The sequence below is a fragment of the Enterobacter cloacae complex sp. IR5384 genome (genome assembly GCF_049237265.1).
GTDB lineage: Bacteria > Pseudomonadota > Gammaproteobacteria > Enterobacterales > Enterobacteriaceae > Enterobacter > Enterobacter cloacae.
The window spans coordinates 1-56,759 of sequence record NZ_JBMKHJ010000007.1; the positions used below are offsets into that span (position 1 = coordinate 1).

Sequence of the window (56,759 nt, forward strand, 5' to 3'; positions counted from 1 at the left end):
CGCTCGCGCAGGATTTTCTCCACAACCTGCGGGACGGACATGTCCTGGTAAATGGCGTTCTGGTGCGAGCGGTCAAGCAGCGCCAGGCGCGGCTCAAGCGTGACCGCATAGCGGGTTTCATCTTTTGAGGTGCCCAGGCGCTCAAGCCCGCTCACCATCCCCTGTATCACCCGCACGGGCTGCTGGATTTTGATGCCGTAACCCTGGTCAACCGGAGCCTGCAGCGTCAGGGAAGCCGCTTTCATCAGCATCATCTCTTTGCTGATGGCATGGTCCGCGCTGGTGAATTCAATACGGTAGCGGAAGGGGCTGTTCAGGGCTTCATCGCCCTCAAACGCCAGCACATCAAGCCCTGATTCACAGCCTTTTATCGCCAGCAGGTGGTGGCTGTGGCTGAATCTCAACGGAGAATTGATGCTCATTGTATTCCTTCACATTGGCAGAAAAATTATGTACTGAAAAACCAGACATGCGCTAAGTGAATTAGCTACTGTTTGATCTTTATCGTATATTGCTTATAAAAATCTTGACCGGAATGCATTGTGCCAAGAGTAAACCCAGAAACAGTAACGCTATAATCACCTGTTTTTTTCGGGATACCAGATATGATGATACGATGGTAACCTTTGTTTACTTCATCTTCTCCACCAAAACTATATTTTATTTCTTCCGAATTCTATATCAGCCCTGAACCATTCGGAGTTATACTTACTGATATACTGGATTCATTAACTGCTCCACCTTTTATTTCAATAACATCCCGGCATTTATAATTAACGGTTACAACTTTAAGAACCTTTTTTTCAGGAAGGACTGTTGGGTGAGTATCGGTGCAGCCAGACACAATAACAATTAAAACATAAATTGAATATTTCATTTAGCTCAATGACTTAAATAGCACGCCTCCCCAAAAATTCCTAGCACAGTAGTTGAAACTGCTATTATCTTTTATTTGCCAATCAACTCTTCCTCAAGAGGAAGGTTTCAACTCAGTTAGAGCATCACTATCGGTATTTCTGTATTACCATTGAAGAATCACCTTAGACTTCCCAGTAATTTTTTGGTGACGAATCATCTTTTTCTCAATAATTTTTTAACACTCATAAAGGTGGGAAGACAATGACTCTTTAAAATTATTTAACATACAAATCAAGATTTTTATTGATTTATTTCCGAATATTAATCTTATATTGTTTTTCAAAATATTGCCCCGCACTAGCAACAATCCCCCCCCTAAGATTGATTGTTACAATCCCTTGTACCTTAGGCTTACCTTCTATTGTAAAATTATTATATATTTGGTGTAATATTTTTTTCAGCGAACTCCAGTTTCAGCCCAGAATTTGATGGGTTAATTTCATAACTCAGATCAACAACCGGTCCTGTACCTCCAGAGATGGTAACTGGAACATAATATTCCTGATCTATATATCCATTTGGCAACTTATTGGGCTCAAATTCAAGGTGATTGCCACACCCAGTCAAAAATAAAGAAATTAAAAAAGCCGTAATTGCAGGCATAGCAGGGATCGTCAGTTTACCTGTCCAGTAATAATCGTCACTTTCCAGCCAGCCTGGTAACGTAATTCAGCAAGACTTTCTCTGTCCCAGGAATGCCAGCAATAGCCAACTGGTAAATCATAGGCAACGACCCTTCTCATAAAGCGCTCATCCATAGGTAACGTACTGTGATCTGTCGGTCGCTGAACATAGGTACGAACATCATCCAGCATTTCAACTCTCGATTGTTTTTCATATCTGTTACGATCCTCTTTTGAACCGGGCCCCGGCAATTGAATTCCTGAAGGTTCTTTGAGCTTCATTTTCTGGTCAAAATAGCCGTAGAGCGATATGTAATAGCGATAGTCGACATTTACGGGGATATCCTTGTCGGGATCTATTTGCCCGTAACCATAGCCAATTTTTCCTGTCTGTTTTTCTTTGCTGCGATAATCTTTGTCAAAATATTCCAATTCTTTCGCTGTCATCGGTTTGGGCACCAGGGGGGCATTAATCGCCAGTTTTTGCCCTTTTACCGGTTCTGGCCAGGTCATTTTTTGCATTATTGAGTTCGTACTGTCCCAAAATGGATGACCATCTCCCAGATCGCTAAAGTTCGTTTGCGGGTTAGGTACATCCCCACAGGGAGTATTCCGCCCAAGCATACGAACATATAATGTTCCCCCTGCGGCTTTAAATAATGGATGAGGTTCAGTAAAATGACTGTCTTCCGTATTAGGTAATCCCTGCCAGCCAATACTGCGTAAAGGGGCTGAGCCCATTACCCGGTCATGAGGGTTACAGTAAATCCAGGTGGTGCCGTGGTTATCGCGCTCTGGCAGACCACTGTGCGTTTTCCCGGCCGGTGACCAGTTTTCGCCATCACTGCTGGCTCCTACAAGTAATCTTTCACATCCTTGTTTTTTTAAGCGTGTTTTGTTTTCAGCCACTTTTTTTACAATATCGGCAAACGTCGCTTCTCTGGCTTCTTAACTGATAATTTCATTCATGGGATATGAAATATAGGTTGTCATTTCATTATCCAGCGCGTAAGGCGAATTCATCACAAACAGCGCGTCCGGGGCTTCAATTGCAGCAGCGGCCAGGGCAACCATGGTTCCCTGGCTGTGTGACAGAACTGTCACTGTATCTTCAGGATGTTTATCTCGAATGGTTTTAATGAGCTTTGCCAGACGACCGGCTGCGTGGGCATAATAATGGCGCGGAGGTGCGGCAGTCAGAAGCCTGCCACGTTCTCCGTTCAATAACTGTGTGCTGAATGGCACCGGAATGCCCAGCGCTGACGGCCAGTTATCAACCCCTTTGTCACTCCATAAACTGACCAGTTGGTTGCAGCCATTCTGGAACGGACCACCTCCCCAGTAAAAGGGGCCTTTGCTTTTTCGTTGTTCAGGCGTCAGGTCGTAATAGTTATCAGCCTGTTTATTTTTCAGTGAAATAGCGTATTTATCAGTTTCATTATCAGCGGCACGATAGCCCCAGTAGAAACGAATAACCGGGGATCGGCCTTCATCACTTATTTTTCTAGGTGGTGTTAACCAAGTAGTGTGTTCTTTATTCCAATGAGGTGCTTCATATTTACTCTCCATCAATTGAAATCGCTCATCTAAAGATAACAACCCCAACCGTTCATTCAAACCATCACAAATAGCTTTCTCCGCATGGTTATACCATTCCCCCTCAGAATTCACACCATGAACGAATATAATTAAACCGGGTAATTGTAAGGGAGGTTGAACCTCTGCGTTGACCTTGACATTTTTATGTTATGTCGCAGAGTAAGGGAATGGGGTTCCATTATCTGTAGTATAAACCTCGACCTTTCGTGTAGGAGTCGTTTTGTTGTTCATCTAATATTCCTTACGACTATTATTTTGGTTCTAGTTTATGGTTACACTGCATACGTTCTTGGGGGACTTGAGAAACGTCGAATGAAAGCTCTGGTTGATAAACCGGACCAGTCACCCCAGGATAAGCGGGATGTGAAATTTCAGTTGCGGGACTAAATGTCCATTTTAGCGCATAAGCACTAGTTGGGGAGTGCTTAGCAAGCTTGTATTCAATCATATAAAACCCATCATCAGTCACTAACATGTCATAGTCTGTTGTATCCCTATTAGGATCTTGCGTATTCGAACCGTAAGTCACTGAATGCACTGTTTTCCCACCATCTGTTGTCACCGCAACAACATTCAGGCAGCCTTTATCAGATCCTTTACACGCTGCATTATTATCATTTGCTGTAATTGGAAAGGCTAAATAATCATCCCGGTTTGATAACCAGAACAGTCGCCCTTTAAATAAATAACCTGAAGAGGGGGCGATCTGGGTATGAATCCCTTTCTTTGTATTGTTATAAAATGTTTTCCCATTTTCGCAACGGGTGTATTCTTCAAGCGTAAAGTAACGTTCTTTATCAATGCGATAAATTATCTGCGGAGGACCATATACATCAGGTTGCTGTTTTTTCTTTTCCGGCTCCATCTGCATATCATTCATTGCAGAAAAAGGATTCACAAAGGCAACTCCTCCTCCATAGGGACCAGCTACACAGCCACTCAGAACAAACACACCATATACAAAACATATTCGCATGATCGGATTCATCATAATTCTGTTCCTTTCTTTATTTTTTTAATACGATCTTCAATTCATCAATCGCTTTTGACATTCTTAATGAAGAATTCCCTGAACTATCTGTAACACTAGACAAAATCTTTCCGTCCGGCAGATGAATATCATAATTCTGATTTGCTAGTGGTTTACCAGAAATGGGTTGAGTAATGATGAATTTCTCATCAAACGTAGAGGACTCAAACGACTTCATCACCCCCTGCATACTGCCAGTGCCCGCTTTCCTGATACCCGTGTTCTTAATCAGCAGGCTCACCGTTTTCAGGGACTCCGGCACATTCCCTTCGGCGATGCGCAGCGCCAGCCCTTCGACCAGCGCGGTTTTCCCCACGCCCGGCTCGCCGACCAGAATCGGGTTGTTCTTGCGACGCCGCGAGAGAATATCCACCATCTGGCGGATTTCCGTATCACGGCCGAAAACCGGGTCGATTTTGCCCTCACGCGCGTTAGCGGTGACATCAAGGGTGAATTTATCCAGCGCATTCTGTAACGCAGGCGGCAGTTCGCCCTCTTTCACCTCACTGCCGGACAGCGGCACGCTGCCGCCCTGCGCCAGTTCTTCTTCCTGCTGTACCTCTTCGCGCTCGTCTGACTGCGCATCCAGCAGCGGTCGCAGGCGCTCAAGCTGGCTCACCCCCAGCGTCAGCAGCGGCCATAAACCGTCGCAGCGCACCAGGCTCTGCCGGTCCACCAGCGCCATCAGCAGGTGAATGCTGCGTATCTGCTCTTCGCCCGCCAGCGAGGCGCGCAGCCACGCGTCCTGCATCAGGGTCTGAGTGCTGTCCGAAAGCTGCGGGCGGCCGCGCACTGAACGGGGCAGTTTCTCCAGAAAATTCAGCAAATCCTGCCATATCCCGTCCATGTCCCATTCATAACGGCGGGCCAGCACGGTGAGATCGCCTTCACCCTGCTCCAGCAGCTTCAGCAGCCAGTGCTCGGGCAGGATTTCCGCATGGGTGCGGGTCTGGCAGAGCGACGCTGCGCCTTCCATCGCACGGGCGCAGTAGGGGTTCAGACGACGTAACAGGATGGCTGGATTTTCCATGAGACTCTCTCTTTATCAGTTCCGGACACGCTACCGCCCGTCGCTTTTCCTGTCATTCAGGAACCCAAAGCGCATAAGGTCGGGCAGGCAGATTGTGTTTTTCTTTGCTGAACGTCCGCGGTTACAGGCGTTCAGCAAAACGGCGGACGGGAGAACCCGTCCGCACGAGACTCAGGCGGTGGCGCGTTCGTTCCAGGAATCGGAATGAATGATGTTGCCGTCCTTGTAGGCCCAGGTGATTTTTTCGTAGCGCAGCTCAATCTGCTCCAGATGGTTGTGCTTCTCGAAAGACGGATCCTTGATGTCATGCATCACCGGATTCACCTTCACCACCTTCACGTTTTCCAGTCTGGTGTTGAAGTACTCCACTTCCTGGCCGGCATCGTTGATTTTGTACCACTTGAATTCCGCAGATTTCAGGGTCTGGCCGGTGGTCACCGCCTTGTACAGGTACGGGCTGGATGAGTCGATCTCCTTGGTGAACAGGAACGGCGTGTGATTCGCCCGCAGCAGCGGGAGGGACAACACCACCACCGCATCCTGTGATCCACTCTCAAGCGCCAGAACCGGTGGAAGATCGTCAGCATTATCAGTGTCGATAAGCGTCCCGTCAGGGAAACGAATGTGCAGATGACGAGCCTGCAGGCGGCCCAGTTTCAGTACATCCGGTTCGAAAGTGGCATCAATCACTCCCCAGGGATGGGAGAGACCTAACCGGGCGATGCATTCCGCAGACCAGGCCGCATACGCGGCCTGTTGCTGGAAGTGCTGGGGAGAGACCATCTGGCCCCTGCCCCATAACGGTTGTTCCGTTTTCATTGGCTTCCTGCCTTAACTTACGCTTTCGCCTTCGGCATCTGGCTCACCAGCGACAGGTTCACGTCCATGCCTTCCACCTGGAAGTGCGGCACCGCGAACAGCTTCACGCGGAAGAAGCCCGGGTTGTCCTCAATGTCTTCCACCACCACCTTCGCGTCGCGCAGCGGGTGTGAGGCCTGCAGTTCGTCGCCCGGATCGGTCATTTCGGTCACCAGACTGCGTACCCATGTATTGAGTTCCAGCTCCAGCAGACGGCGATCTTTCGTCGTACCGATATTTTCGCGCTGAATCAGTTTCAGGTAATGCGCAATGCGCGACAGCAGGAAGATATACGGCAGACGGGCGTTGATGCGGCTGTTGGCCGTGGCGTCGGCGGTATCGTACAGCGCCGGTTTCTGCGCCGAGTTTGCCGAGAAGAAGCAGGCGTAATCACGGTTCTTGTAGTACGACAGCGGTATAAAGCCCAGGTTAGCGAATTCAAACTCGCGGGTTTCCGGGATCATCACCTCTGACGGGATCTTCACCTGGTTGCCGGTACCCAGATCGTACAGGTGGATCGGCAGGTCTTTCACGGCCCCGCCTGCCTGCGGGCCACGAATTTGCACGCACCAGCCGTTGTTGATGAAGCTCTTCACCATGTTGGAGGCGAAGGAGAAAGATGCGCTTGTCCACAGGTATTTTTCGTGGTCCGGACCTTTCACCTGCTCAACGTAGTTGAAACTGCGCACCGGCACCGTGTCCGGACCGTAAGGCAGACGCCCCAGCACGCGCGGCATCACCAGGCCGATATAACGGGCATCGTCGGTGTCGCGGAAGGATTTCCATTTGATGTATTCGGCACGGTCGAAGTAGTTACCGATGTCCTTAATCGCGGCCACCTCTTCCATCGATTCCTTGAGGAAGAATTTCGGCCCGACGGCACCGATAAATGGCATATGCGCGGCGGCAGAGACTTTCGAGATATTGCGCAACAGCGCCACGTCCTGCGGGCTTGCGTCAAATTCGTACGCTGAAATAACCGAGCCAATCGGCTCGCCGCCCGGGGTGTCGTATTCAGCGGTATAGGTGTGCCAGTACAGGCCGCTCTGGATAAGTTCCGGCGCATCTTCAAAGTCCTGGTGCAGGTCGTCTTTGGACACATCCAGAATTTCCGTTTTCACGTTCTGGCGGTAGTCGGTGTTGTCCACCAGTTGCTTCAGGCCACGCCACAGGGATTCCACCTTCTGGAATTCTGCATGATGCATCACCGCATCCAGCTGGCGGCTGATTTGGAAATCCAGCTCCGCGATATGGTGGTCAATCAGGGTTTTATCGAGTTTTTCCACTGGCTGGCCGGATTTGCGGATGCAGTCCATAAATACCTGCATTGCCGCTGTCAGGCGCTCACCTGCCGGAGCATCAGACAGTGCGGCATCGTCCAGAAACGCATTGATATCGCCCAGGCTTGTGGCCGGGGTCAGGTTGATTTTGTCGAACAGGGAGGCGTAGACGCTCTCTTTTTCCAGCACAGTGGTCTGCCCCTGCGCGGAGCCATTTTCAGTATTAACAGACATCAGCATTCTCTCGTTTAATCCATTAAAAGACGCGCCCGTTTTTATTTCGGGGCCAGGGCACTCATTTCGTTACGTAATTCCTGAGACAGCGCCGGGTCCTTAAGAATTTTCTCGAGCTCTTTTCTGAAAGTGGCGTTATCCAGCAGATTGGACTTGAGGTCACGTAATAAATTACGCATCGCCAGCATGGCACGAAGCTGAGGAATTTGTCGGGCCACCTGTTCGGGTTCAAAATCTTTCATATCTGAAAAGCGCAGCGTCACATTCTCTTCCGTACGCTCACCCGCCAGCGTATTCGGAACCGTCATGTTGACCTCCGGGTTAAATTCCGAAAGTACACTGTTGAGGTTATTTTTGTTGACGTTGATTTTCTTTCTTTCAGATAATGGCCGGCTCTCTTTACCGTTACTGAAATCACCGACAGTGAGTAATTTAAGGGGTAACTCAACTTTCTTCTGTGCCCCTCCGGTATGCAATGCAAGTTTTAAATTAATGCGTGCCTTAGGCACTTCGTTCTGGAACGAGTCAGCCATAGTGGCCCCTTTCCGTGAGGAATATTTGTTGAAAATAACGACACTTCTTTACAAACCCGATATTAGAATAAATCACCACAAAAAAATCAACAATATAGATCCAAAATCCACAATTGAACTTTTATTAATAACCTTCATCTTATTTATTTCACAAATAATTCCAGAGAGGCAATTGCCATAAGAAACCCTGACTGTATTTATCAGGAAAGCCAGCACAAAAATCCAGATGCCTGCTAATGATACGATTATGACGAAAGTAACATATCTTATTGACCTAAATCAAAATCATTGCTGTCCAGCAATTGGACACAAAAATATAGCACAACGCAAACCAGATATAGCAGTGGTGAATTATTCTTTTGTGCTTTATCTCCAGGAACGAAGTTCTTTTTCGGATGAAACAATATTCATAAAACGTGGCAAACACCCCATAATCATTCGTAAAATGAATATTCCCACCGAATGTTAACCTTTAGCACCTGCTGATTATAAACCTCCCGACAACGCTCAGTCTAAAAAATAATGATTTAAAACACACAAATACCTGACATTAATTTCCATACTAAAAGTCCATTTTATTCTGTTTCCGGAAATTGCTGACAGGTAATAATGGTCTCCCTGTCCGTAATGAACCGGAGAGAATGCTGGCAACACAGGCAGACTCAACATGGGTTTTCCGCCATTCTGCGTCCGTAGCTCAGTTGGTTAGAGCACCACCTTGACATGGTGGGGGTCGGTGGTTCGAGTCCACTCGGACGCACCATTTCAATCCTGAAATGGTGCAAATCCTCTTCTTGTAGTCTGAATAATCCCAATCGCCTGATTTTTTACGCTTTCTCCTGCTACGCTTTTCATATGACAAAAAAAAGCAGGAACAGTGTCGATGAAAAAAATCGCCATTATCGGCTCCGGCCCCACAGGGATTTACACCTTTTACGCGCTCCTGAAGCATAAAACGCCACTGGCCGTTTCCATTTTCGAAAAAGCCGAGGAAGCGGGCGTGGGCATGCCCTATCGAATTGATGAAAACTCGCGTCTGATGCTGGCGAATATTGCCAGCATTGAAATCCCACCCGTTTTTATGACCTACCTCGACTGGTTAAAAGAGCAGAGTGCAGCCCATCTCGCCCGCTATCACGTCGAGAAAGCTTCCCTGCACGACCGGCAGTTTCTGCCCCGAATCCTGCTGGGGGAATATTTTCGTGACAGTTTTCTCAGGGTGGTCAAAGAGGCTCGCAGGCTGGGATTTCAGGTCGATATCCATGAATCCGCCGAGGTGACGGATATCGCCACCGACAAAGACGGCGTTACGCTTTCGGTAAATAACAGCCGCTTACCTGAACGCTTCAATCTTGCCGTCATCGCCACCGGCCACGTCTGGCCTGATGAGGATGAGGCCACGCGCACCTTCTTCCCAAGCCCCTGGTCCGGGTTGATGGACGCCGATATCCCAGCCTGTCGGGTGGGGATTATGAGGACCTCATTAAGCGGACTGGACGCCGCCATGGCGGTTGTTATGCAGCATGGCGCCTTTGTTGATGACAAATTCGTTCTGGATAAGGGCAGCGAGGCGTTAAAAATAGTTCTCATGTCCCGGACAGGCATTCTGCCTGAGGCCGATTTTTACTGCCCTATTCCTTACGAGCCGCTGTCGGTATTAACTGAATTTGTCGTTGAGAATGAAATCGCCAAAGGGTCTGACGGCCTGCTGGATCGTATTTTTACCCTGATGGTCAAAGAGCTGGAACTCGCCGACCCGGCATGGTGTGAGAAAATCGGGCTGCGCGCCCTGGATGCGGACACCCTTCGCGATGCCTGGTTTGAGGACCGCAAACAGCACGGTCCGTTTAGCTGGGCAGAAGCCAATCTTAATGAGGTCGAACGCAACAAACGTGAGCGGCGAACGGTGCCCTGGCGCTACACCGTGCTTCGGTTGCACGAGGTGGTTCAGGAGATCGTGCCGCATCTTAATGAGCCGGACCGGGAACGTTTCAAACAGGGACTTGCGCGGGTGTTTATCGACAACTACGCCGCCATTCCACCGCAGTCTATCCGTCGGCTGCTTGCGCTGCGCGAGGCCGGGATCATCAGCGTTGTCGCATTAGGTGATGATTACACGCTGGATGTCGGTCGCGCCCAGACGGCGATCGCGACTGAAGACAACACCTATCTCTTTGACGTGTTTATTGATGCCCGCGGGCAAAAACCGCTGAAAACAGAGGATCTGCCTTTCCCGACACTGCGCAAACAGCTGCAGGCGACAGGCGACGAGATCCCTGATATTGGCGAGGATTACACGCTTAAAGCACCAGAAACGGTGCGCGGGAGAATCGCGTTTGGCGCGATACCGTGGCTGATGCACGATCATCCCTTCGTTCAGGGACTGGCCGAGTGTGCCGAGATTGCCGGGTCGATGGCGAAAGCGGCGGAAAAACCCGCTTCTGGGTTACGCAGGAGATTGCCGTATTTCGATAGCTGACAGGGCTTCCATGCCCTGACCGTCATTATTCGAAGAACACTTCCGGGTTCTCTGACAGAGAAACGAAGGTTTTCGTCGCTTTATCCAGCGCACGAATTTCACCGCTCTCAATGTCATACACCCAGCCGTGCAGGCGAAGGGCGTTATTGCGCAGACCCACAGCAACGGATGGATGGGTTTTGATGTTGCTCAGCTGCGCAAAGACGTTCTCCTGCACCATTGCATTCACTTTGTCGATCGGCTGATCCCAGCTTTTCTTCTCCACCACCGCTTTAGCGGCATCAGAATAACGCAGCCAGTGGGAGACGGCAGGCATCGGTTCGAGGTTCGCGTTATCCGCAATCGCCTTCATCGCCCCACAGTTGGAGTGACCGCAAATCACAATATCCGTCACGCCAAGCGCCACAACGGCATATTCGATGGTTGCGGAGACACCGCCCGGCTCTGGCCCGAACGGCGGCACAATGTTGCCAGCATTTCGAATGACAAAGAGCTGTCCTGGCTCTTGCTGAGTGACCAGTTCTGGTACCAGACGGCTGTCGGAGCATGAGATGAACAGCGCTTTGGGATTCTGGCTGGACGCTAAACTGCGGAAGAGCTCTTTACGTTGCGGGAAAATCTCTTTTTGAAAGTTGAGGAAACCTTCAATGATATGTTGCATAGCAATTTCTCTTTTATCTGTTGTTGTTTAGGTATGATCGGGATCACACTCGTGAAGTTTACCCATCGTGCTTTACCTGAGACAAGCAATATATTTCTGGCCTGACCGCTGCACAATCTCATCCGCGTTTGCCGGGATGTTTTGTCCCTCAAAGGCACCGTACAGGCGGGCAAATTTTTTGCCTTCCAGAAGACCGGTAATCCGCTCAACGGTGCGGGCTGGCAGCGGCAGCATATTCGGGTAGCTCCACATAAACGAAACGGCGTCTTTTCCGGGCGTGACCTGAAGAATATCCCCCGCCAGCAATACGCCTTCGCCCTCCTGCCAGTGCAGCACCGTACCGCCTGCAAAATGTCCCCCCAGACGCAACAAGGTGACCGACGGAAATAGTTCCAGCGCATCCCCTTCCCAGAACTGAATGGCAGGACTGCCGCGCATGACCCACTCTCTGTCGCTGGCGTGCAGGTACACCGGTGCATTAAATACCGCAGCCCAGGTCTGCATGGTGGTGTAATAGTGTGGGTGCGAGATCGCAATCGCGCTGATGCCGCCGAGCGCGGTAATGAGCGTTTTGGTTGCCGGGTCGAGGTTGGCAATACAGTCCCAGAGAATATTGCCGTGTGGGGTACGTAAAAGCAGCGCGCGCTGGTTAATCGCAAAGGCAGGCACCGTTTTGATACTGAACAGCTGTGGCTCCAGTTGCTGCCATTTGTTGCTGTGGGTGGAAGTCACGGTAGCAAAGTCAATCCACGCCTGGCCGCTGTGCGGAACATACTGGCGTTCATCCTCGCAAATCGGGCATGTTTCCGGCGTGGCGTCATACGCAGTACCACAGGTTTTGCAGAGTGTCATCATATGCATTCCTCAGCCATAAAGCAGAGAGTATGGCAGGGATTATCCATATGTGCTGCGAGGTACATTGCTGGCCTTTTTTGCCCTATACTGTGCCAGTATCAAAAACTGAACAAAGCAGGTGCCACATGGAAATTGATCTCGAAAACCTGGTCTTTAACGGACTGGATGAAGCAGAAGAGCGTAATGCGGAACGTCTGGACGACGCAGATAAAAAAGCCCAGGCGATTGTTGCAGATGACGACTGCGGCGATGCCTGCAAGATCTGATGAAAAAGCACCGGTTAACCCGGTGCTTTTTTTTGGTTACTTTTTCAGCCCGTCAATGGCCGCCTGCGCGCAGGCTTCATCAAGATGACCGCCCGGCGCACCGCCGATGCCAATCGCCCCGATCACCTCATCGCCCTCTTTCACCGGCAGGCCGCCCGCCAGCAGCAGGAAGCCCGGAATATCACGCATGTTTTGCGCGCCGGCGTTGCTCTGCGCCGCTTCCATCACTTTGCCTGAGGCATTCTTTGCGCTGAGCGCCGTCCAGGCTTTCATTTCGCTGGCTTTAACCGTATGAGGACCGGCATTGTCCGTACGCTGCACGGCTTTCACCACACCCGCACGGTCAACCACGGTGACCGTCACCTGATAATTCTTTGCCGTACACGCCTGAATGGCGGACGTGGCCAGCGCATTCGCCTGCGCCAGCGAGAGACTCTTTTGGTTTAACGTATCGGCCTGTGCCGACAGACTTACGCTACCTGCGGCCAGTGCCGCAACCATCATTAATTTTTTCATCGCACTTCCTCGCGTGTTGGGATACGTGGCAGAGCGTACCCCACCGGGCGATGAAACATAATTCGGTTGAATACGCACTCAACCTGGTAGTTATACGGATTGCAATTTATCGTATTCGCGTATTGCCTGAACCAGACTGCCGACGCCAAGCTTGGTAAACGCCGCCGCGCGGTGTGCTTCCACCGTCCGTGGCGAGAGATTCAGCCGGGCGGCCACCTCTTTGTTGCTGAGCCCTTTCATCAACTCCCCCAGCACCTCATGCTCCCGCGCGGTTAATTGTGCGAAGCGCGCTTTCACCCGGGAGGTTTCCTGCCAGCCGGCAAACCGGCGCTGACTCTCCTCAAAGGCTAACCCTACCGTTTCGATAAGCTTATCGGCATCCAGCGGCTTGGTGAAAAACTCAAACACGCCGTTACGAAATGCCCGACGACAGGCATCTACGGTCCCGTGCCCGGTCATGATGATTACCGGCAGCAGGGGCCAGGGCCATTTCCCCTCCTCAAGCCAGGTGAGCCCGCCTTTGCCCGGCATCCGCATATCCAGCAGCATGCAGCCTACCAGCTCCGCGTCCCGTGCATGGGCCGCGGTAAAGGCATCAACGCTTTCAAACGTCCTGACCGGCCACCCCATGCCCGAAAGCAAAAACGCCATCGACTCTCTGATGGATTCATCATCATCAATCAGCCAGATTGTGTTATCCAACCGTAGCCTCCTTTCCGTTTGCCAGTTGTAGCCGGATCTCTGCCCCGCCCTGCGGCGCATTGCCCAGCGTAATCGATCCATTCATACGCGTCATTAATGATTCCGTTAAGGTCATTCCCAGGCCAATGCCCTCTTCCCGGCCGCTGTAAAACGGCATAAAGGCATTCTGTAACGCCTCCGGACTAAAGCCTGGCCCGCCGTCCGTCACGGTAATCTGAATGCCACTCTCGGTTTTGTGGCTTTCAATCTTTACCCAGCCAGCAGGACTCGCCTGTTGGGCCTGAATCGCATTGCTGAGCAGATTATGCAGCACCTGCTCCAGCCAGAGCGGGTCGGCCAGCACGGTGGTGGCCCCGAGGGCAAACACATGGCTGACCGAGATATGCTCAGCCCTGCGCTCATGCTCAAGTAAGTTCACCACCTGTAGCCAGCATGCTGCCAGATCGGTTTCCCGCAGGGTGACTTTCTCCTTCACAACGTGCTCACGAAAACGGGTTAATAATGCGCTAATACGCTGCGTTTGTGTCAGCGCAGCCGACAGCGCCTGCGACACGGCCTGGCCGTTTTCCTGCTGTAACTGACGCTGCGCGCCCTGGATCCACGTCTGGACGGCGGTCAGCGGCTGGTTTATCTCATGCACAATACCTGCGGTGATCTCCCCAAGGGTATTGAGCCTGGCGTGCTGGTAATAGCGCGCCCTTTGCTCGGCGTCTTTACGCGCTTTACGCTGCCAGAGCACCACGTTTGCCAGCGCAATCACTATCCCCCAGCCGATAAACAGTAAAGGGTAAACAGACCAGGAGACGCCAAACCAGTCCGGCCGGGAATCCGCTTCAAGCGTAAAAGGTTGCGTATGTTGCGGGAAGGTGCGTTGCCAGTGCCAGAATGCGTCAGAGGGCCGTTCTTCTCTGGTCGGTATGAAGCGGATCCCAAGGTGGGTAAACGGATGATGCGCATTCAGAATCGGCCCGAGATCCACCCGCACGCGGATCTGACGCCAGGGGTTATAAAGCCAGTACTGCATCTCGTGGGCAGGCTCCACCCGCGCCGCATCCAGTGGGCGTCCCGTCGTTTTTTCCAGGGCGAGCAGATGGGGGAATTTTTTGCGCAAGGCGGCAATGTCTTCATCGCCATTCAAAAGCGGTAAGACCGATTCATTTTGCGTCAGGACCGCGCTTAATTCGGAAAATAACGCCGAGAACTCACGGTCTCGTTCCCAGAACTGACGGCGAATTTGTTCGGCGTAGAGCAGTACGCCGCTGAGCGTGCACGCTATCGCCCAAAGAACGATAGCGCGTTTCATCATGCTGTTGGTGGTCATTGCGTTAACAGGGGCAGTGGCGAATGCCGAGACCTTACCAGCTAACCCTGTTAAGGACAAAAAAACGTGGGGTCAGACCTCCGGCGTATGTTTAAAGCCAGTCAGCATGAGCATTAACCCGTCTGGTGATGAGGCTGGTTCAAACTGATAATGATTCCCCTGGCGATCGCCACCGATATACCACGAGATCTCGGTTTTTCCTTCCGCCAGCGCCTTACGCACGGCTTTATCCACGTCGACCATCCGGTATTCACGAACATGGTTCAGATAAAGCACGGCATCGGAACGGTAATTACAGGCCGGACGCGACGACCACTTCACGGTCGCAGGATCCCAGTCATTACTGGCCGGATAAAAGAAAATCTGATCAGCCCCATTGTTTTCTACCTTCCCACCGAAAATACGGATGCGGTATTTAAACAAGGACGGATCCTGCCCGGCGGGCAGCGGTGGGATATGGAATTTTACCAGGCTCAGCGTCTCGCTGTTTTTTGTGCGTCCACCGTTCTGCCAGTTATCTTCTACCAGTAACACCTGCGGTGAAGGCTGAGTGATGTTCGGTTCAAGACTGCTGAGCCAGACATTGGCCTTCGCCATAGAATAACCATAGGGCACGGTTGAACCACAATCCATACCGCGGTTCATGCAGCGTTCGGTCATAAAGCGGGCGGCATCGTCCGTCCAGCCGTTCATGAAATCGGCATGCGCCGTGTAGAGGCTACCCCAGCGTTCTTCACGTTCAGCCCCCTGCATCACCGGATCGAGCGACAGTTGCGCCTGACGGGTGTCCAGGCGGGTAATACCATGCAGCACGTAAGCCACATTCATGTTAACCGTTGGAATTTTTACCGGGAACGCGCTCGGGCACTGGCCGTTAACGTCATACGCCGCATTGGCCAGACCGTGGTCGGGCTTCAGATTCACACCGTCCCAGCAGTTCGGAAATTGAATGCCAATATTAAACTGGACGGCATCGTTAGCTTTACGCAGCCCGCATACCTCCCCGATTTTGCTGCTATAGCCATTCCCGTTCGCGCATAAAAAGCTGATATGGGGGTTGGGCGTGCTGCCGTGATGATCCCCGGCGAGCAGCGACAGCCCGGCCGGGAACGGGTGCAAGGGATAGGCATCAACCTTCGAGGCCTGATAATAGGTTTTTTGATAGGCCGGTTTGACCACCGTTCCGTCGGGTAATCTCAGAGAAGGCGCCCAGTAGGCAGAGCCGTCGGCCTTGTTATCACAGGTCGTCTCTTCATGCTGGCGCAAGGTTTCCCGGGTTGAAAAGGCATCGGTATGGGTATTGCCAAAGAAATCGTGCCACATGGCCTGGTTGGGCATACCAAACATCATGATGGCGTCATCGCCGAGGGTGTGGGAGTAACTGCAGACCACATGCGCCTGTGGCCCGGCATGGGCCGCCTGCATGGCAATCAGTAACGCGGTGGCTAAAAGGGCGGGCGTGAATACAGTCCGTTTCATCTTCATCTCCTTCTGTGAAAGGAGATATTGGTAACAAAACGGCCTGCGTTAACCGAGGATTTCCCAGCGTATTTTTCCGCTCATCCACGCTTTACAGCATCGAGGCACAGCTCATTCCAGTACATTTCGCGCGTGCGGCGCAGTTCAGCGTGACGTTTTATCATGGAACCACTCCGGGTCAATGTTGGCCACGTCCACGCCATACAGACTGGCGACAGGCAGTATCGACTCAAGAACACGTTGCGCGCTGTTCTCCGCATTCGCGGGCCGGGTCGCAAAAAACCGCCGTAACGTGCTTATCCACTTTTTCATCGTCTGTACCCCTCTCGCTTTACCTGACTTCAGTAAAACACGCCTACATCAGGAAGGGGAAATAACAATAACGACAGTTGATATGCAGGATTTGAGTAACTCGCGAAACGCTGGTGCCTTACCCGGCCAGCGCCTTCACCACTGTCTCCATCGCCTGGGTGGTTAACTCGCTCCGTTTTACGCGCTGGTTCGCCAGCGCCGTACGCAGTACCCCGGCAATCACGATATGCTTGGGCTCCTGCCCTAAGTCACGCATCTCCAGAACGACCTTCCCTACCACCCGACACATCTCCTGGTACAGCTCTTCGTCTTTGGTCACATTGCCCATAGCGATCCACTCCGTTGCCCTAAACCGTCAGCTTAAATGATCCCTCGCCCGGATACAAAAAAGAAGCCCGGCGAGAAACTCACCGGGCTTCCTAAGCTAAATCAATTAATTAGTTATTTACCGGGATCACCGCACCTTTGTACTTGGTGCGGATCCAGTCCTGAATCTCTTTGGAGTGCAGCACATTCACCAGCGCAACGATATCTTTCTTCTTCTCGTCACCGCGATGCACGGTAATGATATTGGCATACGGGTTGTTTTCACCGCTCTCAACTGCAATCGGGTCGTGAACCGGATCCAGACCGGCGTCAATCGCGTAGTTGGCGTTGATCACGACCGCCGCGCCTTCATCGTTGTTATACATCTGCGGCAGCAGAGACGCTTCCACGTCAGGAGTAAACTGCAGCTTTTTCGGGTTCTCCACGATGTCGCTGATGCGCGCGGTCACTTTGTCGATGCCAGGCTTCAGCTTGATCACCCCTTCTTTTTCGAAGATAGAGAGAATACGCCCCTCTTCAGAAACGGCATCACGCATGATGATTTTGCCGCCTTCCGGCAGGTCTTTCAGCGACTTGTATTTTTTGGAGTAGATGCCGATGGGCTCGATGTGGATCGCGCCTGCGCTGACAAAATCATAATCCTTATCGCCTTCGTGATCTTTCAGCACGCTGTTCAGGTAAGGGATGTGCTGGAAGTAGTTCGCGTCAATGTCATGACCCGCCAGGGCAGTGTTGGGCAGAATGTAGTCCTGGAACGGTTTGATCTCCAGGTCGATACCCTGCTTCGCCAGAATCGGCTTCGCCTGCTCGAGAATTTCAGCATGTGGCGTATTGGACGCGCCCACAGTGAGGGTGTCAGCCCAGGAGGCAAAGCTCAGGGCGCTGAGGGTTGCTGCGGCGATCAGTGTCAGTGTCTTTTTCATGATGATGGTTCCTGTGTGTATTTATTAGCGTTTATCTAACAGTGAGGTAATGATGTCGCCGCAGAACTGGATAACGAAAACGATGATCAAAATGGTCACCGTTGCCACCAGCGTGACGTCACCATGGTTGCGCTGGAATCCTTCCAGATAAGCCAGATTTCCCAACCCACCGGCGCCGATCACTCCGGCCATTGCGCTGTAGCTCACCAGCGCAATCAGCGTCACCGTAATACCTGAAACCAGTGCGGGTGATGATTCCGGCAGTAAAACCCGAAACACTAAGGTGCTCAGTCGTGCCCCCATTGAGCGCGTTGCTTCTATGACCCCTTTGTCCACTTCACGCAGGGCGATCTCCACCAGACGGGCGTAGAACGGTGCGGCGCCCACAATCAGGGCAGGCAGTGCCGCGTTAGCTCCCAGGATGGTGCCAACAACGGTCTTGGTGAACGGGATCAGCAAAACAATCAGAATGATGAACGGGATAGAGCGGAACACGTTCACCACAATTGAAATGACGCTATAGACCGTGCGGTTGTGGAACAATCCGCCGCGGGCGGTTAAAAACAGCGCCAGACCCAGTACGATCCCCAGCACAAAGGTCGCCACACCGGAGAGCGCGGTCATGTACAGCGTCTCAAGCGTTGCCGCCCAGAGCTGATCCCACTTCAGATGCGGAAAGAGATTTTCAGCCATGTTTAATCACCTCGCCTTCAATATCGCTGTGCTTCAGGTCGGCGAGGATATTGTTCAGTTGTTCATCGGATGCCGCCACGTGTACCCACAGCTGGCCAAACACGCCGTGCGCCGTCTGGGTCATTTTTCCGTGCAGAATGTTAAACGGCAGGCCGTAGCGCAGCGTCAATTCACCCACAATCGGTTTATGTGTGCTGTGCCCGGTGAAGGTCAGACGGATGACCGTCCCTTCCAGATCGTTTGCCAGCTCGGTATTAAAGGTCTCTTCCTCGGCGTACTGACTCACCTGGCGGACAAACTGCTGCGTAATCGGCTGCTGCGGATGGGTAAAAACGCTCAGCACGTCGCCCTCTTCCACCACTTTACCGTTCTCCATCACCGCCACCCGGTCACAGATTTTGCGCACCACGTGCATCTCGTGGGTAATGAGGACGATGGTCAGCCTGAACCGACGATTAATGTCCAGCAGCAGATCGAGGATCTGATCGGTGGTCTGTGGGTCGAGCGCAGAGGTGGCTTCGTCACAGAGCAATACATCCGGGTTGTTCGCCAGCGCACGCGCAATGCCCACGCGCTGCTTTTGCCCGCCGCTCAGCTGCGACGGATACGCATTTTCGCGGCCTTTCAGCCCGACCAGTTCCACCAGCTCGGCCACGCGGGCCTGAATCCTGGCCTTTGGCACCCCGGCGATCTGCATCGAAAAGGCAATGTTTTCCGCTACCGTTCGCGACCACAGCAGGTTGAAGTGCTGGAACACCATGCTGATCTTCAGACGCGCCTGTCGCAGCGCTTCCCCCTTTGCGGCAGAAATGTCCTGACCGTTAATGGTCACGCTGCCGCTGCTCGGTTTTTCCAGGCCATTTAACAGGCGGATAAGCGTACTTTTCCCCGCGCCGCTGTAGCCAATAATGCCGTATATCTGCCCCTGCTCAATCGTCAGATTGACGTTATCAACGGCCGTGAGCGCCACCTTGCCGTTGTCAAAGACCTTCGAAATATTGCTGAGAACAATCATTCTTATTCGTTATCCGTCCGCCCTGGCGGTTTAGAAGTATGGATGTCCAAACGATAGTAATCAGCCGTTACTTGCTTTTAAATGAACAAAAAAGCATGTGTTATAACCAGAGGGAATAAACACTGCCTGTCGCGGGCGAGACCCGTTTAGACCAATTTCAGCAATGTTTATCTGCACGATGCATATGTCAGGGGCGACCCACGCCAAAAACGCGCATTTTTTCAACATATTCTGTTGATATAGCCATCCTCACATCCGGAGCACTTTACGTCTTGCTATCCTGACATCCAAAAACACCATTTATATTCTTTTCTGTTCTAAAAAGCAGAGATTCGTTCTTTCTTGCGAAATTTTCACCGCCCTATCATCCCGTCATGACCTCCTGAAAGGAAAAAACCATGACGATTTACCACTCCGTCACTGAACTGATTGGCCAAACACCGGTTATCCAGCTGCATAAACTGGACACCGGCCTCTGCTCGCTGTTTCTGAAACTGGAGAACCAGAACCCGGGTGGCTCTATAAAGGACCGCGTGGCGCTGTCGATGATCAATGAAGCGGAGCGCACCGGCCAGCTGCAGCCGGGCGGCACGATTATTGAGGCCACGGCGGGGAATACCGGCCTGGGTCTGGCCCTGATCGCCGCCCAGAAAGGCTATTCGCTGATCCTGGTGGTACCGGACAAAATGAGCCGCGAGAAAATCTTCCACCTTCGCGCGCTGGGTGCCCAGGTGTTACTGACGCGTTCGGACGTCAATAAAGGCCATCCCGCCTATTACCAGGATTACGCCCGGCGTCTGGCGAGTGAACTGCCCGGCGCGTTTTTCATCGATCAGTTCAACAACGAAGCCAATCCGCTGGCGCACCGTACCACCACCGCGCCGGAGCTGTTTGAACAGCTTAACGGCAGGATCGACGCCATCGTGGTGGGCGTGGGGTCAGGCGGCACGCTGGGTGGCCTGCAGGCGTGGTTCGCCGAACACTCGCCGCACACGGAGTTTGTCCTCGCAGACCCGGCAGGATCGGTTCTGGCCGACCAGGTGGAAACCGGACGCTACCGCGACGCGGGCTCCTGGCTGGTTGAGGGAATTGGCGAAGACTTTATTCCCCCACTGGCCCACATTGACGGGGTGAATCGCGCCTGGCGCATCACCGACCGCGACGCGTTCGCCACCGCGCGCGAGCTGCTGAAAACGGAAGGCATTCTGGCTGGCTCCTCCAGCGGAACCCTGCTGGCAGCCGCGCTGAAGTATTGCCAGGCACAGACCACGCCGAAACGCGTGGTGACCTTCGCCTGCGACAGCGGCAACAAATACCTCTCAAAGATGTTCAACGATGACTGGATGCGCCAGCAGGGGCTGATGTCCCGCCCGCAGGCAGGCGATCTCTCCGACTACATTGCGCTGCGCCACGACGAGGGCGCCACCGTCACCGCCGCCCCGGACGACACGCTTTCCACCGTACTGGCACGCATGCGCCTGTATGACATCTCGCAGCTGCCGGTGCTGGAGAACGGCAAGGTGGTAGGCATTATTGATGAGTGGGATCTGCTGCGCCACATTGGCGGTGACGGGGCTCGCTTTGCCCTCCCCGTCACGGCGGCCATGACGCAACAGGTGGAGATTCTTGATAAGCACGCGCCGGAAAGCGCCCTGCACGCCATCTTTGACCGCGGTCTGGTGGCGGTGATTAATGACAATGACCGTTTTCTGGGTCTGATCACCCGCAGCGACCTCCTCACCGCCTGGCGCAACCGTCTACAGCAATAAGGAAACAAGAATGAAAAATCTCGCCACGCTCAGCGTACACAGCGGCCAGGTTAACGATCAACACGGCGCGGTCATGCCGCCCATTTACGCCACCTCGACGTTTGCGCAACCGTCGCCGGGGGAGCATACCGGCTACGAATATTCCCGAAGCGGCAATCCTACCCGCCATGCGCTGGAAACCGCCATCGCCGAACTGGAAGGCGGCACGCGCGGCTATGCTTTTGCCTCCGGTCTGGCCGCCATTTCCACCGTACTGGAGCTGCTGGATAAAGACAGCCATATCGTCGCCATTGATGACGTGTATGGCGGCACCTACCGTCTGATTGAAAACGTGCGCAAGCGCAGCACCGGGCTGCGGGTCAGCTGGGTAAAGCCCGACGATCTGGCCGCGCTGGAAGCCGCCATTGGTCCCCAAACGCGCATGATCTGGGTGGAGACGCCGACTAACCCGCTGCTGAAACTGGCCGACCTGGCAGCCATCGGGGCCATTGCCCGCCGCCATAACGTGATAAGCGTGGCGGATAACACCTTCGCCTCCCCGGTCATTCACCGTCCGCTGGAGCTGGGTTTTGATATCGTAGTGCACTCCGCCACCAAATACCTGAACGGCCATTCCGACGTGGTAGCCGGGCTGGCGGTGGTGGGCGATAACCCGGCGCTGGCGGAACGGTTGGGTTATCTGCAAAACGCCATCGGCGGCGTGCTCGATCCCTTCAGCAGTTTTCTGACGCTGCGCGGAATGCGTACCCTGGCTCTGCGGATGGAAAAGCACAGCAGCAACGCGCTGGCGATTGCGCAATGGCTTGCGCAGCAGCCGCAGGTCGAAAAGGTGTTCTATCCGGGGCTGGATTCGCACCCGCACTATCAGCTCGCCCGCAGGCAAATGGCGCTGCCGGGCGGGATGATTTCCGTCGTGGTGAAAGGCGATGCGCAACGTGCGACGGAGGTGATCCGCAAGCTGAAGCTGTTCACCCTCGCAGAAAGTCTCGGCGGTGTGGAAAGCCTGGTGAGTCAGCCCTACAGCATGACCCACGCCTCAATTCCGCGCGAGCAGCGTCTGGCTAACGGCATTGTGCCGCAGCTGATCCGCCTGTCCGTGGGGATCGAAGAGGCACACGATCTGATTGCCGATCTGAGTCAGGCGCTGGAAAAATAAGCAAAAGGCGGCAGGCCCCTCGCCTGCCGCCATAAGATGTCATTATGCCTTAACGCATTGATAACAATATTATGTGAAACTGCACAGATTATTTCTGAAACACCGTTTCCATTTTCCTTTTATCTTAAAATCAGCGTATAATGCGCGCCAAATCCCTGGTGAATGGTTTCAGCGCTTGGCATACAAAAAACAACGTACAACTTCTCCTCTCCTTCGTTGGGCTGTCACTCAGGCACACTTTCTTCTGCACGCTCATTTGATGTCTCCTATCCTTAGTGCGTGTCATATACTCTTTTGCAACACAGGTTTGACTCCGCGGCGGTGCGCCCCCGGAGCGAGATTTCCATATCCTTCCCAACTTAAAGACTAAGACTGTCATGAAAAAGACGAAAATTGTTTGTACCATCGGCCCGAAAACCGAATCTGAAGAGATGCTGACCAAAATGCTGGACGCCGGCATGAACGTTATGCGTCTGAACTTCTCTCACGGTGACTACGCTGAACATGGTCAGCGTATCCAGAACTTGCGCAACGTCATGAGCAAGACCGGTAAAAAAGCCGCCATCCTGCTGGATACCAAAGGTCCTGAAATCCGCACCATCAAACTGGAAGGCGGTAACGACGTCTCCCTGAAAGCGGGCCAGACCTTTACCTTCACCACTGACAAGTCTGTGGTCGGTAACAGCGAAATCGTTGCGGTAACCTATGAAGGCTTCACCAGCGATCTGTCTGTGGGTAACACCGTGCTGGTAGACGATGGTCTGATCGGAATGGAAGTCACCGCCATCGAAGGCAACAAAGTCATCTGTAAAGTGCTGAACAACGGCGACCTGGGCGAAAACAAAGGCGTTAACCTGCCAGGCGTTTCCATCGCGCTGCCAGCACTGGCTGAAAAAGACAAGCAAGACCTGATCTTCGGCTGCGAGCAAGGCGTTGATTTCGTTGCTGCCTCCTTCATCCGTAAACGTTCCGACGTGGTTGAAATCCGTGAGCACCTGAAAGCGCACGGCGGCGAGAAGATCCAGATCATCTCCAAAATCGAAAACCAGGAAGGCCTGAACAACTTCGACGAAATCCTCGAAGCGTCTGACGGTATCATGGTTGCGCGTGGCGACCTGGGTGTTGAAATCCCGGTTGAAGAGGTGATCTTCGCGCAGAAAATGATGATCGAGAAATGTGTCCGCGCACGTAAAGTGGTTATCACTGCTACCCAGATGCTGGACTCCATGATCAAAAACCCACGTCCAACCCGCGCAGAAGCAGGCGACGTGGCGAACGCCATCCTCGACGGTACTGATGCCGTCATGCTGTCTGGCGAATCCGCGAAAGGTAAATATCCGCTGGAAGCGGTGTCCATCATGGCCACCATCTGCGAACGTACTGACCGCGTGATGACCAGCCGTCTGGACTTCAACAACGACAGCCGCAAACTGCGCATCACTGAAGCGGTCTGCCGCGGTGCAGTAGAAACGGCTGAGAAGCTGGAAGCGCCACTGATCGTGGTTGCAACGCAGGGCGGTAAATCTGCGCGTGCCGTACGTAAATACTTCCCGGATGCTACCATCCTGGCGCTGACCACCAATGAAACCACTGCGCGTCAGCTGGTGCTGAGCAAAGGTGTTGTTGCGCACCTGGTGAAAGAGATCGCCTCTACTGACGATTTCTATATTCAGGGTAAAGAACTGGCGCTGGAAAGCGGCCTGGCACAGAAAGGCGACGTGGTGGTAATGGTATCGGGTGCACTGGTACCGAGTGGTACAACCAATACCGCATCTGTTCACGTGCTGTAATAATGTTCAAACGAATTAGTTTTTGATAAAAAGCGTCCTTCGGGGCGCTTTTTTTATTCGTGGTATTAGCCAACTCTATTCAAAATAGCAAATCGGGTTTTTCTATTTAATCGCGATTTATGTAAGACGAATCCGATGAAAAATGCCTTTTTTAACATAGCTTTTTCGACAAAAATGCCGAATTCGTTGCTTCTTTGAGCGAACGATCAAAAATAGGCGTATTCCCATCAAAAAAATATTCTCAACCCAAAAAAGTTTGTGTAATACTTGTAACGCTACATGGAGATTAACTCAATCTAGAGGGTATTAATAATGAATCGTACTAAACTGGTACTGGGCGCGGTAATCCTGGGTTCTACTCTGCTGGCAGGTTGCTCCAGCAACGCTAAAATCGATCAGCTGTCTTCTGACGTTCAGACTCTGAACGCTAAAGTTGACCAGCTGAGCAACGACGTGAACGCAATGCGTTCCGACGTTCAGGCTGCTAAAGACGACGCAGCTCGCGCTAACCAGCGTCTGGACAACCAGGCTACTAAATACCGTAAGTAATAGTACCTGTTAATAAAATGGCGCACATTGTGCGCCATTTTTTTTGCCTGCGTCAAACATCCTACTGCGTCACCTTCTCGCCATCCTCTTCCGTTACCGCAGCAGAGACACGGCTGTTCTGTACGGACTGCACGTTGTTGCTTGCCGACGGCCCGTTAGCCGCCGATACGGCGACCGGGATCCCCGCCCGGCGCGACAAGGCTTTATCAATAAGCGCTTTGTCACTTCCTGCCTGAGAAACAAACGAGGCAAAGTTAGCGGAATGGGTAATAGGTGTAATCTGCGGGTTTTCTCCCTCCACCTGCGCCAGCGGACGATGTACTTCAATATAGCGTTTGCCATCCGGCTCGACGGAGAACTTCACCGGCTCATTAATAATCTGCACCCGCGTGCCGACCCGCACCTGTTCGAACAGGGCTTTAATGTCCGGAGCGTTCATGCGCATACAGCCTGAACTCACCCGCAGGCCAACGCTGTCCGGCGCACTGGTACCGTGGATGAGATATTCCCCATTGCCCACGCCTAAACGCAGTGCAAAGCGTCCCAGCGGGTTATTTGGCCCGGCGGGTACGACCGGCGGCAATTTAATGCCCTGTTCCAGAGAGCGCGCTCTGATGCCCGGCGTCGGGGTCCAGGTTGGATTAGGGATCTTCTGACTCACGCGGGTCGTCGTGACCGGCGTCTCCAGCCCCAGCTGTCCAATCCCCAGCGGGAAGACCTGAACAATATTTCCCCCCGGCGGATAGTAGTAAAGCCGTAACTCGGCCAGGTTCACCACAATACCTTCGCGTGGCGTGTCCGGAAGCAGCATCTGGGATGGAATGGTAATCACCGTTCCCGGCGCAGGGTTTACCGGCGCAATGGTATTATTGGTTTCAAGGATGAGCTGTGCCGCAGTATTAAACCGACGTGCGATGGTCTGAAGTTTGGTGTCCCCTTCCTGTATTGTGTAGGTTTGATTTTGCCCAATCAGACGGCTGCCTGCGGGCGGTAACGGATAATCCATCGCACTGGCCGAATTAAGAGCGCCGAGCGAACCAAGGAGTAAGAGTGTTATTAGAGACGCGCGCTTCATGCTGAGATTCCTTATTCACTGACAGAACGCCAGAAAGCTGAAAAACCAGCGAGGCGGGAACCACCTCGCGAAACAGAATGAATGCTGTCCTGTAAGTCTAGCTAATGATTGCAGCTTTGGCGCGGATGGCGCGAATCATCGCTTCCAGCCCCTGGGAGCGGGACGGGGTGAGGTGTTGGGTCAGGGCCATTTTTTCAAACCACGGGCGCACATCAAAGGCGACAATATCCTGCGCGGACATCTGGTGGTAGAGAATAAAGACCACGGCGATAAGCCCTTTCACAATCGCGGCATCGCTGTCGCCGTGCAATTCAATCGTACCGTCGCCCTTTTGCTCCATCACAATCCACACCTGGCTCTGGCAGCCCAGAATAATATTATCCGGGTTATGCGCCGCTTCACTGAGCGGCGGCAAACGCTGCCCCAGCTCAATAATATAGAGATACTTTTCTTCCCAGTTTGCGCAACGTCCGAAGTTACGCAGTAATTTATCTTTGTCCGGCAACTCTGCCATTGTTCGCTTCTCCGTTAGCCCAGCAACTGGTGAATGCGTTTTAGCCCCGCCACCAGCCTGTCGACCTCTTCCGATGTGTTGTACATCACCAGCGACGCGCGGCACATTGCCGGGACCTGATAAAATGCCATCAGCGGCATGGCACAGTGGTGCCCGGTACGCACGGCCACGCCATAGTTATCGAGGAAACTGCCCACATCATAGGCATGGTGTTTTCCCAGATTGAACGCAATCACGCCCTGCCGGTTGGCCGGGCCATACAGGGTCAACTCGGGCACGCTGGCAAGCTCCTGCAGCGCGTAGTGCATCAGCATCTGCTCATACTCCTGGATGGCGTCAAGGCCAATGGAGGAGACATAAGAGAGAGCAGCCCCGAGCCCGATAATCCCGCCGGTATTGGGCGTACCAGCCTCAAAACGCCACGGCGCGCGCGCGTAGGTGGTCCCTTCCGACAGGCTGACGGTGGCGATCATCGAGCCGCCCCCTTCCCACGGCGGCATGGCCTGCAAAATATCGTCTTTCACATACAACACGCCGATCCCGGTTGGGCCATAAAGCTTATGCCCGGAGAAGACGTAAAAATCGCAGTCCAGCGCCTGCACATCCACCGCGTGGTGCATTACCGCCTGAGCGCCATCAATCAGGACCTTCGCGCCCGCCCGGTGGGCTTTTTCGACGATCTCTGCCACCGGGTTTTCGGTGCCCAGCACGTTAGAGACCTGGGTTATCGCCACCAGCCGCGTGCGGTCGTCCAGCAGGGCATCAAGGTGCTCAAGCTGAAGCGTGCCGTCCTGATTCAACGGGATCACCCGTAGCGCAGCACCCACACGCTCACAGAGCATCTGCCACGGCACGATATTGGCGTGGTGTTCCATCTCGGTGATGATGATGTTATCGCCCGCGTGGACCTGCGCACTGCCCCAGCTGTTGGCGACAAGGTTGATCCCTTCCGTCGTGCCGCGCACAAACACCAGCTCTTCCGGCGATCGCGCATTCAGAAAAGCGGCCACCTGGGTGCGAACGTTCTCCATACGCTGGGTCGCCTCTGCGCTCAGCGTATGAATACCGCGATGCACGGCGGCGTAACCGTGTCGGTAGAATTCGGCTTCTGCATCCACCACCTGATTCGGTTTTTGCGCGCTGGCAGCGCTGTCGAGATAGGCCAGCGGCAGTCCATTCACTTCACGGGTCAGAACCGGGAAATCGGCCCGTACTTTCTCTACGGGAAAACTCATGCTGCGCCTCCAGGCAGACGCTGACCAATACGGGCCAGCACCTGCTGTTTTAACAGGCCATCGTCCAGCGCCTCCGTCAGCTCTGCGGCAAAGGCGTAGATAATCATTTTCTGCGCCGCCTGCTGGTCAATACCGCGCGAACGCAGATAGAACATCTGTTCATCGTCAATGCGCCCGACCGTGGCGCCGTGGCTGCATTTGACGTCGTCGGCATAGATCTCCAGCTGCGGCTTGGTGTCCACTTCTGCCAGGCGCCCCAGCAGCAGGTTGTTGTTGGTCATCTGCCCGTCGGTCTTAATGGCGTGTTGCGCCACATTGATCAGACCGTTAAACACCGCGCGGCCTTTGTCGCTGACAATGGTTTTGTGCAGCTGGCGGCTGTTGCAGTAGCCTTTGTTGTGCTCAAGCCAGGTCCGCGTATCACACACTTCCGATTTGACCGGCATCGCCAGGCTGTTGATGCGCAGGGTGGCGTTCTCGCCGTTAAGCTGCGTACTGGTATTGTGACGCAGTACCGCGCCCCCCAGCAGGAAGCTGTGGCTGTATGCCGCTGCATCTTGTCCAAGCAGGATATCGTTATGCGCAAAGTGGTGACTCTGCGGGTTCTCGAATGCCAGCTTGATATGGTGCAGCTGAGCGTTGGCGGCGACATTCATCGTCAGGCGCGCCCCGGTAAAGTGGCGGGTATCGTTGAGGCTGACGTAATGTTCAATGATCGTGGCTTCCGCCCCCTCCGCCAGCTCCAGATGGTGGCGATAGTGCGCAGTATTGATTTCATCGCCGTCCAGGCCCTGGGTGATGTGCATCAGCAGCAGCGGTTTCGCCGGGCGCTGGTTTCGCTTCACGTGAATCTGCGTCACACTCTGCGCCAGGCTCTCGGTAAGGTGCAGAAAGACCTCCGGCTGCACGGGTGCCGTCAGGCTCTGGCGCTCATCATTAATGGTGATCGTATAACCGCTCTCGTCGGTGCTGTCGCTCAGATCAGGACGGAACTGGCCGTCGACAAACACCAGGCGCAGGGCATCCACATTCAGCGCCAGTGCATCGCGCTGCGTCGGTGTGATATCCGCCCGTTGCGAGACAAATTCAGCGTTCAGCAGGCCCTCAAGCGGCGTGTACTTCCAGTTCTCATGTTTACGCGTGGGTAAACCGAGGCGCAGCATCTGTTGCAGGTGATGTTGTGCCTGCTCAGAACGCCTTCCGCCCTGCGCTTCAAACAGGCGGTGCCACTGCTGGAGCGCATTACTGCTGTTCGGTAAGCCAGCCATAACCCTGCTCCTCCAGTTGTTTGACCAGCGTGAAATCACCGGATTTCACAATGCGCCCCTGGTAAAGCACGTGGACGTAATCCGGTTTGATGTAGTCAAGAATACGCTGATAGTGGGTAACGATAATGAATGACCGTTTGCCGTCGCGCAGAGAATTCACCCCGTCGGCGACAATCTTGAGGGCATCGATATCCAGACCGGAATCGGTCTCATCCAGAATGCACAGTTCAGGTTCAAGCACCGCCATCTGCAGAATGTCGTTGCGCTTCTTCTCGCCGCCGGAGAAACCGACGTTCACCGAGCGGGTCAGCAAATCTTCCGGCATTTTCAGCAGCTTGATCTTCTCTTCCATCAGGTCCTGAAAATCAAAACGATCCAGCGCCTCCAGGCCACGGTATTTACGTACCGCGTTGAGCGCCGTTTGCAGGAAGAACTGATTACTGACGCCCGGAATTTCGACCGGATACTGGAAAGCCATAAAGATGCCCTCCCCCGCGCGCTCTTCCGGCGACATCTCCAGCAAATCTTTGCCGTTAAACTCCACCGAGCCGTTGGTCACTTCGTAATCTTCGCGTCCCGCCAGCGTCGCTGAAAGCGTACTTTTCCCGGAGCCATTCGGCCCCATAATGGCGTGGACTTCACCCGGCTTGACGTCAAAATTGAGGCCACGCAGGATGGCTTTGTCTTCCACGCTAACCTGTAAATCTTTAATACTTAACATGTGCTTTCCTTAACCGACGCTGTGTTCAAGACTAATGGCGAGGAGTTTCTGGGCTTCAACGGCAAATTCCAGCGGCAGTTCAGAGAACACGTCCTTACAGAAGCCGTTGACAATCATCGAGATGGCATCTTCTTCACTGATCCCGCGCTGCAGGCAGTAGAAAAGCTGATCTTCCCCGATACGCGACGTTGTCGCCTCATGCTCAAGCTGGGCGCTATTGTTGCGACACTCCACGTACGGGAAGGTATGCGCGCCGCAGTCTGCGCCAATCAGCATGGAGTCACACTGGGTAAAGTTTCGCGCGTTGGTGGCCGTAGGCATGATTTTCACCAGCCCGCGATAGCTGTTCTGGCTGTGTCCGGCGGAAATACCTTTTGAGATGATGGTCGATTTGGTGTTTTTACCAATGTGGATCATCTTGGTGCCGGTATCCGCCTGCTGATGGCCGCTGGTCAGCGCAACGGAATAAAACTCGCCGATGGAGTTATCCCCGCGCAAAATACAGCTCGGATACTTCCAGGTAATGGCCGAGCCGGTTTCAGACTGGGTCCAGGACATCTTGCTGTTTTCGCCTTCACACAGCGCACGCTTGGTGACGAAGTTGAGGATACCGCCGGTATTACCGTCGCCCGGGAACCAGTTCTGCACCGTGGAGTATTTCACTTCGGCGTCTTTATGGATGATGACTTCAACCACTGCGGCGTGGAGCTGGTAGCTGTCGCGCACCGGCGCGGAACATCCTTCGATGTAGCTGACGTAGCTGCCTTCGTCAGCCACCAGAATGGTACGCTCGAACTGGCCGGTCTTTTCCGCGTTGATGCGGAAATAGGTCGACAGCTCCATTGGACAACGTACCCCTTTCGGCACGTAGATGAAGGTGCCGTCTGAGGCGACCGCTGCGTTAAGCGCCGCGAAGAAGTTGTCGTTAGACGGCACCACGGTGCCAATGTACTTTTTCACCAGTTCCGGGTGATCGTGGATCGCTTCGCCGAAAGAGCAGAAAATGATCCCCTGTTCTGCCAGCTTCTCACGGTAGGTGGTTGCCACCGAGACAGAGTCAAAAATGGCGTCCACCGCCACCTCTTTCCCCTCGCGAACCGGTACGCCAAGCTGGTTAAACGCCTCTTCCACCTCTTTACTCAGGAAGCTATTATCCGCGCCAGTTTGCTGTACCGCGCCGGGCTGCGAGGCGCAGGTGTCGTCACAGCTGCCGCAGGAAGGTGCAGAGTAGTAGCTGTAATCCTGATAATTCAGCTTATCGTAGTGGGCTTTCAGCCAGTGCGGCTCTTCCATCTCCAGCCAGGCCCGGTAAGCGCTCAGGCGGAATTCGAGCATCCATTCCGGCTCGTTACGTTTGGCTGAAATTGCGCGCACGACATCTTCGTTGATGCCCTTCGCCAGTTCATCAGTTTGCAGCTGGGTGAAGAACCCCTCTTTATAGTTGAGGTGTCCGCCGCTCCAGGTATTTACTTCACTCGTTGCTTCAGTATTACGAGACATAGTACCGCCTATACCCCAAAGCTTTCGCCGCAGCCACATTCGTTCTGGGCTTTCGGGTTATGAAATTTGAATAACTGGTTTAAACCTTCACGCACGTAGTCCACTTCGGTGCCGTCGATAAACGGCATCGCCTGAAGCGCGACATACAGTTTTGCGCCATCCGTTTCAAACACCAGATCATCTTTTTCGGGTTCGGTGACGGTGTCGAGCACATAACCAAACCCCGCGCAGCCGGTCTGCTTGACCCCTAAACGCACGCCGAGGATCTCTGGCTTTTTCGCCACCAGCTCATGAATATGTGCCGCCGCCGCTGGCGTGAGCGTTAAACCGCGCCAGGCGAAATCGGCAGGGTTAAAGGTTTCTGAATGCAGTTCCATAGGTCCACCTCATCTGATAAGCCATCAGGGCATAACACCATGTTAGTGATAACGATTATCACTTCAACCCTCTGACAGCAGGGGCATTAGGCTTAATCGCCCTTTTTGCCTGGTTTTATTAAGCATAGACCCTGTGAGAGGATGCTGGCGGGATGGATTTAATTGTTCAATGCATTGATTAATAATGCATTTCGCTGCGTCGTTCGTCTGATTAAAAGGAAAAGCAAAATATGCATCGGAAATGCCTATTTTTGAGATAGCTTTTGCGCAGGACAGGACAGAAAGAAAAAAAGGCCCTCAAGGCCTCTGATGATTAATGATGAAAGGCGACGGAAAAACCTTGTTCACGCCAGTGATCGAGCTGTTCCTGCTGACGGGGCGTGGGCGATTTTCCCGTCCAGACAAATAGTTTCTGCCCGGGGAAGAGTTCGGGACGCGGTGAATCAATCGGCTCTGCCAGCACGTCGATATGCCAGCCCTTATTGGCTAAGCGCGCGGCTTCAAGCCACAGATGAGTGCGGTCGTCGCACTCCCAACCGATGAGCAACGCATCTTTACCAGCTTTTTTACGCGATTCTGCCAGGCTTGCCACGGCGAATTCGATCAGCACACCATCAAACAGGCTCGCCATGTGGCGCACCGTATTTTGATCCTGATTCATGCGCTGCCTTACGGGGGTAATAATGTTGTCGATCAACGCATCCATGGCGTGATCGCGGCGAAACTCGCCAATTTTTGCGCGCAGTTTTGCCGGGCTGGCATAGCGCAAAACGGTCATCATCTCTTCCTGGAAAGCGGCCCAGTTACCCTGGGTCATCACTTCCTTGTTCTCCAGCAAGGCTTTTACTTTCCCCACCGAAACGCCTGATTTCATCAGACGTTTGATCTCTTCAATACGCAGGATATCCTCGTCGTCGAACTGACGATGACCCCCTTCACTGCGCTGCGGCTTCAACAAACCATAACGGCGCTGCCAGGCACGCAGCGTAACGGGGTTGATACCGCATCGTTCGGCGACTTCGCCGATACTGTAATAGGCCATTAACTCCCTCACGCTCAATACTTCCATACCCAACCACAGCAACCTTATCAGATTGTACAAGCTATTTGTATAACTAAGACCTCAGTTTGAAACAGGTGAATGGTGAGGACACCATCCACGCCGTTAACTCTATTGTTGTCTAAATTCCGCCTTACGTACAGTTAACTCTGCCAAAGGTTGTACAGCTTTATCACAATCCAGACTTTTTCTCGGGCCACGAAATTGCCGGAATGCCGCCATGTCGGGGGCTGGCAAACAGGTGTCCCTGGAACTGGGAAATTCCCGCAGATTCCAGCCACATCCACTCTTCAGCCTTCTCCACGCCAACGGCGCAGAACTGAATTTCCAGCGAGGAACAGCACTTGATAATCGCCTGAATGATGGCCTGACGCGGACCGCTTTTATGCACATCCAGCACCAGATCGCGATTAATCTTAATTCTGTCCGGCTGGAACTGGGCCAGCAACTGCAGCCCGGCAAAACCGGCCCCGAAGTGATCGATCGTCACGCTGATACCGGCACTTTTTAACTGCCGGACCGAATGGGTAAACTCATCGAAGCGCGAGATGGCTTCACTTTCGGTGAATTCCACCACAATTTGCTCCGGCACAAAGCCGTTCGCGTCGATAGCGGTGAGCAGGAAATCGACGGCATGCGGGACATTGACCAGCGTCATGGGCAACAGGTTAATCGACAGCGTCTGATTCTGTAGCCCCAGCGCACTGGCCATGGAGAGCGCAACCTGTTTGCTGTGCAAATCTGCTGCGTAGACCTCTTCGCGCGGAAGCGCCGCAAAATAGGCCCGTGGCGAGTCGCCGGATGGCGTGCGCAGCAGGGCCTCCCAGGAGACCACCTCCTGCATAAAGGGATCCACAATCGGCTGAAACGCAAAGCTGCAGTCCGCCCCTTTTGCTACCACCGGCGGTTGCGCGGATAACGGCGTCTCCTCGGGGATAAAATCCCAGGTATCGGCGGGCGGCAATTCAAAATAGTTGGCCTTCTCGGTTGCCTCAACGAACGTGCGGAAGAACTGCAGCGGACGATCGTTATAGGTCAGCTGATAGCGGGTCGTGCCCTTATTAAGCACCTGCTGAAGAACATCTTCCCGGTCGAAGTGACGCAAATCAAAGAGCTCCATCCCAACATTGCCAAAACGCCGGGAAGGTCCGTGATCGCGCATCAGTTCCACCACATTGTGGTGACGCGGATCGCGGCAGATCTGCTCATAAATGGCGGTCACGTTTTCGACTGGCCCTTCGAGCAACTGAAAAAAGTGCGTGCCGTTAAACAACAGGATCCCCGTGACGTCGGATTGTCGGTTTTTACTATCTGCAGCAGCGACCATGGTTTCCAGCGCTTTCACCGGAACGTCATCGCAAATATGGCTGCGGTATATGATGGTTGTCAGCATGCTTTTCCTGGAGGGGTTAGGGGTTTGGCCACGAAAACGCGTGGATAGAGTTCTGTTATAGCATATTAATTGTCAGGCAAATAATTTACGTCTCAATGATTTAGGACGTTTATGACCCGAATTTTCGATGTTGTACAACTTAACCACGACACTTCAAGTTGTACAATATATTCTGTTACGATACCGTTACAAACCCCATGAATAACCCACTGAAATGTAAAAAGTTTATAAAATATATCATAAAAAATTTAAAAAACTGTACATTTTCGATGTACAGATTTGGGATTTGTGTATACCTTAAATGTAACGTTAGTGATTACTAAATTTTACAGGAGCGAAACATGCAACAGAACGGTTACGTCGCAGATTCTGCCGCCGCTATTGCGCAGTACTTCGAAAAAGCCGCGCTTCCAACGCAACAGGAAACGCTGGGTGAAGTCGTGGTTGAAATTCTTAGCGACGGGCGAAACCTCAACCGCAAGTCGCTCTGCACCAAACTCTTAAGTCGCCTCGAAAAGGCCGAAGGGCCGGAAGAGGAACAGCATTACCACATGCTGCTTGGTTTGCTCTTCGAACGGTAACGTTATGAATCGCAGTGACGCTGAAAGACTCACAGACCAGCTTATCGGTGAAGCCGTGCTTTCCCTCCTGAAAGAACGGGGGCCACTGACGACCGATTCTCTGGTACAGCGTCTGCGTAAAATGCAAATACATGAAAAGGATCCCCGGCGGCGGGAGACACTGGCGAGGGTGATAGCCGACATCGGCTCAAAAAACAGCGCCTTTATACGTCGCAGAACCGCGCAAGGACGACCAATCAGAGAGGGATCTCTCAAGGATAACAGAGACAATGTAGTGCCGTTATTTGGTGATGGAAAACCGTCCAATCCCAGGAAAATACATTGACTGCAATTTAACAGCTACGGTGAGAACAAATGAGACAGAATATTCAGCCACAACCCGAATACCATTCGGCTTTTCTGGACAGCGCTTTGTCGGAGTATTTCCGCCACGCTGGCGATCGTTTTGCTGAAGAATCCGCGATTTTTTCTACTGCAGTACGTTGTGTCCTGGCCACGGAAGGTCACCTTACCAACAAAGCGATCATTCTCTGGCTGATCCAGACGCTGGAAGCGACGGATGACGTGGTTCAGGCCGACGTCATTCGTAAAACGCTGGAAATTGTTGTGGGTTACACAATGGACGACCTTTAAAATTAGCTAACGTGTCATCGTCATAACTGTCGACCAGCCTGACGATGACACCCCTCCCCCCTCATAACACCCTGTGAAACACGCATCGTAAAGATGGCACACTTCCTGCTTACTCCTCTTTACGGGATCGGGCTCTCCGGTCATCTTGCTTCATTTCTTAACAGGTCTGTTATTGATGAAAAAAATCGCCAGCGTCTGCCCTTACTGTGGTGCAGGCTGTAAATTAAACCTCGTTGTTGAAAATAACCGTATTATCCGTGCCGAAGCCGCAGACGGCGTAACCAATCAGGGCACCTTGTGCCTGAAAGGCTTTTACGGCTGGGACTTCCTTAACGATACCCGCTTGCTCACCCCTCGCCTGACGCAACCGATGATCCGCTACCACAAAGGCGAACCCTTTACCCCGGTCACCTGGGACGAGGCCATTCGTTATACCGCCAACAAGCTTAAAAACATTAAAGCGCAGTTCGGCCCGCGGTCCATCATGACCACCGGCTCTTCCCGGGGGACGGGCAATGAAACCAACTATGTGATGCAGAAATTCGCCCGTGCGGTACTCCATACCAACAACGTGGACTGCTGCGCACGCGTCTGCCACGGGCCTTCCGTGGCGGGTTTGCAGGAAACGCTGGGCAACGGCGCGATGAGTAATTCCATTAACGACATTGAACACTCAAAATGCCTGCTGGTTTTCGGATACAACTGCGCCGATTCCCATCCTATTGTCGCCCGCCGCGTGCTGAAAGCCCGTGAGAACGGTGCGAAAATTATCGTCTGCGATCCGCGTCGGATTGAAACAGCCCGCATTGCCGACCAACATCTGCAACTGAAAAACGGCAGCAATATGGCACTGGTTAACGCCTTTGGCTATGTGCTGCTGGAAGAGGAGTTGTACGACAAAAACTACGTCGCACGCTTTACGGAGGGGCTTGAGGCCTACCGGCAGACGGTGAAAGAGTACGCGCCAGAGAAGGTCGAACATCTGACCGGCATACCCGCCCACGATGTCCGCCAGGCGATGCGCACTTTCGCAGCGGCCCCCTCCGCGACCGTGATGTGGGGAATGGGCGTCACACAGTTTGGTCAGGCCGTAGATGTGGTAAAAGGGCTTTCGAGTCTGGCGCTGTTAACCGGTAACCTTGGTCGCCCTGCCGTCGGCGTCGGTCCCGTTCGCGGACAAAATAACGTGCAGGGAGCGTGTGACATGGGCGTTTTGCCCAATATGTTCCCCGGCTATCAGGACGTGACGGACCCGGCTATCAGGCAGAAGTTCGCCGATGCCTGGGGAATTGACGTTACGGTAATGGACGATCGCGTCGGCACGCGTATTACCGAGGTGCCGCATCTCGCCCTGGAAGGTAAAGTCAAAGCCTATTACATCATGGGGGAAGATCCGCTGCAGACGGAGGCCGATCTCGGTCTGGTGCGCAGCGGCTTTGAGGCGCTCGACTTTGTGGTGGTTCAGGACATCTTCATGACCAAAACGGCGGAAGTGGCGGATGTTCTGTTACCCGCCACCTCCTGGGGCGAACACGGGGGCGTCTTTACCTGTGCCGATCGTGGCTTCCAGCGTTTCGGCAAGGCCATTGAGGCCAGCGGCAACGTAAAACGCGACTGGGAGATCATCAGCCTGCTGGCGACAGAAATGGGCTATCCGATGCACTACACCTCAAACCAGCAGATCTGGGATGAGATGCGCGCGCTGTGTCCGCTGTTCTACGGCGTAACATACGAAAAAATGGGCGAAATGGGCCATGTCCAGTGGCCATGCCCAACGCTCGATCACCCCGGCACACCGTATTTGTACAAAGATAATCACTTCGACACGCCAACCGGCAAAGGGCAACTGTTTGCCGCGCCCTGGCGAGCGCCCGCTGAAACACCAGACGAAGACTATCCTCTGGTGCTCTGCACAGTGCGCGAAGTGGGGCATTACTCCTGTCGTTCCATGACCGGGAACTGCGCTGCGCTGCAAAGCCTGGCCGACGAACCGGGTCGGGTACAATTGAACCCGGCGGATGCGGAACAACGCGGTATCACTGACGGGCAACTGGTCTGGGTGCGTTCGCGCCGCGGTAAAGTGATTACCCGCGCCAGCCTCAGCGAACGCATCAACCCCGGGGCTGTATATATGACCTATCAGTGGTGGATTGGTGCCTGCAACGAACTGACGCAGGATAATCTTGATCCCATCTCCAAAACGCCGGAAACGAAGTATTGTGCGGTTGAGCTGGACGCCATTGAGGATCAACGCTGGGCTGAGGACTTTGCGGCATCGGCGTACCAGTCCATGAAGTCTCGGCTGATCAGTGCGGTGAATGTCTGAGAAAATGCCGGGTGGCGCTGCGCTTACCCGGCCTACGTTACGGGCGTTTATCCAATCAACAGCAGGCAGGATAAATCATCGCCGCCATTGATTTTATCAATCGCAGCGTCCATGCGGGCATCAATGGTGTTATTGTGCATGGTCTTTTCGGAGAGGCTGGCGATGGTTTTCATTACCACCTGTTGGTCGATTTCGCCCTGCATCGATCTCACGCTGAGGATGAATTTGATATAGAAAAAGTCCAGCACGATACGATAAAACTGACGCATCATCGTCGCCATGTTTTTGCCGGGGAAATAGCTACTGTAGAGTTTGTACAGCAGGTAATTGCGTAACACGTAAGGTTCTGACAAACAGGAATCCTCACATAATTTGTGCCACTGCTGATTAATCGCGTCGAATTTCGTCTCCAGTTCCGCCGCGTCGCTAATACCGGCAACATCCAGGTATGCGGCAATTTGCTGATGCCCTTCAAGAATAAAACCATCCCGGGCTGAATCCTTCGCCACATTTGTGCCCATTACGGACAACGCCAGATATTTCATCGCGTTTGACTTCGCCAGATGACCGGAATCCATCAGCGATTTCCCGCTTTGCAACTCATTGAGAAGCGCTTCGTAGAAATTTTCCACTTCAGCAAATTTATTATGCAGATCGACGTTAACGTGCTGGAGACAAAGAATAAACTGCGCCAGCGCCATCAAATTTTCTTCTATATTACGGGATGGCGACTGGATTAAATTCCAGGCGAAAAGATGGATCACCTGTTGAGTCTGCGAGACAGACTGGCGCTGCCCAATCAAATTGGTTTTATAGCCCGCCACGAGCTCATCCTGCTCCTGAAGCAGCATCGCATCCGGGTCAAACAGCACCCGCCGCACCACCTCCGGGCAGGAGAGCGTCATCGTGTGCCGTGTCTCATCCTGGTAGCGAGTTGAACTCCGGGGGTAAGTGCTGCAGGTATGCGAAAGCGCCTCTTCCCCCAGATCGCGGTGGACCATGCAGAGCTTGTTTTCATCGATAAAAGGACAGTCCCCTTTTTCGTTTAACTTCACTCTGGAGTAGCTGTTCTTACCCTTTCTCTGAAGGATAAGGTTCTTTTTGGCAATGGCGGCAATCTCTGTGTGCGAGGAGAGAACGTATTTCTGATGGGTTTTCTTGTCGATAGCGATTGTCCAGCCACGACAACATGACATTAAGCATTCTGGCCCAACACACTTAAATTTACAGACAAAAATCGGCTTGATGGTTTTGTGAATTTGCATAGCGAAGGCGTCATTATATAAAGCATAAAAAATACCATGACGCACGCGCTATGCTAAAGGCGCATAACGGCGCACAAATTCAGGTAATTTACAGTATCAAAGAGAATGCGAGATAGTCACCGAGCCGGTTTGGGTAACTGTTCCTTTGCACCATTCGGCGAATAAGGGCAATCAGTTCAAAATCGGTTCGCAGATTAAACTTTTGCATCATTACATACTTTTGCGTAAAAACGGTTTTATCGCTGATCTTCAGCGCATGCGCGATCTGCACTACCGATAATCCCCGGTAAAAATTGGCCATAATGCGTTTTTGCTGGGGTGATAATATTTTATGCTGACACTCTGCGCAGCTTTTTTGCTTCCAGCTGTTCCCCGCCAGCTCTGCGCGGTACCAGGCAATGAACAGCACCTGGCTTATCCGATCAAGAGAAGCACGACGTGAAATAAAAATAATATCGTTAAAGCAGGAGGGTAAGGCAGAAAAATGATATTCATCTTCTACCAATCCGATCACAATCCCTTTCTGGCGCGCCTGTAATTCGGGAAAACAGACCAGCGCCTCCCCCATACAAAACGAGAGAACGATAATATCGGCGGCACTGACGTTATCACGGCTAAGCTCCGCCTCGAAATGAATCTGTTGCTTAAAATTACGCAAAAAGAATTCCACAAAGAAACACTGCAGCCCATGGTGAAAAAATTGGTCTGTCTCTTGAATCAGAATATTCAACATAGCAAATACCGATGTGGGTCAGTCAATAAGCGTTATTAACGCGCGGGATTGTTAATTGTATTGCATGGTCATCACAACAACTGCGCTGACACTGCCCGGCGTCGCGCCACCGGTTACAGATTTTACCGAAGCCTGCATGGCCATGGTCGCCGTTCTGTCCGGCGCAATATTTTGCGTTATGCTGGACCCGGTCCCCTTCAGCGTTCCCGTTGCGGCCTCACGCATGGCTATCGCCACGTTTGTCGCCGAGCCGCTGTTCATGTAGTAGTCCGCACCGGCCGCCGGATCGGGGGTGCCGGTGAACGAGACCGTGACGCTGCGGGTCCCCGCCGGGCACTGGGTAAATTGCAAATTAAACGGCACCGGATCGGATGTCGATCCCGGCGTCGCCATATTAGTCGCCTGTATATTTCCAAGATTAATATCCAGGTTTGCGCTCCCGCCATTAAATACACAGGGCGAGGCGATGATATTTCCCGTCACGCCCAGATTAACGCTATCAGCTGCAATGACGTTCCAGCTGAATGCAAGGAGGAACATCCCTCTCCTGAAGGGTAATTTCATCATTTCACCTGTTACTGGTAGGTCAAATTAAGGGTGGCGGAGGCGTTTGCCGAGCCGGACTCAACGGATGTTAATGTCTGGAAATAGCGTGCCGTTAACGGAAGCGTCTCCTGCCCGCCTGCAGACTGTTTTAATAAAAGACGGCTGTTTAACGTCAGCGGCGAGCCGTTATAGAGAAGCTGCACGCCAACGCCTTTTGCGGTGCCGCTGTTTCCCTGCCCTGTTAATGCCATTACGCTGGTATTCGCACTGTCCGGGTTCTGTATTCCGCTCAGGGAAACCGAAATATTGGTGCCGGCGCTGCAGTTCAACCCGAGGTTTTGCGTATTCTGCGCAACTGCTGGTGTGGTCCCCACCACTGAGCCAAATGCTGCGGCCGAAATATCACCAATCGGGAACGTCAGCTGCGGCGTGGTGATGGTGCAGGCCAGCGCGTTGATTGTGCCGCCGGTCAGCTGCACGGTTAACCCGTCACGGTAAATACCGTCGCTGCCCTGCAGCGTCACCGCCCCTATGGGGCCTGGCGTTAAGGCGCCGGACGATACCGGGCCAGTCACCACCAACTCGACCCAGCCCCCGTACCAGACCACATACGAGGTCTGCGCACTATACGAGAACGTATTGCTCGGGTTCTCAAAATAGGCATTTGATGAAAGCCGAATGCCAATCCCGCTAACGTTGGTGTTGTAAACATGATTGCCGTAGCTGCTCAGCGCGGCATTGTTGTATCGCATGCTAAAACCCAACATAAGTGGATTGGTACACCCGCTAAGGTAGGTGCCGGTATTACTCGCCGCGCCGGAAAAAATCACCGTGCCGACAGGCGCATCGCGCTGAACATTGATTGTGCCCACCGACAGTGTAGAAAGCTGAGGCGTAATGGTGGTGCAGGTCCCGGCCCGGGCGATATGCCATGCGCAAAGACAGCACAGCAGTAATAACATGTTGATCCGTTTCATCTTAATGCTCCCGGCGACACGAGACGCTGATGTCCGTGATGCCGCCGTATTGCGCTCCATTAGGCAGGCTAAAATCTGCCCGACACTGCTGGTGAGGTTGATGTCCCCATGTTGCCAGGGCCGTGCCCTGGTCGCGCAGGCCGGTTAAATAGACCTGGCCGCGATCGCCCACGATAAAGCTGCTCTTGTCATCATCCGCCAGGGTAACAACCGCGCCAAACGGCACGAACTGCTCAGGCGTCGTCAACGTCATCAGCACCCGACGTCCTACTTTGGACAAATAATCGGCTTTTACCACCGCGTCGCGCGTAGGCGTGACCGTGCGGGTGTTGATCTCCAGCTCCACATCGTCAGGCATATTTTCCGGATCGAGAGTGAGATCGTTTTTGCGGTATACGGAGAGGTTATTCACCACCGTATAGCCCCGGAAATCCGTTCGCACGCCGGACTGATTACGAATATTCACGCCGTGCGCGCCCGGGGCTTTGATTAACGCGTTGGTTTCCCCCAGCGGCTGAGACAGCGTCACGCCATCAGCATGCGCGAGGATCCCCCCCTGCAAACCATAGCTAAGGCGCTCGCTATGTTTGTCGTACCCATAGCCCGCCGTAACTTCCCCGTACGTGCCTTTATAGTCGCCGTTGAGCGTACCGGTATAGCCCACGCCATCCGTACCGTAACCCTGCTGGATATTCCAGCTCAGGGCGCTATTGTCGAGGGCCACCCCGTTCATGCCGATACTGTGCGTCGTGCCACTGTTCTTGCTGGCGTTCAGGCCATAGTTAGCCCACGTCTGCGGCAGAAATTTATCCAGCGGTACGCTAACGGTCAGCGCCAGAAGCTGGTCGTTAGCGTAGGTCTTTGTACTTCCACTGCCGGACGACGGGCTGCCATTTTTGCTGTATGTCCAGCTCACGCCATAGCTGATGTTGTGCCAGTCATTGTTGTAGCCGACACTCCACGACGCCATGGGTCTGTCAGCGTTCCAGTAATCTTCCCGCGCGGCGCTGAGCGTCAGCGCGCCCCGGTCACCGCCCAGCGTCTGGCTCATGGTGAGCTCCAGGCGGTTACGCCGTCTGTCCTGAAGTGCGCCGCTGTTCCCCCAGGAGTCCAGCACGTCCTGGAGTCCGTAATAGCCGCGCGTTGAATAACGGTACCCCGCAATCGAAAAGTTGGTGCCGGTATTAATTACGTTCTTGCTGTAACGCGCTCGCCAGGACTGCCCCTGCGTTTTTGCAGTATTGGCCGGCGTTGACCAGGCCTGGGTGACATCGACAGAAAGCGCGCCGAAGTCCCCCATGTTTTTACCGGCTCCGACCGCAAGCGACTGATATTTGCTGGCACCCTGCCCCCCGCCATAGATCGTGATGCCTTTCTGAAGCCCATAAATCGCGGCGATCTGCCCGAACGGGGTTTTCTCCACGCTGCTGTTGTAGGCGCGATACTGTCCACCGGTGAGGGCATATTTCAGTCGCCCTTCGCGCTGCAATACCGGTACCGAGGCATACGGCAGCGTGAAATGCTGCTCGCTGCCATCGGCCTCTTTGATGGTCACGTCTAAATCGCCCGCGCCGCCGGTGGGATACATATCGGTAATTTCAAACGCGCCCGGCGCCACGTAGCTTTGGTAGATCTGATAGCCATTCTGGCGAATCACCACCTGAGCATTGGTGCGCGCGATCCCGCGGACCACTGGGGCATAGCCTTTCAGGGAATCCGGTAACATGTCATCATCCGATGCCAGCTGAACCCCGCGAAAAGGCACGCTGTCAAAGACATCCGCCGGGGCGGAACTGTCCCCAAGGGTAAGCTGCGCTTTCAGGGGAATAACGGCACGTTGCAGATAGCTGTAGACCGTGTCCCATCGATCTTTCCCCGCGCCATCCCGTGACCAGGTGGTGTAGTTGCGTAGACGCCACGGGCCAATATTTATCCCCGGACGCAGGTTCGCATACTGGCTGTTGCTGCTGGCCCCCTCACCCGCTTTCGCCCGGCTGTTCGCGCCGCTGAGGCTGTAATTGAGCATGGCTGCCGTTATCCCCTCATCCCACATCTCCGGCGGCACATAGCCTCTTGCAGGCAGATCGATGGCGGCCTGCGGAATACTCAACACCAGACGCTGGGCACCAAACTGGAAATCGGCACTGGCCTGGGGAATCGCCTGAAGATTGACGCATTCACCGTGTCCTGCACTGAGCGCAGGAAATAATGCCGTTTTCACCCCCCAGCGTTTTAATTGCGCAAGACTCAGACAAGGCTGCAATGACGCATCGCCGTTGTCGGCTTTGCTCGCGGTAAACTGAATATCCCCCGTCTCCAGAAACGCGTCGTCGACAATAATATCGACATGGTAGATCCCCGCTGCCTGCGAGCCTGATTCAAAGGCCGACAAATCGGCTTTATCCATGCCTGGATTATCCAGCTCAATTAATTCGGTGTTAAAGGCAACACTGGCGTAGAGCGAGGTTGAGGATCCGCCAAACGCTAAGGCGATAAACATCGCCAGGCGTGCGGGTTTCATCGTGTTATTTACCGTCATTGCGAATTACCGGGTTAATGCAGGCGTTGCCGTTTGTGAAAGGATCACAAACTGGCTTGATGTAATACGCCGGGACTGCCATAGTCGTTGATAATTTTAAACGTGAGTGAATTTCCCCTTGCCTCATTGGGTAATACAAACCGGGCTGAGGCGCCGGGTAACACGTAGGTCACATCGTCCAGTTTTTTCCCCCCCAGCGTAATTTCATTAAAATTGACGACATATTGCGTGGGGTTGTTGACCTGAATTTCATTCCCGGCGCGTTGCCAGGTTAATTTATTAGCCTGTTCTTCTGGCGTATACGCCCGCAAACTTTCTGGCCGGTAGATCAGTTTGATGCGCGTTTTCACTGCTATTTGCAGGGCGTTCGTCTGTTTTGATGCTGAAGGGATCGCTTTAATATTCAGCCAAAATAAACTTTCCTGCTGCTGAGGCAGTGCACCCGCCATCACAATTCGCTCGACGTTTTTTTGCCCGCCATCCAGTCGGTATAACGGTGGTGTAATAATAAAAGGCGCTTTACCTGAATTACCTTCCGGCACATCTATCCATGACTGAATTAAATAAGGCGTCGCGTCAGGATTATTAATGCTTATTGACGCCTCTTTTTTTGTCCCATCGAAAATGATACGGGTGCCGCCAATAATCACTCCGGCCTGCGCTGTGCTCAGCGTCAGTGCTGACAGCGCTACGGCCAGTCCGGTTGTGTTGATAAAACGCATTGTAAACCTCATACCACAAAGGGGCCGGGATGGCCCCCTGCACATTGCTGCAAACGATTAGTTGTAAACCACGGAGAAGTTAGCGACAGAATTCGCCGGACCGGCGGTGACAGTCGCTGCGGTGGAAATATACTGAGCGTAGAAACTCAGGGTATTATCCGCGGTGCTGCTCAGCACATAGCTATAGCTGTTGCTGCCGTGAAGCGGCAGATCCGCCTTATCCGCACTCATCAGGTTGATTGCCACTCCGGTCGCCGCTCCCGCCGCAGACGAATCAATCGCCAGCAGGCTGGAATTGGTGGCATCTGGCGTACCATCAAAGCGAACCTTCGCGTTGGTCACCGTCACCGGGCAATTTTTCAACACGATATTAAATTGCGTGGCTGCGGTTCTGGCCCCGGTGGTTGGAAATTCGGTCTTATAATAATCACCTAATACCACCACCTGGTTCTGCGAAGCCACATCAACGTCACAGGCGGAATCCAGAATATTTCCGTTAAAATTAACGGTACCTGCTGCGGCGAAAGCGTGGGTTGCTGTCAGGGCGGACCCCACTGCCAGCAGGGTTATCATCATTTTATTTTTCATCATCAAATCCTGTATCACTTTATTTATTACTGAAATCCAGATTACATAATTCGGGCTTCATCAGCCGATGACCGAAATTTATACAACTCTTTTTCGGTACACAATCTATTTTGAGGTCTAGCTGTAGACTTCTCTTTAACAAAATAAATACATTTCAGTTTTGAAATTTCTTAAGCCTTTCTATTTCCAGTCTACTTTTAGACCCCTAATTTACGTCCTTAGAATTCATATAATTAGGCTCGTCATTTACTGCGGTCTATTTTTGGACCCATCTTAAATATTCCACGACTCGCTGTTTTTTAAGATAATTCTCTATATCGATCAAATAATGATCGCGTCCGTGAGTGAGGTATCTGATGAACACCCGAATGGCTCCCAGTCTCGATAATGAAAAAGCCACCGTGCTTACGGCTAAACCCTATAAGCACATCGAGAAATTAATTGATCATCTTCTTCCATTGGCAGAGAGGCGCATACTGTCCCGGGGGGAAGTGCTCCACTATTATGCAAACGACGTGCGTCAGTGTTTTTTATTGCTCCAGGGCAGCGTGGCGTTGCACCGTCGGGGAGATGGCATCGTCTTAAATTCTGAATCCGCGCCGTTTATTCTTGGCGTGAGTAGCCAGTTCTCCTCAGAGCACCTGTATGTCAGGGCGCTGGAGACCTCCGAACTCGCCGGGGTTTCGCTGGAGCGTTTTAACGGCGTGATTGCGCAACACAATTTATGGGAGCCGTTTTCGCATCTGCTGATCTATACCGCCTCCCGGGTCTATGAGCACTGCTCGCGGATCTCGCAGATGTCGGCCTATGACATCATCCGTTTTCAGCTGGTTGAATTGATGCAGGAGCCCGAAGCAATACGGCTGAACACCACGGCGGCCGCCTATATACAAAGTCGCACCTGGCTTTCGCGTAGCGGGATAATGCGGATCCTGGCCGAACTGCGCACCGGGAAGTACATTACGATGGAGCGCGGCGTGCTGCTTGATGTCCACCATCTGCCGCGGAAATACTGATTCAGGTGATGTCGGTAATAAGGAGTAACGCTATAATCAGAAAGATGATTCTTTCAGGTTCAGGTTATGTCCTCCACAGAAAAACCCCATCGTGGTTCTCCCTATGCGCAAGCGCTGATTACGCACTTACAACCTTATTCTACTGTCCGTCATCTCGATCGCGGGGAGCAGCTGGATCTGGTGGTTGATGGCCGGGGAATGAGTTATTTGATTCTGGAAGGGACCGTTGCCATTTACCGACGCAGCGACAATCTGATGCTGTCGACCGCGAAAAGCCCGGCGTTATTTGGAGTGGCTAATATTAATGACATCTTTTTTGACGACTACCTGAAAACGGTGACCCCCTGCAAGATTGGAATGCTGACCGCAGAGCAACTCCACGTCATTATTCAGGAGAAGGCGCTGTGGGGGTTGATATCAAACCACCTGATGTTTATGTACAACCGGCTCTATAACACCGTCATGCCAAAGGGTGCCCCGACGGCCTATGAGATGATCCGCCAGCAGCTGATGTTATTAATGAATGAAGATGAATCTTATCGCCGGGAGATAACCGCAGAACGCTACATTCGCGATAAAACCCAGCTTTCCCGCAGCGGCGTGATGCGTATCCTGGCCGATCTCAAAACGGGGGGCTTTATTGAAATGGAAGATGGCAGGCTGATTAAAATCAATAAACTTCCCGCCCGGTACTGAATTGCAGACACAAAAAAGGCCGCGCTCGCGGCCTTTTCATTCTCTCAATGGACGTGAACGCCCAAGCGCCAGGCAAAATAGATCTCTTCTTTCAGTTCATTCGAAGAGAGCGCCAGCAAATCTGTAAACTCCAGTTCAAGCTGTTTCAGCTTTTTCAGGTACTGCGCCGGAGACAGGTTGCTGTTATCGCGACGTAAATATTCAATTGCCAGTTGCGTTGGGGTTATTTCAGTATCCATGATGTCCTCACTTGTGTACAAATCCTGACCAGTATATCACAACACCCTGGCGAGATTTTGACCAAATGCAAAAACATCAGGAAATTTACACCACCGCCGTCGTCAGCCTGGATGAGCAGCACAGCCGATCCTGCTCATCGAGAATATCAATCTGCCACACCTGATGACGGCTACCGGCGTGCAGCGCGCGGCAAATACCGCGCACGCGCCCGCTGCGCACCGAGCGAATATGGTTGGCGTTCACCTCAAGCCCGACGACCTTCTGCTCCCCTTCGGTGCAGAGATACCCCGCCACCGAGCCCAGGGTTTCGGCCAGCACCACGGACGCACCGCCGTGCAGTAAACCAAACGGCTGGTGCGTACGATGATCGACAGGCATGGTGGCCTCCAGATCGTCTTCCCCAATGCGGATAAACTGGATATCCAGCAACCCGACCATATTCCCCTCGCCCATGGCGTTTAACGCCTGTAGCGTGACGGCACGTTTCCAGATCATCCGATAATCTCCAGTAAAGCCTGTAACGGATGGCGTACCCCGTTACCTTCAACACGTTTCACCTGGCTACGACAGGAGTAGCCCGTTGCCAGGCAGCGGTTTCGCGGCAAGCGCTGCATCGCCTGATGCCATGACAACTCGTAGATACCGAGCGAGTTGGCGTGATTCTTCACTTCATGCCCGTAAGTGCCTGCCATGCCGCAGCAACCGACGCTGACGCTCTCAAGCTTCGCGCCAAAGCGGGCAAAAATAGAGGCCCATTGCGCAGGTGCGCCCGGCAGCGCGGTGACTTCGGTACAGTGGCCAAACAGGTACCACGGCTCACCGCTGACCTCCATGGCGCTGGTCTGCTCGAGAGCCGCCGGCAGCCACTCGTGCACCAGCATAACGTGGAACGCCCCGCGTTTATCGCCCAGCGTCTGCTTATATTCATCGCGATAGCAGAGCACCAGCGCCGGATCGACACCCACCATCGGCATGCCCAGCCCGGCGACCCGGTTAAGGAAATCAGACGTTTTTTGCGCCGTTTTCGCGAAGCGGTTGAGGAAGCCTTTAATGTGTTGCGCCTTACCGTTAGGTGAGAACGGCAGAACCACCGGCTGATACCCCAGTTTTTCCGCCAGACGGACAAAATCGGCCACCACCTGCGCGTCGTAATAGCTGGTAAACGGATCCTGCACCACCAGCACCACCTTCGCTTTTTGCTCAGGACTTAACGCCTCAAGCTGCTCCAGGGTCATGTTTGCCGAGCGGTGCCCCACCAGCTGACGCTGCAGCGACGGCACCGAGAGCAGCGGCAGATCCACCATCCCGATATGCTTTTCGGAAAGCTTGCGCACCAGCGGCTGATTGATAAAGAAGTTGAACGTCTTTGGCGCCCGGGCCATCAGCGGGGCATAGCTCTCCACCGTTGCCACCAGATGGTCGCGCATCGGGCGCAGATAGCGCGTGTGGTAGAGCTGCAGGAAGCGCGAGCGGAACTCCGGTACGTCTATCTTAATCGGGCACTGGGTCGAACAGGCTTTACAGGCCAGGCAACCGGACATGGCCTCTTTCACCTCATGGGAGAAATCATACTCGCCCTTATTCGCATGCCAGCTGTTGCGGGTGCGCTCTATCAGGGAACGCAGGCTGGCCCGTTTTTCCGGCAACTCCTGCTCCAGCTTGAGCGGGTCGATACCGCGATCGGCCAGCAAACGCAGCCATTCGCGTACCAGCGTCGCCCGCCCTTTTGGCGAATGAATGCGGTTGCTGGTGATTTTCATCGACGGGCACATCGGGCTTTTCACGTCGAAGTTAAAGCACAGGCCGTTGCCGTTACACTCCAGCGCCCCGCGCCAGGACGCGCGCACGGCAATGGGGATTTGTCTGTCGTACGTGCCGCGCTTGACGGCATCCACCTGCAGCATGGGCGCGTCCACGCCTTCCGGCGGGCAAATTTTCCCCGGGTTGAGACGGTTATTGGGATCGAACGCCGCTTTGACCTTGCGCAGCTCGCCGAAGAGCTGTTCACCGAAGAACGCCGGGCTGTACTCGGCGCGGAACCCTTTCCCGTGTTCCCCCCACAGCAGGCCGCCATATTTCGCGGTTAAGGCCACCACCTCATCGGAGATCTGTTTCATCAGGATCTCCTGCTGCGGATCGCACATGTCCAGGGCCGGACGCACATGCAGCACCCCGGCATCAACGTGGCCGAACATGCCATAGCTCAGGCCGTGGCTGTCCAGCAGCGCACGGAATTCTACGATATAATCCGCCAGATGCTCAGGAGGGACGCAGGTATCTTCGGCAAACGGAATCGGCTTCGCGGCGCCTTTGGCATTGCCGAGCAGCCCCACGGCTTTTTTACGCATCGCATAGATACGCTCAATGCCGGCCAGGTCGTTACAGAGCTGCCAGCCAATGACCCCACCTTCGCCGTGGGCGATCAGTTCATCAAGCCGCTGACAGAGCGTGGTCACCTGGCTATCGATAAGTTCTGCATCGTCTCCGGCAAATTCAACGATGTTAAGCCCAAGCATCTCTTTGTCCGGCACATCGGTAATCAGCTCCCGCACCGAGTGCCAGACGATATCTTCCCGCGCCAGATTAAGCACCTTCGAGTCAACGGTTTCCACCGACAGCGCCTGCGCCTCCACCATAAACGGGGCATTACGCAGCGCGGAATCAAAGGAGTCATATTTGACGTTCACCAGGCGGCGCACTTTGGGCAGCCGGGTGATATCCAGCCGTGCCTCGGTAATAAACGCCAGCGTTCCTTCGGAGCCAGTCAGCACACGGGTCAAATCAAACTGGGTCAGTTCGTCGTTAAAGACGTGACGCAGGTCGTAACCGGTCAGGAAGCGGTTCAGTTTGGGGAATTTGTCGAGGATCAGCTGGCGGTTATCGCGACAGCGCTCCAGCACGGTGCGATAGATGCGCCCGCTTGCGGTGTTCTCTTTACCCAGCGTTTCCGCCAGCTCGACCGGCACAGGCTGGGTATCCAGGATATCGCCGCCCAGCAGCACCGCCCGTACGCCCAGAACATGATCGGAGGTTTTTCCGTAGACCAGCGAACCCTGCCCGGAGGCATCGGTGTTGATCATCCCGCCGATGGTTGCCCGGTTGCTGGTAGAAAGCTCCGGCGCAAAAAAGTAGCCGTAGGGCTTCAGATACTGGTTGAGCTGATCCTTAATCACGCCCGCTTCAACGCGAACCCATCCCTCTTCAGGATTGATCTCGATGATGCGGTTCATATAGCGCGACATATCAATGATGATGCCCTGGTTCAGGGCCTGGCCATTTGTTCCGGTGCCGCCGCCGCGCGGGGTGAACACCAGAGCGCTAAAACGCTCTTGTGTCGCCAGCCGGGCAATCAGCGCCACATCGGCCGTTGAACGTGGAAAGACGACTGCATCGGGAAGAAGCTGGTAAATACTGTTATCGGTCGCCATCGTCAGCCTGTCGGCATAGTTCGTGGCGGTATCACCTGTAAAACCCTGTTGCTCCAGTGCCTGCAAAAAATTAAGCACCAGCTGAACGACGCCAGGTGCTTGAGAAATCTGTGGGATCATGACTGTCGACCCTAATTAGAGTAGTGTGAAATCGTTTGCGTTGTGTCTGGAAAGTTTTATCACATTTTTTTCTTATGTGCTTCGCTGAATTACGGGCAAAATCCGCCTGTCAAAAATCGCTGATATCATTAATGATTAGAGTGACGCGGTTATCCGTTCCCGCCAGCCTCGCTGGTGTTTATTAAGGAAAGTTTCATTTATGGTCAATCTTCGCCAGCCCAGGGATGTTGCGCAAATTTTGCTGTCGGTGCTGTTTCTGGCCCTCATGATTATTGCGTGTCTGTGGATTGTTCAACCTTTCATACTTGGCTTCGCCTGGGCCGCGACGGTGGTCGTGGCGACCTGGCCGGTGCTGTTACGTTTGCAGAAACTGCTGTTTGGCCGCCGTGGTCTGGCGGTACTGGTCATGACGCTGCTGCTGTTCCTGCTGTTTATTATTCCGATTGCGCTGCTGGTGAACAGCCTTGTCGATTCCAGTGGCCCGGTTATTCGCGCCGTCACCAGCGGTGATTTAACGCTGCCGGATCTCGCCTGGCTGAACAGCATTCCGGTGGTAGGTGCCAAACTTTACAGCGGCTGGCACAGCCTGCTGGAGATGGGCGGCAGCGCGTTGATGGCGAAAGTGCGTCCGTATATTGGCACCACCACCACCTGGTTTGTGGGTCAGGCGGCACATATTGGTCGCTTTATGATGCACTGTGCGCTGATGCTGGTCTTCAGCGCCCTGCTCTACTGGCGCGGTGAACAGGTAGCGTTGGGCGTACGCCATTTCGCTACCCGACTGGCCGGTAAACGCGGCGATGCCGCAGTTCTGCTGGCGGCGCAGGCCGTGCGGGCGGTTGCGCTTGGGGTGGTCGTCACGGCGCTGGTGCAGGCGGTGCTGGGTGGTATCGGCCTTGCCATTTCTGGCGTGCCGTACGCTACCGTCTTTACGGTGGTGATGCTGATGACCTGTCTTGCTCAGCTGGGGCCGTTGCTGGTGCTGGTCCCAAGCATCATCTGGCTTTACTGGACGGGGGATACCACGTGGGGAACCGTTCTGCTGGTCTGGAGCTGCGTGGTTGGCACCATGGATAACGTGATTCGTCCCATCCTCATCCGCATGGGCGCGGACCTGCCGCTGATCCTGATCCTCTCCGGCGTCATTGGCGGGTTAATCGCCTTTGGGATGATCGGTCTGTTTATTGGACCAGTGCTGCTTGCCGTCACCTGGCGTCTCTTCTCCGCCTGGGTACACGAAGTGCCGCCGCCGGGTACCGACCCGGATGTGATTTTGAGCGAACTCGAAGAGCTGGAAGAGAAGAATACGCAGTAAAAGGGGTTGCCGGGTGGCGTGACGCTTACCCGGCCTACATTCTCCCCGGCAATACTTAAACGTTGCTAAACTATTTATTCGTTGCGCACTGGTCCGACCCGCCTTTTTTGCTCTAAGTCCGCTATTCACCTCAAGAAATCTTTACTTCTCTTTAACTATTGAGACGAATCTGATCGACGCTCAAGGTTGGCATGCCTACTATTAGCTCACGGTTATAAATCAACACCTTGATTTATAAGCATGGAAATCCCCTGAGTGAAACAACGAATTGCTGTGTGTAGTCTTTGCCCATCTCCCACGATGGGCTTTTTTTTATCCTGGCTACGCGTGCTGAACCTGACAGGTGCTTAGCATGCGCCATTCAGCAGGCAGCACCCGCGTCTCTCCCGTCACATTGACCGTCACCACGTCGCGAATATCCGCCGACGATGCTCCCACCTGTAGCTCAAACTCGCCCGGCTCGACAATGCGTTTGCCGTCCCGACGGGTAAAGTTGAACATCTCCACGGGCAGCGTAAAGGTGAGCGTGGCCGTTTCGCCCGGCGCGAGCGCCACGCGCTGGAACGCTTTCAGCTCCTGAAGCGGCCGCACCTGCGTGGCAACCTTATCCCGGACGTACACCTGCACCACCTCGCTGCCGCTGCGTTCACCGCGGTTGGTGACGTCAATACTCAACACAACCTCGCCGTCCACCGGTAAGCTGTTTTGCGCGAGGCGTGCTGCGCCCCAGTTAAATTGCGTCCAGCCAAGGCCGAAACCAAAGGGATAGCGGGAGCCAAAGTGGAACGCGAATGGCGTGCCGCCGCTTTTCAGCTTGTGGTTGTAGTAGTACGGCATGGCGCCCGCACTTTTCGGCACGCTCACCACCAGACGTCCCTGCGGCTCCGCGCGGCCGGTTAACACATCGGCAATTGCCCAGCCCCCTTCCTGCCCAGGTGCCCAGGCCATCATCAGCGCCGCGACCTTATCTTCCAGCCCCTGAAGATTGTACGGCCGCCCACCGGTCATCACGACAATCACCGGTTTGCCCGTGGCGACCAGGGCTTCCAGCAGTTGTTGCTGAACGCCAGGCAGATGCAGGGAATCGGTATCGGATCCTTCCCCTACCGTGCCGCTCTGGAACAAACCGGCGAGGTCGCCGACGCAGGCCACCACCACGTCGCTCTCCTGCGCGGCGTTCACGGCTTCGGGGATCAGCGCGGTACTTTGCGACACCGGCGACTGCTGCATCGGTTTGCCCCCGCTGTCACCCGGGAAGACCGGCGCGCCCGCCATTCGTTTTTCGATGATGTGACACCCTTTGGCATAACGCACGTTCGACGCGCCCAGATAGTGCTCCAGCGCCGCGCGCAGGGTCGTCACCTGCGACGTTTCGTCAACCATATCGCTGATAATCAAATGCACCGGGAAGCTGTAGCCGCTGAGCAACGCCAGCGGATCGTCCGCCGTGGGTCCCACCACCGCCACGCGGGGTTTGCCGCCGAGAGGCAAAATGCCGTTATTCTCCAGCAGCGTCAGCGAACGGGTCGCCACCTCACGTGCAACCTGCCGGGTGGTCTCATTTTGCAAATCAATGCCACTTTCATCGGCATACGGTTTTTCAAACAGGCCGAGACGGAATTTTTCGGTCAGCACGCGTCCTACAATCTCGTCCACTTTCGCCATGGAGATCAGACCACGCTCAACGGCCTCGGCCAGATGGCGGGCGCAGTCATCTTTCGGCAGCTCAACATCAAGCCCGGCGTTAAAGGCCAGCGCGGCGGATTCGGTCGCATCATGCGAGACCCCGTGATGCTGATGCAGCAGGCTGACGCCGCCATAGTCCGCCACAACGATCCCGTCAAAGCCCCACTGTTCGCGCAGGACGGTGGTCAGCAGGAAGTGGTCACTGTGCCCCGGCTGATTGTCGATATCGTGGTAGGCAGGCATCACCGACCCGGCATTGGCCAGCTTCACCGCCATTTCAAACGGCAGCAGGAAGGTATCATTCAGTTCGCTAAAGCCCAGATGAACCGGGGCATGGTTGCGCGCTCCCTCGCTGAACGAGTGGCCCACATAGTGCTTAAGCGTGGCCAGCAGATCGCGTTTATCGCCCTGCAGCCCTTTAACGTAGGCCGTGGCCATCACGCCCACCAGCCAGGGATCTTCGCCAAAGGTCTCTTCCGTGCGCCCCCAGCGCACATCACGGGAGACATCCAGCACCGGGGCCAGCCCCTGCTGGCAGCCCACGGACCGCGCCTCTTTGCCTATCTGCTCGGCTGCCCGCTGTACCAGCGCCGGATCCCAGGTTGAACCGTAGTTGAGCGATGACGGGAACAGCGTGGCCGCTTTGCACAACAACCCCACCAGACACTCCTCATGGAACAGCGCCGGAATGCCGAGCCGCGTCTCTTCCATCATCATCCGCTGCAGACGGTTGGCGGCGCGCACGCCGGTTTGCGCATCAACGATATGGGTACCCAGCGGACGGGTAATCTGCCCGACGCCCAGCTTAAGCCGTTCGCTGAGCGAGGCCTGTTCACTCACCCCCGCGAATTCGTCACTCAAGTCGCTGCGTTCACGGTGGTTGCCGTTTTCATCGAGGATCAACCAGTACGCGTGCATCTGGGCGAACTTCTCTTCCGGGGTCATGCGTGCCAGCAAGTCGGCGACGCGCTCGTGCACGGGACGTCCCGCGTCCTTATAGATTGCAGTCATGTTTTACTCCTGTAGGGCGGAAGGGGCAGCCGGGCTGAGTTGCCCTGCTTCTGGCCGCACGTCGCGCTTGCTGGCCAGTTCGCGGGCGATGGAATCCACCAGCCGACTGTTGAGTTTGTAGATGGCAAGCAGCGCGACCATGCAGAGGAACAGCACGCACGGAATGAGGGTAAACAGTGCGTTAATGGTCGTGAGTACGTGCGGCGTCTGGGTTGCCTGGCCTGGCGCGTAATCCACCATCCCGAGCACCCAACCCACCACTGCCCCACCCAACGCCAGACCAAATTTGATGGCGAACAGCGCGGTGGAGAAGACCAGACCATCGAGCCGGCGACCGCTGCGGTGCTCTTCATAATCGACCACATCGGAGAACATGGTCCACTGCAGCGGCGTGGTCAGGTTCTGGATGAAGCTAAAGACAATATTGAGGCCGAAAATCAGCCAGACCTGTGAAGGCGGCAGGAAGAAGATCAGCGCCCCAAAAATCACGAAGGAAATAATGGTCCACTGATAAGCGCGAACGCGGTCAAATTTCCCCAGCAGCCGTTCGGATAATAATGCGCCACTTAAGGAGGCCAGCATCCCGGAGACGATAAAGGCAAACACCAGTTCCGGACGCAACAGCACATAATTCACGTAATACATCGTGGCAGAGCCGCGCGTCACGACCGCCGTTAACAGCAAAATATTAAACAGGAACACAATTCGCCACTGGCTGTTCCCGGCCAGCAGTTTTAAATCGGTGAGCATGGAGCCAGAAGTATCATTCCGCGGAGAATAGCGCTCGCGGGTCATCAGGAAGCAGCAGAAGAATAAAATAATCCCCAGTAATCCCATCAGGCTCATGGCATAGAAATAGCCTTTCTGTACGTTGCCCTGTCCAAGATGCGAAACCAACGGCAAAGCGATAACCGTCACAATCAACCCGCCGATAAACGACAGGCCAAAGCGCCACGACTGCAGCGAATGGCGCTCGCGCGGATCCAGCGTCAGCGCGCCCGGCATGGCGCAGTAAGGGACGTTAATGGCGGAATAGATGAGGCTTAAAATCCCGTAGGTCACACAGGCATAGACGATTTTCGCCGTGGGCCCGACGTCGGGAACGTAGAACGTAATGAGGCAGCTTACGCCAAACGGAATGGCAAACCACAGCAGCCATGGACGGAAACGACCGTGACGCGTTTGGGTGCGATCCACCAGCGCGCCGATACAGGGATCAATAAAGGCATCGACCACGCGTACCACTAAAAACATGGTGCCCATAATGGCCGCGGGTAAACCGAAAACGTCTGTATAGAAATAAGCAAGAAATAACGTCGCTGTTTGCCAGACCAGCGCACTGGCCATATCACCTAAGCCATAACCTATTTTATCTTTGGTACGCAGTACAGAGGAGATTGTCATTTGTTATTTGCCTTTTTATCAGGTTAAAAAGTATTTCAACCAGTTGCGCAAAATCCTGTTGATCTGCGCGGTAAGGCTCAAGTATTAGCAACCCTTTGTGTGCTAACAATTGTCTAAATTAACAGACAAATTATGATATTTGGTTTTTTACTTTATTTGTGATGGGGAGCAAATATAAGCGGAAATAAAAAAGGCGAGGATTATTTCCCTCGCCTTTTCAGATACGGAAGACGTTACTTGTTCAGTTCAGCCAGGCTCAGCCAGGTTTGCACCACGGTGTCCGGGTTGAGGGAAAGACTGTCGATCCCCTCTTCCATCAGCCAGGCCGCGAAGTCTTCATGGTCAGAAGGGCCCTGGCCACAAATCCCGACGTATTTACCCTGTTTCTTCGCCGCACGGATGGACATCGACAGCAGGGCTTTCACCGCCTCGTTGCGTTCGTCGAACAGCTCAGAGACCACGCCGGAGTCACGGTCCAGACCCAGCGTCAGCTGCGTCATGTCGTTCGAACCGATAGAGAAGCCGTCGAAGTGCTCCAGGAACTGCTCTGCCAGCAGGGCGTTGGACGGGATCTCACACATCATGATGATCTTCAGCCCATTTTCGCCGCGCTTCAGCCCCTGACGCGCCAGCTCGTCCACCACCGCTTTCGCCTGGTCCACGGTACGTACGAACGGGATCATGATCTCAACGTTAGTCAGTCCCATGTCGTTGCGCACGCGTTTTACCGCTTCACACTCCAGCGCGAAGCAGTCGCGGAAGCTGTCGGAGACATAACGCCCGGCCCCACGGAAGCCCAGCATCGGGTTCTCTTCTTCCGGCTCGTAGCGCTCGCCGCCCACCAGATTGGCGTATTCGTTAGACTTAAAGTC

At 53.9% G+C, this 56,759-nt stretch carries 53 protein-coding genes, 1 tRNA gene, 1 other RNA gene and 4 pseudogenes (1 of these 59 running past the window's edge); 16 read left to right on the forward strand and 43 right to left on the reverse strand.

Annotation, left to right across the window (positions count from 1 at the left end; translation table 11 throughout):
• From ACOTX3_RS08195 to tssB, 10 genes and pseudogenes are all read right to left on the reverse strand, one after another.
• A partial coding sequence (locus ACOTX3_RS08195) for a contractile injection system protein, VgrG/Pvc8 family (protein WP_421634972.1) occupies window positions 1-422 on the reverse strand: 422 nt, incomplete at its 3' end.
• A gap of 254 nt (window positions 423-676) precedes the next feature.
• Complete coding sequence (locus ACOTX3_RS08200) at window positions 677-877, reverse strand: hypothetical protein (RefSeq protein ID WP_127869297.1); 201 nt, start codon at window positions 875-877, stop codon at window positions 677-679.
• Between the two features lie 413 nt (window positions 878-1,290).
• Window positions 1,291-1,521 (reverse strand): hypothetical protein, encoded by a 231-nt coding sequence (locus ACOTX3_RS08205; protein ID WP_176601177.1) that lies wholly within the window; start codon window positions 1,519-1,521, stop codon window positions 1,291-1,293.
• 11 nt (window positions 1,522-1,532) lie between these two features.
• A pseudogene (locus ACOTX3_RS08210) lies at window positions 1,533-3,212 on the reverse strand (T6SS effector phospholipase Tle3 domain-containing protein).
• A gap of 178 nt (window positions 3,213-3,390) precedes the next feature.
• Window positions 3,391-4,131 (reverse strand): T6SS immunity protein Tli3 family protein, encoded by a 741-nt coding sequence (locus ACOTX3_RS08215; RefSeq protein WP_127869296.1) that lies wholly within the window; start codon window positions 4,129-4,131, stop codon window positions 3,391-3,393.
• Between the two features lie 232 nt (window positions 4,132-4,363).
• A pseudogene (locus ACOTX3_RS08220) lies at window positions 4,364-5,200 on the reverse strand (Clp protease N-terminal domain-containing protein); the annotation flags it as partial.
• Between the two features lie 171 nt (window positions 5,201-5,371).
• A pseudogene (tssD, locus tag ACOTX3_RS08225) lies at window positions 5,372-5,698 on the reverse strand (type VI secretion system tube protein TssD); the annotation flags it as partial.
• Window positions 5,699-6,019: pseudogene (tssK, locus tag ACOTX3_RS08230) on the reverse strand (type VI secretion system baseplate subunit TssK); the annotation flags it as partial.
• Window positions 6,020-6,036: 17 nt separating this feature from the next.
• Window positions 6,037-7,572, reverse strand: a complete 1,536-nt coding sequence (gene tssC, locus ACOTX3_RS08235; RefSeq protein ID WP_105826596.1) for a type VI secretion system contractile sheath large subunit — start codon at window positions 7,570-7,572, stop codon at window positions 6,037-6,039.
• Window positions 7,573-7,613: 41 nt separating this feature from the next.
• A complete protein-coding gene (gene tssB, locus ACOTX3_RS08240; protein WP_105826565.1) occupies window positions 7,614-8,105 on the reverse strand; it encodes a type VI secretion system contractile sheath small subunit in 492 nt (163 codons plus the stop codon).
• 686 nt (window positions 8,106-8,791) lie between these two features.
• Here tssB and ACOTX3_RS08245 point away from each other — a divergent pair.
• A tRNA-Val gene (locus tag ACOTX3_RS08245) sits at window positions 8,792-8,868 on the forward strand.
• A 120-nt stretch (window positions 8,869-8,988) separates the two neighbouring features.
• Window positions 8,989-10,584 (forward strand): FAD-NAD(P)-binding protein, encoded by a 1,596-nt coding sequence (locus tag ACOTX3_RS08250; protein WP_127868967.1) that lies wholly within the window; start codon window positions 8,989-8,991, stop codon window positions 10,582-10,584.
• Between the two features lie 25 nt (window positions 10,585-10,609).
• Here the strand turns inward: ACOTX3_RS08250 and ACOTX3_RS08255 are convergent, their stop codons facing one another.
• Together ACOTX3_RS08255 and ACOTX3_RS08260 are read right to left on the reverse strand one after the other, a co-directional pair.
• Window positions 10,610-11,245 (reverse strand): carbonic anhydrase, encoded by a 636-nt coding sequence (locus ACOTX3_RS08255; protein ID WP_013096936.1) that lies wholly within the window; start codon window positions 11,243-11,245, stop codon window positions 10,610-10,612.
• Window positions 11,246-11,317: 72 nt separating this feature from the next.
• On the reverse strand, window positions 11,318-12,100 hold the full coding sequence (locus ACOTX3_RS08260) for a hypothetical protein (RefSeq protein WP_058679096.1): 783 nt from the start codon (window positions 12,098-12,100) through the stop codon (window positions 11,318-11,320).
• Window positions 12,101-12,225: 125 nt separating this feature from the next.
• On the opposite strand from ACOTX3_RS08260, the gene ACOTX3_RS08265 reads away from it, so the two are divergent.
• Window positions 12,226-12,366: a hypothetical protein gene (locus ACOTX3_RS08265; RefSeq protein ID WP_013096938.1), complete on the forward strand. Its 141-nt coding sequence runs from the start codon at window positions 12,226-12,228 to the stop codon at window positions 12,364-12,366.
• Between the two features lie 36 nt (window positions 12,367-12,402).
• Here ACOTX3_RS08265 and ACOTX3_RS08270 read toward each other — a convergent pair whose 3' ends face one another.
• The 9 genes from ACOTX3_RS08270 to ACOTX3_RS08310 all read right to left on the reverse strand — a co-directional run bounded on the left by ACOTX3_RS08270 (window position 12,403) and on the right by ACOTX3_RS08310 (window position 19,654).
• Complete coding sequence (locus ACOTX3_RS08270) at window positions 12,403-12,882, reverse strand: GlcG/HbpS family heme-binding protein (protein WP_020688318.1); 480 nt, start codon at window positions 12,880-12,882, stop codon at window positions 12,403-12,405.
• 90 nt (window positions 12,883-12,972) lie between these two features.
• Window positions 12,973-13,584, reverse strand: coding sequence for a response regulator transcription factor (locus ACOTX3_RS08275; RefSeq protein ID WP_047023691.1), 612 nt, complete (start codon window positions 13,582-13,584; stop codon window positions 12,973-12,975).
• Window positions 13,577-14,905 (reverse strand): sensor histidine kinase, encoded by a 1,329-nt coding sequence (locus tag ACOTX3_RS08280; RefSeq protein ID WP_058679097.1) that lies wholly within the window; start codon window positions 14,903-14,905, stop codon window positions 13,577-13,579. The genes ACOTX3_RS08275 and ACOTX3_RS08280 overlap by 8 nt, the downstream gene beginning before the upstream one ends.
• A gap of 72 nt (window positions 14,906-14,977) precedes the next feature.
• Window positions 14,978-16,384, reverse strand: coding sequence for a DUF1996 domain-containing protein (locus ACOTX3_RS08285; protein ID WP_045295861.1), 1,407 nt, complete (start codon window positions 16,382-16,384; stop codon window positions 14,978-14,980).
• 144 nt (window positions 16,385-16,528) lie between these two features.
• Entirely contained in the window at window positions 16,529-16,696 is a 168-nt protein-coding gene (locus tag ACOTX3_RS08290) for a hypothetical protein (protein WP_013096943.1), read from the reverse strand.
• A gap of 118 nt (window positions 16,697-16,814) precedes the next feature.
• A complete protein-coding gene (fumD, locus tag ACOTX3_RS08295; RefSeq protein ID WP_013096944.1) occupies window positions 16,815-17,024 on the reverse strand; it encodes a fumarate hydratase FumD in 210 nt (69 codons plus the stop codon).
• A gap of 109 nt (window positions 17,025-17,133) precedes the next feature.
• Window positions 17,134-17,946, reverse strand: a complete 813-nt coding sequence (locus ACOTX3_RS08300; RefSeq protein ID WP_047352554.1) for a MetQ/NlpA family ABC transporter substrate-binding protein — start codon at window positions 17,944-17,946, stop codon at window positions 17,134-17,136.
• A gap of 24 nt (window positions 17,947-17,970) precedes the next feature.
• Window positions 17,971-18,639 carry a methionine ABC transporter permease gene (locus ACOTX3_RS08305; RefSeq protein ID WP_013096946.1) on the reverse strand — a complete coding sequence of 223 codons (669 nt, stop codon included), beginning with the start codon at window positions 18,637-18,639 and terminating at the stop codon, window positions 17,971-17,973.
• On the reverse strand, window positions 18,632-19,654 hold the full coding sequence (locus ACOTX3_RS08310) for a methionine ABC transporter ATP-binding protein (RefSeq protein WP_058679098.1): 1,023 nt from the start codon (window positions 19,652-19,654) through the stop codon (window positions 18,632-18,634). The genes ACOTX3_RS08305 and ACOTX3_RS08310 overlap by 8 nt, the downstream gene beginning before the upstream one ends.
• Before the next feature lie 398 nt (window positions 19,655-20,052).
• Here ACOTX3_RS08310 and ACOTX3_RS08315 point away from each other — a divergent pair, with 398 nt between their 5' ends.
• From ACOTX3_RS08315 to lpp, 5 genes are all read left to right on the forward strand, one after another.
• On the forward strand, window positions 20,053-21,423 hold the full coding sequence (locus tag ACOTX3_RS08315) for a pyridoxal-phosphate dependent enzyme (protein ID WP_058679099.1): 1,371 nt from the start codon (window positions 20,053-20,055) through the stop codon (window positions 21,421-21,423).
• 10 nt (window positions 21,424-21,433) lie between these two features.
• Window positions 21,434-22,579: a trans-sulfuration enzyme family protein gene (locus ACOTX3_RS08320; protein ID WP_058679100.1), complete on the forward strand. Its 1,146-nt coding sequence runs from the start codon at window positions 21,434-21,436 to the stop codon at window positions 22,577-22,579.
• 73 nt (window positions 22,580-22,652) lie between these two features.
• Window positions 22,653-22,949 (forward strand): hypothetical protein, encoded by a 297-nt coding sequence (locus ACOTX3_RS08325; protein WP_421631604.1) that lies wholly within the window; start codon window positions 22,653-22,655, stop codon window positions 22,947-22,949.
• Window positions 22,950-22,956: 7 nt separating this feature from the next.
• Entirely contained in the window at window positions 22,957-24,369 is a 1,413-nt protein-coding gene (pykF, locus tag ACOTX3_RS08330; RefSeq protein ID WP_013096950.1) for a pyruvate kinase PykF, read from the forward strand.
• A gap of 312 nt (window positions 24,370-24,681) precedes the next feature.
• Window positions 24,682-24,918 (forward strand): murein lipoprotein Lpp, encoded by a 237-nt coding sequence (lpp, locus tag ACOTX3_RS08335; protein WP_001082307.1) that lies wholly within the window; start codon window positions 24,682-24,684, stop codon window positions 24,916-24,918.
• Window positions 24,919-24,979: 61 nt separating this feature from the next.
• On the opposite strand, the gene ldtE is transcribed toward lpp, so the two are convergent.
• The 9 genes from ldtE to ACOTX3_RS08380 all read right to left on the reverse strand — a co-directional run bounded on the left by ldtE (window position 24,980) and on the right by ACOTX3_RS08380 (window position 34,061).
• Window positions 24,980-25,993 (reverse strand): L,D-transpeptidase LdtE, encoded by a 1,014-nt coding sequence (gene ldtE / locus ACOTX3_RS08340; RefSeq protein WP_058679101.1) that lies wholly within the window; start codon window positions 25,991-25,993, stop codon window positions 24,980-24,982.
• Between the two features lie 97 nt (window positions 25,994-26,090).
• Window positions 26,091-26,507, reverse strand: a complete 417-nt coding sequence (gene sufE / locus ACOTX3_RS08345) for a cysteine desulfuration protein SufE (RefSeq protein WP_058679102.1) — start codon at window positions 26,505-26,507, stop codon at window positions 26,091-26,093.
• A 14-nt stretch (window positions 26,508-26,521) separates the two neighbouring features.
• Window positions 26,522-27,742 carry a cysteine desulfurase SufS gene (sufS, locus tag ACOTX3_RS08350; RefSeq protein ID WP_058679103.1) on the reverse strand — a complete coding sequence of 407 codons (1,221 nt, stop codon included), beginning with the start codon at window positions 27,740-27,742 and terminating at the stop codon, window positions 26,522-26,524.
• A complete protein-coding gene (gene sufD, locus ACOTX3_RS08355) occupies window positions 27,739-29,010 on the reverse strand; it encodes a Fe-S cluster assembly protein SufD (protein ID WP_058679104.1) in 1,272 nt (423 codons plus the stop codon). The genes sufS and sufD overlap by 4 nt, the downstream gene beginning before the upstream one ends.
• Window positions 28,985-29,731, reverse strand: a complete 747-nt coding sequence (gene sufC, locus ACOTX3_RS08360; RefSeq protein WP_013096955.1) for a Fe-S cluster assembly ATPase SufC — start codon at window positions 29,729-29,731, stop codon at window positions 28,985-28,987. Before sufC ends, sufD begins: the two co-directional genes overlap by 26 nt.
• A 9-nt stretch (window positions 29,732-29,740) precedes the next feature.
• The gene (gene sufB, locus ACOTX3_RS08365) at window positions 29,741-31,231 is read right to left on the reverse strand and encodes a Fe-S cluster assembly protein SufB (protein WP_013096956.1); all 1,491 of its coding nucleotides are present in this window, start codon (window positions 31,229-31,231) and stop codon (window positions 29,741-29,743) included.
• 8 nt (window positions 31,232-31,239) lie between these two features.
• The gene (sufA, locus tag ACOTX3_RS08370) at window positions 31,240-31,608 is read right to left on the reverse strand and encodes a Fe-S cluster assembly scaffold SufA (RefSeq protein ID WP_008500631.1); all 369 of its coding nucleotides are present in this window, start codon (window positions 31,606-31,608) and stop codon (window positions 31,240-31,242) included.
• 313 nt (window positions 31,609-31,921) lie between these two features.
• The gene (locus tag ACOTX3_RS08375; protein ID WP_013096958.1) at window positions 31,922-32,650 is read right to left on the reverse strand and encodes a MerR family transcriptional regulator; all 729 of its coding nucleotides are present in this window, start codon (window positions 32,648-32,650) and stop codon (window positions 31,922-31,924) included.
• A 190-nt stretch (window positions 32,651-32,840) separates the two neighbouring features.
• Entirely contained in the window at window positions 32,841-34,061 is a 1,221-nt protein-coding gene (locus ACOTX3_RS08380) for a diguanylate phosphodiesterase (RefSeq protein ID WP_058679106.1), read from the reverse strand.
• Window positions 34,062-34,402: 341 nt separating this feature from the next.
• Here ACOTX3_RS08380 and ycgZ point away from each other — a divergent pair, with 341 nt between their 5' ends.
• The 4 genes from ycgZ (at window position 34,403) to fdhF (ending at window position 37,601) form a co-directional block, all read left to right on the forward strand.
• A complete protein-coding gene (gene ycgZ / locus ACOTX3_RS08385; protein WP_013096960.1) occupies window positions 34,403-34,642 on the forward strand; it encodes a regulatory protein YcgZ in 240 nt (79 codons plus the stop codon).
• A gap of 4 nt (window positions 34,643-34,646) precedes the next feature.
• Window positions 34,647-34,967, forward strand: a complete 321-nt coding sequence (locus ACOTX3_RS08390) for a hypothetical protein (protein ID WP_029883869.1) — start codon at window positions 34,647-34,649, stop codon at window positions 34,965-34,967.
• Window positions 34,968-34,996: 29 nt separating this feature from the next.
• The gene (locus ACOTX3_RS08395; RefSeq protein ID WP_013096961.1) at window positions 34,997-35,275 is read left to right on the forward strand and encodes a biofilm development regulator YmgB/AriR family protein; all 279 of its coding nucleotides are present in this window, start codon (window positions 34,997-34,999) and stop codon (window positions 35,273-35,275) included.
• 175 nt (window positions 35,276-35,450) lie between these two features.
• A complete protein-coding gene (gene fdhF / locus ACOTX3_RS08400) occupies window positions 35,451-37,601 on the forward strand; it encodes a formate dehydrogenase subunit alpha (RefSeq protein ID WP_038419189.1) in 2,151 nt (716 codons plus the stop codon).
• A 47-nt stretch (window positions 37,602-37,648) separates the two neighbouring features.
• On the opposite strand, the gene fliB is transcribed toward fdhF, so the two are convergent.
• From fliB to ACOTX3_RS08435, 7 genes are all read right to left on the reverse strand, one after another.
• The gene (fliB, locus tag ACOTX3_RS08405) at window positions 37,649-38,866 is read right to left on the reverse strand and encodes a flagellin lysine-N-methylase (protein WP_038419188.1); all 1,218 of its coding nucleotides are present in this window, start codon (window positions 38,864-38,866) and stop codon (window positions 37,649-37,651) included.
• 88 nt (window positions 38,867-38,954) lie between these two features.
• Complete coding sequence (locus ACOTX3_RS08410) at window positions 38,955-39,599, reverse strand: helix-turn-helix transcriptional regulator (RefSeq protein ID WP_013096964.1); 645 nt, start codon at window positions 39,597-39,599, stop codon at window positions 38,955-38,957.
• Window positions 39,600-39,650: 51 nt separating this feature from the next.
• Complete coding sequence (locus tag ACOTX3_RS08415) at window positions 39,651-40,139, reverse strand: fimbrial protein (RefSeq protein WP_072200398.1); 489 nt, start codon at window positions 40,137-40,139, stop codon at window positions 39,651-39,653.
• A 35-nt stretch (window positions 40,140-40,174) separates the two neighbouring features.
• The gene (locus ACOTX3_RS08420) at window positions 40,175-41,122 is read right to left on the reverse strand and encodes a fimbrial protein (RefSeq protein WP_013096966.1); all 948 of its coding nucleotides are present in this window, start codon (window positions 41,120-41,122) and stop codon (window positions 40,175-40,177) included.
• A 1-nt stretch (window position 41,123) separates the two neighbouring features.
• The gene (locus ACOTX3_RS08425) at window positions 41,124-43,661 is read right to left on the reverse strand and encodes a fimbria/pilus outer membrane usher protein (RefSeq protein ID WP_127868966.1); all 2,538 of its coding nucleotides are present in this window, start codon (window positions 43,659-43,661) and stop codon (window positions 41,124-41,126) included.
• Between the two features lie 44 nt (window positions 43,662-43,705).
• Window positions 43,706-44,383: a fimbrial biogenesis chaperone gene (locus ACOTX3_RS08430; protein WP_127868965.1), complete on the reverse strand. Its 678-nt coding sequence runs from the start codon at window positions 44,381-44,383 to the stop codon at window positions 43,706-43,708.
• Window positions 44,384-44,440: 57 nt separating this feature from the next.
• A complete protein-coding gene (locus ACOTX3_RS08435) occupies window positions 44,441-44,971 on the reverse strand; it encodes a fimbrial protein (protein WP_029882031.1) in 531 nt (176 codons plus the stop codon).
• A 356-nt stretch (window positions 44,972-45,327) separates the two neighbouring features.
• On the opposite strand from ACOTX3_RS08435, the gene ACOTX3_RS08440 reads away from it, so the two are divergent.
• Both ACOTX3_RS08440 and ACOTX3_RS08445 read left to right on the forward strand, forming a co-directional pair.
• The gene (locus ACOTX3_RS08440; RefSeq protein ID WP_013096970.1) at window positions 45,328-45,987 is read left to right on the forward strand and encodes a helix-turn-helix domain-containing protein; all 660 of its coding nucleotides are present in this window, start codon (window positions 45,328-45,330) and stop codon (window positions 45,985-45,987) included.
• A 66-nt stretch (window positions 45,988-46,053) separates the two neighbouring features.
• Complete coding sequence (locus tag ACOTX3_RS08445) at window positions 46,054-46,683, forward strand: helix-turn-helix domain-containing protein (protein WP_045902874.1); 630 nt, start codon at window positions 46,054-46,056, stop codon at window positions 46,681-46,683.
• Window positions 46,684-46,727: 44 nt separating this feature from the next.
• On the opposite strand, the gene ACOTX3_RS08450 is transcribed toward ACOTX3_RS08445, so the two are convergent.
• The 3 genes from ACOTX3_RS08450 to ydiJ form a co-directional block, all read right to left on the reverse strand.
• Complete coding sequence (locus ACOTX3_RS08450; protein WP_013096972.1) at window positions 46,728-46,922, reverse strand: YdiH family protein; 195 nt, start codon at window positions 46,920-46,922, stop codon at window positions 46,728-46,730.
• Between the two features lie 85 nt (window positions 46,923-47,007).
• A complete protein-coding gene (menI, locus tag ACOTX3_RS08455) occupies window positions 47,008-47,418 on the reverse strand; it encodes a 1,4-dihydroxy-2-naphthoyl-CoA hydrolase (RefSeq protein WP_023620692.1) in 411 nt (136 codons plus the stop codon).
• Window positions 47,415-50,471, reverse strand: coding sequence for a D-2-hydroxyglutarate dehydrogenase YdiJ (ydiJ, locus tag ACOTX3_RS08460; protein WP_020688342.1), 3,057 nt, complete (start codon window positions 50,469-50,471; stop codon window positions 47,415-47,417). The genes menI and ydiJ overlap by 4 nt, the downstream gene beginning before the upstream one ends.
• A 199-nt stretch (window positions 50,472-50,670) precedes the next feature.
• On the opposite strand from ydiJ, the gene ydiK reads away from it, so the two are divergent.
• Together ydiK and rprA are read left to right on the forward strand one after the other, a co-directional pair.
• A complete protein-coding gene (ydiK, locus tag ACOTX3_RS08465; RefSeq protein ID WP_013096976.1) occupies window positions 50,671-51,786 on the forward strand; it encodes an AI-2E family transporter YdiK in 1,116 nt (371 codons plus the stop codon).
• A 208-nt stretch (window positions 51,787-51,994) separates the two neighbouring features.
• Window positions 51,995-52,102, forward strand: an RNA gene (gene rprA, locus ACOTX3_RS08470) — antisense sRNA RprA.
• A gap of 5 nt (window positions 52,103-52,107) precedes the next feature.
• Here the strand turns inward: rprA and ACOTX3_RS08475 are convergent.
• The 3 genes from ACOTX3_RS08475 to ppsA form a co-directional block, all read right to left on the reverse strand.
• Window positions 52,108-54,483 carry a glycoside hydrolase family 3 N-terminal domain-containing protein gene (locus ACOTX3_RS08475; RefSeq protein WP_038419179.1) on the reverse strand — a complete coding sequence of 792 codons (2,376 nt, stop codon included), beginning with the start codon at window positions 54,481-54,483 and terminating at the stop codon, window positions 52,108-52,110.
• Window positions 54,484-54,486: 3 nt separating this feature from the next.
• Entirely contained in the window at window positions 54,487-55,887 is a 1,401-nt protein-coding gene (locus ACOTX3_RS08480) for an MFS transporter (protein ID WP_058679108.1), read from the reverse strand.
• Between the two features lie 233 nt (window positions 55,888-56,120).
• Window positions 56,121-56,759: the end of a phosphoenolpyruvate synthase gene (gene ppsA, locus ACOTX3_RS08485; protein WP_013096979.1), read on the reverse strand. It continues 1,740 nt past the right edge of the window; the window shows 639 of its 2,379 coding nt (coding positions 1,741-2,379); its start codon lies beyond the right edge, outside the window; its stop codon occupies window positions 56,121-56,123.

What these genes read in the sequence shown, in the direction of transcription:
- ACOTX3_RS08200 (WP_127869297.1), bottom strand. Translation starts at nt 877, where the DNA reads ATGAAATATTCAATTTATGTTTTAATTGTTATTGTGTCTGGCTGCACC.
- ACOTX3_RS08205 (WP_176601177.1), bottom strand. Translation starts at nt 1,521, where the DNA reads ATGCCTGCAATTACGGCTTTTTTAATTTCTTTATTTTTGACTGGGTGT.
- ACOTX3_RS08215 (WP_127869296.1), bottom strand. Translation starts at nt 4,131, where the DNA reads ATGATGAATCCGATCATGCGAATATGTTTTGTATATGGTGTGTTTGTT.
- tssC (WP_105826596.1), bottom strand. Translation starts at nt 7,572, where the DNA reads ATGTCTGTTAATACTGAAAATGGCTCCGCGCAGGGGCAGACCACTGTG.
- tssB (WP_105826565.1), bottom strand. Translation starts at nt 8,105, where the DNA reads ATGGCTGACTCGTTCCAGAACGAAGTGCCTAAGGCACGCATTAATTTA.
- ACOTX3_RS08250 (WP_127868967.1), top strand. Translation starts at nt 8,989, where the DNA reads ATGAAAAAAATCGCCATTATCGGCTCCGGCCCCACAGGGATTTACACC.
- ACOTX3_RS08255 (WP_013096936.1), bottom strand. Translation starts at nt 11,245, where the DNA reads ATGCAACATATCATTGAAGGTTTCCTCAACTTTCAAAAAGAGATTTTC.
- ACOTX3_RS08260 (WP_058679096.1), bottom strand. Translation starts at nt 12,100, where the DNA reads ATGATGACACTCTGCAAAACCTGTGGTACTGCGTATGACGCCACGCCG.
- ACOTX3_RS08265 (WP_013096938.1), top strand. Translation starts at nt 12,226, where the DNA reads ATGGAAATTGATCTCGAAAACCTGGTCTTTAACGGACTGGATGAAGCA.
- ACOTX3_RS08270 (WP_020688318.1), bottom strand. Translation starts at nt 12,882, where the DNA reads ATGAAAAAATTAATGATGGTTGCGGCACTGGCCGCAGGTAGCGTAAGT.
- ACOTX3_RS08280 (WP_058679097.1), bottom strand. Translation starts at nt 14,905, where the DNA reads ATGACCACCAACAGCATGATGAAACGCGCTATCGTTCTTTGGGCGATA.
- ACOTX3_RS08285 (WP_045295861.1), bottom strand. Translation starts at nt 16,384, where the DNA reads ATGAAACGGACTGTATTCACGCCCGCCCTTTTAGCCACCGCGTTACTG.
- ACOTX3_RS08290 (WP_013096943.1), bottom strand. Translation starts at nt 16,696, where the DNA reads ATGAAAAAGTGGATAAGCACGTTACGGCGGTTTTTTGCGACCCGGCCC.
- fumD (WP_013096944.1), bottom strand. Translation starts at nt 17,024, where the DNA reads ATGGGCAATGTGACCAAAGACGAAGAGCTGTACCAGGAGATGTGTCGG.
- ACOTX3_RS08300 (WP_047352554.1), bottom strand. Translation starts at nt 17,946, where the DNA reads ATGAAAAAGACACTGACACTGATCGCCGCAGCAACCCTCAGCGCCCTG.
- ACOTX3_RS08305 (WP_013096946.1), bottom strand. Translation starts at nt 18,639, where the DNA reads ATGGCTGAAAATCTCTTTCCGCATCTGAAGTGGGATCAGCTCTGGGCG.
- ACOTX3_RS08310 (WP_058679098.1), bottom strand. Translation starts at nt 19,654, where the DNA reads ATGATTGTTCTCAGCAATATTTCGAAGGTCTTTGACAACGGCAAGGTG.
- ACOTX3_RS08315 (WP_058679099.1), top strand. Translation starts at nt 20,053, where the DNA reads ATGACGATTTACCACTCCGTCACTGAACTGATTGGCCAAACACCGGTT.
- ACOTX3_RS08320 (WP_058679100.1), top strand. Translation starts at nt 21,434, where the DNA reads ATGAAAAATCTCGCCACGCTCAGCGTACACAGCGGCCAGGTTAACGAT.
- pykF (WP_013096950.1), top strand. Translation starts at nt 22,957, where the DNA reads ATGAAAAAGACGAAAATTGTTTGTACCATCGGCCCGAAAACCGAATCT.
- lpp (WP_001082307.1), top strand. Translation starts at nt 24,682, where the DNA reads ATGAATCGTACTAAACTGGTACTGGGCGCGGTAATCCTGGGTTCTACT.
- ldtE (WP_058679101.1), bottom strand. Translation starts at nt 25,993, where the DNA reads ATGAAGCGCGCGTCTCTAATAACACTCTTACTCCTTGGTTCGCTCGGC.
- sufE (WP_058679102.1), bottom strand. Translation starts at nt 26,507, where the DNA reads ATGGCAGAGTTGCCGGACAAAGATAAATTACTGCGTAACTTCGGACGT.
- sufS (WP_058679103.1), bottom strand. Translation starts at nt 27,742, where the DNA reads ATGAGTTTTCCCGTAGAGAAAGTACGGGCCGATTTCCCGGTTCTGACC.
- sufD (WP_058679104.1), bottom strand. Translation starts at nt 29,010, where the DNA reads ATGGCTGGCTTACCGAACAGCAGTAATGCGCTCCAGCAGTGGCACCGC.
- sufC (WP_013096955.1), bottom strand. Translation starts at nt 29,731, where the DNA reads ATGTTAAGTATTAAAGATTTACAGGTTAGCGTGGAAGACAAAGCCATC.
- sufB (WP_013096956.1), bottom strand. Translation starts at nt 31,231, where the DNA reads ATGTCTCGTAATACTGAAGCAACGAGTGAAGTAAATACCTGGAGCGGC.
- sufA (WP_008500631.1), bottom strand. Translation starts at nt 31,608, where the DNA reads ATGGAACTGCATTCAGAAACCTTTAACCCTGCCGATTTCGCCTGGCGC.
- ACOTX3_RS08375 (WP_013096958.1), bottom strand. Translation starts at nt 32,650, where the DNA reads ATGGCCTATTACAGTATCGGCGAAGTCGCCGAACGATGCGGTATCAAC.
- ACOTX3_RS08380 (WP_058679106.1), bottom strand. Translation starts at nt 34,061, where the DNA reads ATGCTGACAACCATCATATACCGCAGCCATATTTGCGATGACGTTCCG.
- ycgZ (WP_013096960.1), top strand. Translation starts at nt 34,403, where the DNA reads ATGCAACAGAACGGTTACGTCGCAGATTCTGCCGCCGCTATTGCGCAG.
- ACOTX3_RS08390 (WP_029883869.1), top strand. Translation starts at nt 34,647, where the DNA reads ATGAATCGCAGTGACGCTGAAAGACTCACAGACCAGCTTATCGGTGAA.
- ACOTX3_RS08395 (WP_013096961.1), top strand. Translation starts at nt 34,997, where the DNA reads ATGAGACAGAATATTCAGCCACAACCCGAATACCATTCGGCTTTTCTG.
- fdhF (WP_038419189.1), top strand. Translation starts at nt 35,451, where the DNA reads ATGAAAAAAATCGCCAGCGTCTGCCCTTACTGTGGTGCAGGCTGTAAA.
- fliB (WP_038419188.1), bottom strand. Translation starts at nt 38,866, where the DNA reads ATGCAAATTCACAAAACCATCAAGCCGATTTTTGTCTGTAAATTTAAG.
- ACOTX3_RS08410 (WP_013096964.1), bottom strand. Translation starts at nt 39,599, where the DNA reads ATGTTGAATATTCTGATTCAAGAGACAGACCAATTTTTTCACCATGGG.
- ACOTX3_RS08415 (WP_072200398.1), bottom strand. Translation starts at nt 40,139, where the DNA reads ATGTTCCTCCTTGCATTCAGCTGGAACGTCATTGCAGCTGATAGCGTT.
- ACOTX3_RS08420 (WP_013096966.1), bottom strand. Translation starts at nt 41,122, where the DNA reads ATGAAACGGATCAACATGTTATTACTGCTGTGCTGTCTTTGCGCATGG.
- ACOTX3_RS08425 (WP_127868966.1), bottom strand. Translation starts at nt 43,661, where the DNA reads ATGACGGTAAATAACACGATGAAACCCGCACGCCTGGCGATGTTTATC.
- ACOTX3_RS08430 (WP_127868965.1), bottom strand. Translation starts at nt 44,383, where the DNA reads ATGCGTTTTATCAACACAACCGGACTGGCCGTAGCGCTGTCAGCACTG.
- ACOTX3_RS08435 (WP_029882031.1), bottom strand. Translation starts at nt 44,971, where the DNA reads ATGAAAAATAAAATGATGATAACCCTGCTGGCAGTGGGGTCCGCCCTG.
- ACOTX3_RS08440 (WP_013096970.1), top strand. Translation starts at nt 45,328, where the DNA reads ATGAACACCCGAATGGCTCCCAGTCTCGATAATGAAAAAGCCACCGTG.
- ACOTX3_RS08445 (WP_045902874.1), top strand. Translation starts at nt 46,054, where the DNA reads ATGTCCTCCACAGAAAAACCCCATCGTGGTTCTCCCTATGCGCAAGCG.
- ACOTX3_RS08450 (WP_013096972.1), bottom strand. Translation starts at nt 46,922, where the DNA reads ATGGATACTGAAATAACCCCAACGCAACTGGCAATTGAATATTTACGT.
- menI (WP_023620692.1), bottom strand. Translation starts at nt 47,418, where the DNA reads ATGATCTGGAAACGTGCCGTCACGCTACAGGCGTTAAACGCCATGGGC.
- ydiJ (WP_020688342.1), bottom strand. Translation starts at nt 50,471, where the DNA reads ATGATCCCACAGATTTCTCAAGCACCTGGCGTCGTTCAGCTGGTGCTT.
- ydiK (WP_013096976.1), top strand. Translation starts at nt 50,671, where the DNA reads ATGGTCAATCTTCGCCAGCCCAGGGATGTTGCGCAAATTTTGCTGTCG.
- ACOTX3_RS08475 (WP_038419179.1), bottom strand. Translation starts at nt 54,483, where the DNA reads ATGACTGCAATCTATAAGGACGCGGGACGTCCCGTGCACGAGCGCGTC.
- ACOTX3_RS08480 (WP_058679108.1), bottom strand. Translation starts at nt 55,887, where the DNA reads ATGACAATCTCCTCTGTACTGCGTACCAAAGATAAAATAGGTTATGGC.